Raw genomic sequence first — 57,671 nt, forward strand, 5'->3', positions numbered from 1 at the left:
ACTGACGTGGTCCACCGTGGCCGCGATGACGGACAGGGCTGTCAACCCGCAGGCAGCAATGGCAATGACGTTGGCTCGGTTCACGGTTGTCCTTCAGGTAAGGAATCGGAGGGTGAAAACCACGCAGCAGGTTGTGGCCGGGGGCGGCGCGGAGGCGGCGGAGCATCGCCTCGCCGCCGCACTCGAAGGCGCACTGACCCGCTCGGGCAGCCAGTCAGCCGGCCCTGGTGTCAGTCCACTTGCCGCTGAAGAATGAGCTGCCGCCGCGCCACCATCACGGCCCTGGTCGAAGAGATCAGTAGTTGGCGTTGGCGATGAGGTCGCCATCCTGGCCGTAGACGCTGACGAGCCCGTTCTTGGACTCGTAGCAGGACGTGAACGCAGAGGCGATGAGCTTCGCGTCCCCCTGGTTGTCGCTCATAAGCCCGCCAGTGAAGTCGGTGTAGACCTCAGCCGAGTCCAGGATGTCGTTCCGCTTGTCCGCGCCGGTCACCTTCGTCACGTGCTGGACGGCCTTCTTCTCCGTGGCCGTACCGGACTTGGCGACGCAGACCTTGAACTGCTCCGCCTGCGTCTTCGTCTTCTGCGCGGGCGTCGCTTCGGCCTTGTCGGACTCCGGCGTGCGGCCGGCGGCGACGGCCTTGTCCTTGGCGCCGGTGTCGGTGGAGTCGCCGTTTCCGCCGCTGGCCGCGGCGACGATGCCGATCAGAACGAAGAGGGCAACGACGCCGAGGCAGCCGAAGCCGACGATCTTCCCTGCCTTCGACTTCTTCGGCGGCTGCGGCTGGAACGGCGGAGTGCCGTAACCCTGCTGCTGCGGGCCGCCCCAACCGGGCTGGGGCTGCTGCGGGTACTGCTGCTGGCTCATGGTCCCCCCAGGGGATGTAGATGCACCTTGCGGGTGCGTGTGACGTGTGAAGCTGGAATGTGCGTCAGGCGGCCCGGGAGCGCCGGTAGTCGGCGAGGGCGCCGGAGGCCCACAACGGGACCAACCGCGGAAGTTCGGTGCGCGGGACGGCGCCGCGCACGCAGCGCAGGCCGAGCTTGGCGAGGGAGTCGGCGGCCTCGTTGAGGGGGTGACCGACGTGGGCCTTCTCGTGGACGAAGGTCAGGTGCGGGGTGTACTCGGCGAGCAACTGCAGCTTGACCAGGCTGGGCTGGCGGCCTTGGGCGCGCAGGTGGGTGTCGTAGCCCTCGGGCATGTCCGTCCCGCCCTGCTGCCAGCTGTGCAGGTGCCGCAGCGCCTGCAGGTTGTCCACGCGGACCTCGATGGGCTGGCCGGGGTGCGCGTGGAGGACCGCTTTGAGGCCCCCGTACACGGCGCGCAGTTCGGTGACGACCACCCGGGAGCAGGGGCGTACGAGGTATTTCGGGTAGAGGTGGGCGCGCAGACCGGTGTGGCCGGTGGTGGAGAGGTAGCCGGAGGCCACCCGGTCCGGGCTGACCGAGGCGTCCGTGGCCAGCACGATCGGCCCGGTGACGGCCTTGACCTTGTCGTTCACGCGCACCTGGCGGAGAGTGGAGGTGGCGGGGCGGGGTGCGTGGGCGAGGGGAGAACGGTGACCCATGGCAGTTGTTGCCTTCCTGTCTTCGTGACGGGGCAGCGGGAGAGAGGGCGGGCGCGCGTGACGTCCGCCGAGCTGGGCCGTGCGGGTCAGGGGCCATCACCGTGTTGCGATGACCCCTGGAATCCGCCAGATGTGGAGAGGCTCCGGTGTTGCTGGTGGGTCAGATGGCAGCCGGGGCCTTCTTGTACCAGTCCGTGATCACCTTGGTCAGGTGCACGACGTTCTGCTGACGCATGATCGGGGCGGAGGCGTTCGGCTCGAAGTCCTCGTTCGCGTCCGTGGTGCGCCAGATGCTGTCCTCGGTGACGGGGGCGGTCATGTGCCGGTCGAGCCGCTTGAAGAACTCTTGGATGTCACCGTCCTCGGCTCCGTCCTCCTTCAGGTTGCGGTAGACGCCGCCCAGGACGCGGAGCATGCCCACCGATCCCAGGAGCGAGGACTCGCGCAGCTTCATGGCCTTGGTGGGGGGCGCCGGCGGCTCGTTCTTCTTCTTCTCGGAGAGCGAGGGGTCGTAGTTGTCCACGTCCTCCTCGGTGATCTCCGCGAGCGCGGTGAAAGCGATGGAGATGACGTCCAGGAAGCCGCGGACGCTTTCGATGACCTCGTTGTCGGTCAGCGATTCGACCTTCTTGCTGACGCGGCCGCCGGGACCGGCGATGACGGCCCGCGTGATGTCGGCGACGTGCTTGGCGCCCATCAGGTTGCGGTTGGTCAGGGTCATCCGGTCCCGCTCGATGTCGACCTTGCCCAGGAAGAGGGGGTGGACGACGATGTCGCTGAGCGTGCGGTTGGCGATGCGCGAGGTGTCGAAGCGGGCCCGGACGGCACCGGAGATCCCCTTGGCGTTGTCCGCGACGTCGACGAACATCTGCTGGCCGCTGACGCCGTCGGGCTCCACGTAGATGTCGATGCCGACGAACTCGTCCTTGAGCCGCTGCATTCGGCCGATCAGCGCCTCGCGGTCCTGCTCCAGCTTCGCCTTCTTGGCCTCGTTGGCGCGGTGGATCTCCCGGTCGATGCGGGACACCTCGTCCGTGATGCGCTTCTTCTCCAGGTGGACCCCGAGGATGCGGTGCTGGCCGTCGATCGTGATCAGGCGTCCGATGCCGCCGATGGACCAGGGGACGGTGAGGTAGCCGACCGAGCCGTCTTCGCTGATCGGCTCGAAGCGGCAGCCGCCGGTGTCGCGGATGAGGAGGGCCGGAGCCACCCACCTGGGGTTGTCGGCGAGGTACTGGCCGAAGCCCTTGGCGTGGGTGATGTCCACCTTGCGGTTGTCCGGGTCCGGCTTGGCCGGGTCGGGGATGGTGAGGATGACCGAGAGGTCGGCGAGCGGAATGCGCGTCGTGTAGACGGTCCTGCCGCCCTGGCTGGTGCGGATCGCCAGGTAAGTGGACTCCTCACGCACCAGGGAGAGGCGCGAGGAGTCGACAGTGATGCTCACGGATGACTTCCTTTCCGAGCAGGCAGCCCTCGAGGGCAGCGGGCGAGAGGGCAGGCGGCGCGTGACGCCCGCCGGGTGGGGCATATGGGTCAGGCGCCGTTGGCGGTCGGCGGGTGGACCTGGCCGTAGACGGTGAGGAACAGCTCCAGGTCGGCGCGTTCGTCGGGCGCGGCGTGACCGGAGGCGAGGCGGGCTTGGGCATCGCGGCCTGCCCGGCGCAGGTAGCCGCTGCGCTCCAGGTGGCACCACAGGAGGCAGAACGCCTGCTGGTGGTCGTAGAGGGTGGTCTCGTAGGACGTGCCGGTGATGTGACGGGCCTGGACCAGCAAGGCCCGGAAGTTCTCCCCGGCGTCGCGCTTCAGCAACTGCGCCAGGTGGCGGTGGTACACGGTCAGTTCGGGCTCATCCGTTTCGGCCAAGCAGGTCTCTCCACTCGTGAGGCTTCTTCTGCCGTCCCGGGGAGGGCCGCAGCGATTGGTCCCCCTCCCCGAAGGGTGCTTCGTCGACCACCGCCGTCCGGAAGCATCTACAGATAAGCATGGCACTGAAAGCACTGTCAAACCTGTTTACGTGTTTAGTCGATGGTGTAATGTGTGTGCTGTACTCGACGAGAGGTGAGACCACGCCATGCCCCAGCCGTCAGCCCAGGTGACAGCCGCGGAGATCTCCCGCATCGCGGGAGTCACACGCGCCACCGTCAGCAACTGGCGCCGCCGGCACGACGACTTCCCAGCACCAGCCGGCGGCAACGAGACCAGCCCGCTCTACGACCTGGAAACCGTGCGTGCCTGGCTGCGCTCCCGCGGCCAGACCTCCGCCGCCGCCCCAGCGGAGGAGCTACGCACCCTGTTGCGACTGCACCCCGCGGGCGCGGGCCCGGCCGCACCGCTGCTCCCCCTGGTCCTCGCCACCTCCCGCCGTTCCCCACACGAGCTGAGCGAGCTGGCCGACCTGCCGGACGCCGACCTCGCCGCACGCGCGGACGCCGCCGTCGCCGACCTCACCGGCACACTTCCGCAGACCGAGGCAGCCCCCTTCACGGCAGCCGACGCGGCCATCGTGCGGGCGCTGATCCACTGCGTACGGGAGGAGGGCGCCCAGGCCGCCGTCGACGTACTCGCCGAGCGGGAACTGGAGGACAGCGCCTCCACCGGCACCTATCAAACCCCCGACCGCCTGGCCGACCTCATGGCCCGCCTGCTGCCCGCGGACGCGGCCCGTGTCCTGGACCCCGCGTGCGGCAGCGGCACCCTGCTGGCCGCCGCCGCACGCCACGGCGCCCGCGAGCTGTACGGCCAGGACGCCCTGCCGGTGCAGGCCCAACGCAGCGCGGTACGCCTGCTGCTGGCCATGCCCGACGCGGCGGTGGCCGTACGGGCCGGCGACAGCCTGCGCCACGACGCCTTCCCGCAGCCCCCGGTCGACGCGGTGCTGTGCAACCCGCCCTACGGCGACCGCGACTGGGGCCACGACGAGCTGGCCTACGACCCCCGCTGGGCCTACGGCGTCCCGCCGCGCATGGAATCCGAACTCGCCTGGATCCAGCACGCCCTGGCCCACCTGCACCCCGGCGGGTACGCGGTGCTGCTGCTGCCCCCCGCCACCGCCGCCCGCGCCTCGGGCCGCCGCGTGCGCGCCGAACTGGTACGCGGCGGCGCCCTGCGCGCCGTCGTGGCCCTGCCGTCCGGCGCGGCCGCGCCCCTGCACATCGGCCTCCAGCTGTGGATCCTGCAGACCCCGCAGCCGGACGGCCCGGACCGCGCCTCGGTGCTGTTCGTGGACGCCGGCGCCGAGCGGCAACAGGACAGGCCACGCAACCGGGCCGACAGCACGCTCGGCTCATCGGGGACGCGCCGACGCCGCGACACCCTCGACTGGGCCGAGCTGACCGACACCGTGCTGGCCCACTGGACGGCCTTCCGCGCCAACCCGGAGTCCTTCTCCGACGAGCCCGGCATCGCCCGGGTCGTCCCCGTACTGGACCTCCTCGACGAGGTCGTCGACCTCACCCCGGCCCGCCAGGTCCGCGCCCTGCCCGCCTACATCGACCCGGCCCAGGTGGCACGGCAAGCCGACGACCACCGCAAGCAGCTCACCGAACACGCCAACCTCCTCGCCGAGACTGCTCAGGGCACATGGCAGCCCACCGGCGACTCCCCACGGCAGTGGCGCACGGCGACCCTCTCCGACCTCGCCCGCGGCGGCGCCCTGGAGATCCTGCGGGCGGCGACCGACACCCGGGAGAAGACCGAGGGCGCGCGATGGAGAGCCGAGAACACCGGACGGCTGGTCCTCCACGGAACCGACATCGCGGAAGGCGCACCCGCCTCCGCCACGTTCCTCGACAGCATTCCCCTGAAGTCGTCACCGGTCATCGCCGAAGGGGACATCCTGGTACGCGTGTTCACAGGGGACGGCGGAAACATGGCCCGACTGGCCGACAAGCAGGACATCGGCGTACTGCTCGGCCACGACCTCTACCTTCTGCGCCCCGACCCGACACGACTGGACCCCTGGTTCCTCGCGGGCTTCGTCGGCGCGCACGACAACATCACCGGGGCATCCACCGGCAGCACCACCGTCCACCTCCAACCCGGCCGACTGCGCGTACCGTTGCTGCCCCTGCAGGAGCAGCGCCGCTACGGCGAAGCCTTCCGCCGCGTCCGCGAACTACGCACCGCCGCCCGCCAGGCCACCGACCTCGCCAGCGAGTACGCGGACCTCCTGACCACCGGCCTGACAGCGGGCGCACTGCTCCCACCCGAGACCGCATCAACCTGACGCACTGGCACGCTTCTTCACTCATCCACCACACTCGGCCGCACCCGCCCCCTCGCCCGGCGGAACGGCTCGGAAGGAACTCGGGGAACCTTGAACAGCAGCAAGCACACGGAACTGGCGAACCACGCCTGGTCCGTCGCCGATCTCCTGCGCGGCGACTACAAGCAGTCCGACTACGGCAAGGTCATCCTGCCGTTCACCGTGCTGCGACGCCTGGAATGCGTCCTGGAGCCCACACGGGACAAGGTCGTCGAGACGGTGACCCGCTTCGCCGGCCAGGACATCGACACCGACCGCTTCCTGCGGAAGGCCTCGGGCCACGCTTTCTACAACAAGAGCGAGCTCACGCTCAAGAAGATCGCGGCCGACCCGCAGAACGCGGCGAAGAACCTGCAGATCTACGTCGGTGCCTTCTCCGACAACGCCCGCGAGGTCCTCGACAAGTACGAGTTCAACCAGCAGGTCAGGAAGCTCGACGGCGCGAACCTGCTCTACCAGGTCATCGGCAAGTTCACCGACCTCGACCTGCACCCCGATGTCGTGCCCAACCACAACATGGGCTACATCTTCGAGGAGTTGATCCGCCGCTTCGCCGAGCAGTCGAACGAGACCGCGGGTGAGCACTTCACCCCGCGCGAGGTCATCAAGCTGATGGTCAACCTGCTGGTGGCGCCCGACGGGGACGCCCTCAGCCTGCCGGGTGTCGTCCGCACGGTCATGGACCCGGCCTGCGGCACGGGCGGCATGCTCAGCGCCGCCGACGACCGCATCAAGGCCCTCAACCGGGACGCGACGGTCGAGGTGTACGGGCAGGAGCTCAACCCCGAGTCCTGGGCGATCTGCCGCTCCGACCTCATGATCAAGGGCCAGGACCCGGAGAACATCCGCTTCGGCAACTCCTTCTCCGACGACGGCCACGCCCGCCGCAGGTTCGACTACATCCTCGCCAACCCGCCGTTCGGCGTGGAGTGGAAGAAGGTCAAGGAGGAGGTCGAGTACGAGCACAAGTCACTCGGCGACGCCGGCCGCTTCGGCGCGGGCCTGCCACGCATCAACGACGGCTCGCTGCTCTTCCTCCAGCACATGATCTCGAAGATGAAGCCGGTGGACGTGAACGGCGGGGGCGGCTCCCGCATCGCCATCGTCTTCAACGGCTCCCCACTCTTCACGGGCGCGGCCGAGTCCGGCGAGTCCAACATCCGCCGCTGGATCCTGGAGAACGACTGGCTGGAGGCCATCGTCGCCCTCCCGGACCAGCTCTTCTACAACACCGGCATCTCCACGTACTTCTGGATCCTCACCAACCGCAAGGACGCCGACCATAAGGGCAAGGTCGTCCTGCTCGACGCGCGCGACCAGTGGCAGAAGATGCGCAAGTCGCTCGGCAACAAGCGCAAGGAACTCGGCGACGGGACGAACGGCCGCCCCGACCACATCGGCGACATCACCCGACTGTACGCGGAGGCCGCCCAGGTCGCGAAGGACCCCGAGCACCCGCTGCACGGCAAGGTGAAGCTCTTCGCCAACGAGGACTTCGGCTACCAGCGCATCACCGTCGAACGCCCGCTGAAGCTCCGCTTCGAGGTCACGGAGGAGACGTTGGCCGCGCTGGCGGAAGCCAAGCCGGTAGCGAAGCTGGAACGGAGCGAGGAGTTCGTCGCGGCGGTGCGTACGTTGCTCGGCTCGTCCTGGACGACGAAGTCCGAGGCGTTCATCGCGCTCAAGGACGCGGTGGTCGCGGCCGGCCTGACGTGGCCGTCGGGCGCGCCGTTCGCGAAGGCGGTACGGGAGACGATCGGCGTCCGGGACCCGGAGGGCGAGGTCCAGAAGATCAAGGGGGCCTCGGAGCCGGACGCAGACCTGCGGGACTACGAGAACGTCCCGCTTGGCGAGGACGTTGAGGATTACCTCAAGCGCGAGGTGCTGCCGCACGTCCCGGACGCGTGGATCGACCACACCAAGACGAAGATCGGTTACGAGATCCCGTTCACGCGGCACTTCTACGTGTACAAGCCGCCGAGGCCGCTGAGGGAGATCGACGCGGAGCTGAAGTCGCTTGAGGCGGAGATTCAGGCGCTGCTGGGTGAGGTGACCGAGTGACGCTCGGATTCGAGGGCCTTCCCGGTCATTGGCGTACCTCTCGATTGGATTGGGTGGCAACTGTCAATGCTCGCATTGGCTGGAAAGCCCTGACTGCCGCAGAATACCAACCCAGCGGATACGCTTTTCTAGCGACACCGAACATCAAGAGTCGTGAAATCGACTTCACCAATGTCAACTACATCTCCGAGTTCCGGTACGGGGAATCACCGGAACTGCAACTCTCCGAAGGCGATGTCCTCCTCACCAAGGATGGATTCACCATCGGGACCGTCAATATCGTGCGCTATCTCCCTCGCCCAGCTACAGTAAACGGCTCTATCGCTGTGCTGCGTCCCTTTGGGATCCATCCGGGATTTCTGTATTACGTCATCGCAAGCAGCGCAATTCAGGAGCACATCTGGTCCGTAAAGGATGGCATGGATGTACTCCACCTGTTTCAGCGTGACATCAAGAAATTCCCAATCCCTCTTCCGCCGTTTGAGGAGCAGCGCCGCATCGCCGACTTCCTCGACGCCGAGACCGCTCGCATCGACGGACTGAATCGCGCAACCGAACGTCAACAGAAACTTGTCACGGAACGACAGGTCGTGGCATTCCACGACAGCGTTCAGGCTGAAGGTGGGCCTGATCTCAACGTGATCGAGCCTGAAACCGCTAACCCCGACTGGCGCATGCTGCCACTAAACCACGCATTGAATCAGCTGACGAATGGATATGTCGGCCCAACGCGCGACCTGTTCGTAGATGACGGGGTTCGCTATCTTCAGTCTCTGCACATCAAGAATGGCAGAATTGACTTCGCGCGAAAGCCGTACTTCGTGAAGCAGGAGTGGGCTGATGAACGGCCGCGGATTCGTCTCGGCTTCGAAGACCTTCTTATCGTCCAGACCGGCGCTATCGGTGAGGTCGGCCTAGTCGATGACGAGTATGTGGGCGCCAGCTGTCATGCCCTGCTTATCGCGCGGACCGACAGGAATATCCTCTCTCCTCGATACTTGTGGCATGCATTTCGAAGCCACTGGGGTCGGAGTGCGCTTTTGCGGGAGCAGACGGGGGCGCTGCACCCGCACCTAGAAGCTGGCAACGTGCGCTTCATGAAGGTTCCTGTTCCTGCTCTCGACACACAACGGCGTGTAGTGGCACGCACGGAAGAGATCGCCAAGGACACGGTGGCAGTCGAGCATGCTCTGTCTCGCCGATTGAGGTTGCAATCCGAGCGCCGTCAAGCCCTCATCACCGCCGCCGTAACCGGCCAGTTCGACGTCTCCACCGCCAGCGGGCGCAACGTAACGGACGGAGTGAGCGCGTAGCCATGAGCCCCATCCACACGGAGTCCGCTTTCGGTGATGCCATCGTCGCCGCCATGGTCGAGCGCGGCTGGCGTGAGGCGCGCTCGCAGGACTACCGGGCCGATCTCGGCCTGGACACCAACGAGTTGTTCACCTTCATCGGGGCGACCCAGCCTGACGAGTGGAACGAACTGCTCACCGTCTACGGCGGAGACCCGAACGAGGCGCAGCGCGGGTTCGCCGGTCGCCTCGACCAGGCCATCGCCACCAACGGGCTCTTGGATGTCCTCCGCAACGGCGTCAAGGACCGGGGCGTCCTCCTCCGCGTCGCTTACTTCAAGCCGAACCTCGTCGCCCACGACTCCGTGCTCGACGGCTACCGGGCCAACCGCCTCACCGTCGTCCGTGAACTCGAGTACGCGACGAAGCAGGCCGACTGGGGCAACCGGCTCGACCTCGCCCTCTTCCTCAACGGAATCCCCGTCGCCACGGCCGAGTTGAAGAACCCGCTGACCAAGCAAGGCGTGGAGCAGGCCAAGGAGCAGTACCGCACCGACCGCGATCCCACCGAGCTGATCTTCACGCGCCGGGTCGTCGCGAACTTCGCCGTCGACTCGGACCTGGTCTTCGTCGCCACCCAGCTGAAGGGCGAGAAGACCCGCTTCCTACCGTTCAACACCGGTTCCAACGGCCCCGGTCAGCCGGGCGGCGCAGGCAACCCGGCCCCCACCGCCTACGGCACGTACGCGACCTCCTACCTCTGGGAACAGGTCTGGCAGCCGGACAACTGGCTGGACCTGCTGCAGCGGTTCGTGCACCTGCACAAGAGCAAGACGCCCGGCGGCGGCACGACGAAGACGATGGTCTTCCCCCGGTTCCAGCAGTGGGACGCGGTCAAGAAGCTCACCGCGCACGCCGCGACGCACGGCGCGGGACACGACTACCTGGTCATGGCCTCGGCCGGCTCGGGCAAGTCGAACACCATCGGCTGGCTCGCGCACCGCCTCAGCGACCTGCACACCCCCACCGGCCCGTCGGAGCTCGACGCCGAGGCCGTGGCCAAGGGCCTCAAGCCGGGCGTGCCGGTCTTCGACAAGGTCATCGTCATCACCGACCGCCGCAACCTGGACGCCCAACTCCGGGAAACCGTAGGGAACTTCGAGCAGACCGCGGGTCTCGTCGTGAAGATCGACGAGAAGCACGGGGCGAAGGGTGAGCAGCTCGCCAAGGCCCTCTCCCGCGACACAGGGAAGATCGTCACCGTCACCCTGCACTCCTTCCCGGCGCTGCTCGACTACCTCCAGCGCAACCCCACCGAGATCCGGGGCAGCCGCTTCGCGATCATCGTGGACGAGGCACACTCCTCGCAGTCCGGCGACGCCGCCACCGCCGTACGGTCTGCCCTGCGGGACCTCGGCCTGGACTCCGACTCGGACGACGCGGGCGCGACCACGGTCAAGGCCCCGGCCGCCGCCACCCTTGACGAGCAGCTCAAGAAGCGGGCCGAGCAGCGTTCCCGCGCCGCGAACCTCTCCTACTTCGCTTTCACCGCCACGCCGAAGGCCAAGACCCTCGAACTCTTTGGCACGTTGCAGGACATCGACGGCAAGGCGACCTACCGGCCCTTCCACACGTACTCCATGCGGCAGGCGATCGAGGAGGGCTTCATCCTCGACCCGCTGCGCAACTACGTCACGTACAACACGTACTGGAAGCTGGTGAACCAGAACCCCGACGAGCGGGAGGTCGACCCGTCGAAGGCGAACGGCTTGCTCGCCCGGTACGCGCTGACCCATGACTCGACGGTCGCCCAGCACGCCACGGTGATCGTGGAGCACTTCGTGGCGCACAGCCGGGGCCGTCTCGGCGGGCGGGCCAAGTCGATGGTGGTGACCGCCTCGCGGCAGTCCGCCGTACAGATGGCGCGCGCCATCAAGAGCTACATCAAGGACCGGGACTACGACACCAAGTACCCCGACCTGGGCGTCCTCGTCGCCTTCTCCGGCTCGCTCACCGTCGACGGCGAGGAGACCACCGAACCGAAGGAGAACGGCGGGCTGTCGGAGAGCGCACTGCCGAAGGCGTTCGCGTACACGCGTGCCGACGACAAGGCCGCCCGCGCCGGCGGGGCGGGACAGCGCGAGTACAAGATCCTGGTCGTCGCGGAGAAGTACCAGACCGGGTTCGACCAACCGCTGCTGACGACGATGTACGTCAACAAGACGCTGACCGGCATCTCCGCCGTGCAGACGCTGTCCCGGCTGAACCGGACCGCCGAACGCAAGACCCAGGCCGACCTGGCGGTCCTGGACTTCGTCAACGAGGCCGAGGACATACAGGATTCCTTCCGCCCGTACTTCGAGGAGGCGAACACCCTCCCGTCCGACCCCAACCTGCTCTACACCGCGCAGAGCCGGGTCATGCAGGCGCCGATTCTGTCCGGGCAGGAGATGGACGAGTTCGCCGCCGCGTACTTCGCAGCCAAGGAGAAGGCGGCAGGCTCGCAGTCCAAGTGGGAGAAGCTGCACGCCGAGCTGTACCGGCTGCTGTCCCCCGCCGTCGCCCGTTTCACGCCCTTGCTCGAAAGCGAGGACGAGGACGACCAGGAGACGGCGGAGGGCTTCCGCGCCGACCTCAACGACTACGTCAGGAAGTACGGCTTCCTCGCGCAGATCGTCCCCTACCGGGACGCCGAGCTGGAGCGGCTCCACCTCTACGGCCGCTACCTCCTCAACCGGCTGCCGCGCCGCGCGGACGGCGGCGTGGACATAGGCGAGATCGACCTCAGCCACATGCGGGTGGAGAAGACCGGCGAGTACGACGTCTCCCTCACCTCCGAGGGGCCGACGACGATGCAGGGCTTCGGCGACGGCTCGGGCGGCGCGAAAGAAGCGGAGAAGTCGCTGCTCTCGCAGTTGATCGACAAGTTCAACGAACGCTTCGGCACCGAGTTCACCGAGCAGGACGTCATCCGCCCGTTCGAGGAGGCCAAGGCCGACCCGAAGGTGCGGGCGGCGGCCGTCGTCAATGACGAGGACAACTTCGGCCTCGTCTTCGACAACGTCTTCGCGGACAAGATGGCCGACCACATCGACACCATCGCGGGCATGGGCCGCCAGTACTTCGGCCCGGACAAGGGCTTCAAGTCCAGCCTGGACCGCAGCGCCCGCAAGGCCGCGTGGCGGATGATCCGCCGCGAGGAGGGCCTGGACGACGACGTCTGATACGCCCCGGCTGGACATGCCAGCCGGGGCACCCTTTGGCCTCGATTCGTCTGCGGCCTGACGGCCGTAGGTGATCTGGTGGGTTGCCCCGGTGATCGTCAGTTCACCGGCGCCTGCAACTGAGTACCCGAGGTTCATACCGTTCTTGTCGGACGTCAGCCATGGGCTGTTGTTGGAAAACAAAGGGAGACGATGACTGAAGACCGCAAGGCAATCGTTCCGGTGTGGACGCTGGCGACCGGTGACGTCCGGGGGCCCGCATTGACCGGAGACGAGCCGATGACGGCTGAGCGCCTGGCTGAACTGCGCGGTGTGCTGGCCGTCCTGGCCGACGAGCCGATTGCCACACTTGAGGTACATCCGCTACCCGACCAGCTCGACCGCAGCCGAGGTATTCCGCTCGATGCCGCGAGTCCCTTGGCACAGCACCTGTCGCAGCTCATCACGCAATCAGCGCGAAATTCCTCTGTGGCGGCTACAGCGACCGCTGCCAGCGAAGGCCTGTATCGCATGGTGGTTCCGGCGAAGGTCGCCGCCCAGTTCGGCCAGGGCATCATTCGCCCGATGGCAGCGAAGGGGGCGGCCGACGGCATCCGCGGTGCACTCGTGAACTCAACGGGCAGCATCGTCGGCCAGCCGACGTTCGTGCCAGTCGGTAAGGCGGCAGCAGCAGGCGCAGTCGGTGGAGCCGGCGCAACAGCCGGCGTCGCTGTCGCCGGCAGCGCGGCGCTCACCGTAGCCGCGCCGCTTGTGCTCATGGCCGTAGCGGTGGGGGCGAGCGCAAATGCCGACTACAAGCGCCAGCAGGCTATCGAACACATCACAGAACTGCTGGAGCAACTGCACGAACAGAAGCTCGAAGACGAGCACAGCGAACTCGACGGCTGCCGCGATGCTATTGACAAAGCCACCGCCATTCTGCTCGACCAGGGCAAGCTCGGTGTCTCGCTAGGACTGGACTCGGCAGTGCATGCCATCAACACGGCGCTGGGCGCCGCTGACCGCCGCCTTGCCCGGTGGCAGAGCGCACTCGACAAGCTGCCCGACGCCAAACCCGTCGAGATCGGCACGCTGACCAAGTCGTTCCCCGGCGTCGACGACCATGGCGGCACGTTCCGCACCCACCTCGAACTCGCTGCCTTGGCCATTGCGCTGAAGCGGCGTGTCATCGTCCTGCAGGCCGTCGAGCATGCCCAGGACGACCCTGACAACTTGTTCGAGAACTTCGCCCGCGCACTCAAGCGCGACCAGCAGCGCCTCGACGAACTGGAGTCGAGCATCGCTGGTGTCCTGGAACGCCTGTCGGCGCTGGAGCTGGCAGGCCCGCAAGGTTTGCGACCCGTCTTCACGACCGGTGAAGTCGATCGCCTGATGCGCGCGGCAAACCGGATTCACAAGCTGGGCGACGGCGTAATGGTCAACAGCCGCACGACAGACGTGGCGATTGAGATTGCCCGCAACAAGGACGGCTCGGTGGTCGTGTTCCCTGCGCTGCCCATGTAGGCGTAGGCGCGCTCGCACTCACTTGGTGAGTGGTGTGGGGTTGCCCGAAACTTCAGTGCGGACGCGATCGTCATCATCTTCTTCAGTGTCCGCACCTGCCCACCGATCGCTGCTGAGTTCGCTGTCAGCGCCGTCCGGCACGGCCGGGTCTCCGGCCGCGACTTCCACCTCGCGTTGGCCTGCGACGCCATGACCGTACGGATCGAGGTCACAGACACTCGCACCGAAGGCATACCGGTCGTAACGACGCCCACGGACCTCCGCGACACCGGCCGCGGCCTGCTCCTGGTTGAGTACCTCGCTGACCGCTGGGACTGGCACCCGCGCCAGGGCGGCCCGGCAATACGGTCTGGGCGGACTACGTCCTGTCGGCGCGAAGCCGACCGGCCGCCGCCCCCTCTCGCCTGTCGTCTACCGCCGCGCCCGTGCATGTAGCACCGCGACCGCTGGACGGCAGATCGACGCAGCGGTCACACTTGACCCCTGACCGTGACTGTTCATCACGCACACCGGGGGCAAGGTGCCGCAGGAGGCGATCTCCGACCGTTACGAACTCCTGGAGGAGCTCAGCCACGGCGGCATGGGCGACGTGTGGCGCGGCTACGACGCCGTGCTCGACCGGCCCGTCGCCGTGAAGCTCATCCGGCAGGCGTCGGTCACCTCCCCGCAGCTGGCCGAGGAGTTCGCCAAACGCTTCCGCCGCGAGGCCCGCATCACCGCGCGCATCCAGCACCCCGGCGTGCCGCAGGTGTACGACGCGGTGCTCGACGCGTCGTACGAGCGGCTGTTCCTGGTGATGGAACTCGTCGACGGCGTACCGCTGTCCGCCTACCTCGACCCCGGCCGACCGCTGCCGGTCAGCTGGGCGGCAGCCGTCGCCGCACAGGTCGCGACCGTGCTGTCGTACGCGCACGACGTGCCGGTCATCCACCGAGACCTCAAGCCGGGCAACATCCTCGTCTCACGCGACGGCACCGTGAAGGTCCTCGACTTCGGCATCGCGGCGATCCTGCGCACCGACGTCACCAAACTGACCGCCACCGGCAGCCCCATCGGCACCCACCAGTACATGTCGCCCGAGCAGGTCCGCGGCGGACGCATCACCCCGCAGACCGACCTGTACGCGCTGGGCTGTGTGCTGCACGAACTCCTCAGCGGACGCGTCGTGTTCGAGGCGGAGAACGAATACCTGCTGATGTATCAGCACGTCAACGCCGCCCCCACCCCGCTGCGACAACTGCGGCCCGACGTCCCCGAGGCGCTGGAGGAGCTGGTCCTGCACCTGCTGCGCAAGGCGCCCGAGGCGCGGCCCGCCGACACACAGGAGGTGTACGCGCGGCTGCTGCCGTTCCTCCCGCCACCAGGCGGAGAACCCGGCACAGCCGATGCTGGGCCGACCGGCGTACCCGACCCGACGGGCGTGTTCCGTCGCCCTTTCGCACCCCGCGCCCGCGCCCAGGCCCCCGCACCCGGCGGTTCGACGCCGACAGCCGTCCTCCCAGGGGCCCAGCCGGTGCCCGTCCCCGCCCAGCTGCGCGAGGACATCAAGGAGGCGTACGCCCACTCCGACGCCCTGTTGGAGGAGGAGCGGTTCGCACAGGCCGCCGAGGTGCTCGGCGAAGTCATCGAACCCGCGGGCCTCGCCCTGGGCCCCGAGAGCAAGCAGGTCCTGGCGCTGCGCCGCCAGCGAGCAGCGATCCGCCTCCTCGGCGGCGACTACCGGGCCGCCCTGCCCGAATTCGACGCCCTCGCCGACGCGTACGCCCGCATCGCCGGACCCACCAGCGAGAAGGCCCGCGCCTGCCGCGCCCAGGCAGCCCGATGCCGCGCCGAACTCGGCCAGGTCACCGACGCGCTCGACGCGCTCCAGGGCGTGCTGAACGTCGTACGGGCCGTCGACAGCGACGCGAGCGAGGAAGCCGTGGAGCTACGGCACAACATAGGGATGCTGCTACTCGCCCAGGGCCGGGCCGTCGAAGCCCGGCAGGTCCTCGAACCGCTCCACCAGGACATGTGCATGGTGTTCGGCCCTGACGACGAGATGACCGTCGAGATCGCCGAGGCACTCGCCGTGATCCGCCTCGGCATCGACGGTCCAGCTTCCTGACCCGTCATCCAGAAGTGCATTGTGCTGCGTCGGCATCAGCGGCCCCGCCAGGCTCCGCGAGGACATCCGGCAGGCCGGCGCATACAGACGTCCTGCTCGTGGAGGAGCTGTCTCGCCCAGGCTGCCGAGTTCCCCAGTGACGTTGTCGAGTCGGCCGCCGCGGCGCTCGACCTGTGCATGGAGCGGGCCACGGTCCGCTTCCTCTGCGGCAACTACCGCCTGGTCCCGCCCGAGTTCGACGCCCTCACGGGCGCTTTCTCCGCACCGCCGAACCCAAAAGGGTGCGCTCCTGCCGCCCCAGGCCGCGCACCGCCGCGTCGAACTGGGCCAAGTGACCGTCGCCCTGCAAAAGGTCGAGGCCGTCCGGCGGCAGGTGTGGGCCGGACAGCGACGCCAGCGACGACGCGATCGAACTGCGGCGCGCCATCGAATTCCTGGACTGTCCGAGGGACAACTCGTCGAGGCCCGGCGGATGCTCGAACCGCTCCACGACGACATGTGCGTGGTCTACGGCCCCGACGACGAGGACACCGTCGGGATCGCCGATCCGCACTCGCTTCTCCGCATCTGCAGCAAGGAGCCACAGTGATCGTCCTGCCACACGACCTCGACCTGCCGGACCACGACACAGTGCTCGGCCAGGCGATCCCCTTCGATCGAGCCCGCTGGATACCCGCGCTGCCAGACGCCACGTGGTGGCCGGCCGAACTCGACTCATGCCCGCTCGTAGGAAAGTGGCCGCGGGTGGACCGCCGAACCGTGCTCAGCATCGCTCACAAAGCGGACACCGTTGAAGGACGTCGGCACCTGCTCGTTGCGGTGCTGGTTTGGGGCACGGGCACCAAGGCCCGGTCAGTAGGCAGGAGCGCGCAAATCTTTCGCCACTCTTCAGATACTGACATCGACGCGCGACTCGACGCGGCACTCGCGGCACTCCGAGAGCGAGGGGCTACGGAGGCATACTGGGCCTTTAACAACGACCAGCACATCCCCTACCTGGGGGCGGCGTTCTTCACCAAGGTGCTGTACTTCGCCGGGGGCGAGAGCCCCGCCCGGCCCTATCGGCCGGTCATCCTGGACAGCGTCGTCTCGCGAGCTCTCAAAGACCAGGGAGCGGTCGACACCAGCTGGCCGGAGAACGGCTGGACCACGGACCAGTACAGGCAGTACCTGGAGGGAGTACAGGACTACGCGCAGAAACGAGGCGTCCTGCCAGAGCAGGTCGAGGCGGCGCTGTTCTCCCACGGCAAGCAACAGCCCTGATCGCCAAGCTACATGCACGGCATCGGCATGCTCTCTGTGTATCCCGATCAACAGGTGCCAGCGTCACGGGTTCGAGCCGAGCATCTCTGACGATGTCCCGGACAGCGTCAGCGACGACGGGCTATCGAGCATCCCCACACCCACCGCCTGCATCGACGCCGACGCCCACGGCGCCATTCCCCGAGACGCTGGACGCTGTGCGGCCAGACCCTCGGCTACTTCGACGACTGGACTACGCCGCCGCCTCGCGCGCCTGCCGTGCCGTGAACATATCTGCAGCCCCCGCTCGGTCGTCTTAGCCGGGCGGGGTCTTCTGTTTACGCATAGCTCTGCACACGCCGGGACGGCTGTGTATCGTCCTGCGCTCGGGGCTGGGAGACTGGGAGAGGAGGTGGTAGCCGTGGCTGGCAGCAGTGAAGAAGTGCGCTTCAGCGTGCCGCTGTATACGCAGGCCGAGGCCGCTGGCTACCTGGACATGGCACCCTCGACCTTGCGTAGATGGGCCAGGGGCTACCACAACAAGTTCCTGAACCGTCCCGACGTGTTTGGCGAACCCTTGATCACTTACTTGGGTTCCCCTCATTCGCCGCATCCGTCGATCCCTTTCATCGGTCTGGCGGAGGGTATGTTCCTGTCCGCGCTGCGTCGAGCGAACGTGCCGCTGCAGAAGATCAGGCCAGCCCTTGAGCTGGTCCGGCAGCAGCTTGGCGTCCAGCACGCCCTCGCTTCACGCAGGCTGTACGTGGCGGGAGCCCAGCTGCTGTACGAGATCGGCGACGACCTGGGAGGCGACGACAAGCGGGAGACACGCAAGCTGATCGTTCTGAAGGATGGTCAGTACGTCTTCCGTGAGGTGATCGACCGATACCTCACCCGGATCGAATACGACGACTCAGGCAACGAGTACGCCCGAAAGATCGATCTTCCCGGCTACGAGGTTGCGGACATCACGGTGCTGCCGGGAGTGAACTTCGGCCAGCCGTTCTTCATCAAGACCGGCACCCCCCTGTACGTGGTCCAGCGTGACCTGCGCGCGGGCGAGTCCGTCCAGGATGTCGCTGACGACTATGCGCTGCCAGTGGATCAGGTCGACGAGGTGCAGGAACGGATCGAACGCGAGGCTGCATGACCACAGCGGGGGGATTGCGTCTGTTCCTGGATCGGAGCACGAACGCAAAGCGGTTCGCGGAAGCCGCTCGGGAGCTGTGCCCGGACGTTCAGACCATCGGGGATCTCTACGGCGTCACACCCGCTGAGGCGGTCCTGGACGAGCAGTGGATAGCGGACGCAAGCGTCGCCGGCCGGATCTGCGTTGGGGCAGACCAGCGCATCCTCAGCAACCTGCTAGAGCTCGAAGCGATCATCAATCATTCGGCTCGGTATCTGGTCTTTGCTGACAACAACACCCCCACCCGGCAGCGGATTGCCCACTTTCGAGAGCTGTACCCCCAGCTCGAACCTCTCGCCGACATCCCGGGCCCGTGGGTCTACAAGCTGACGAGGGGCGGCCTGCAAGAGGTGAACGGCGATGTACTGCGCGCCCGCCTCGCTCAGGCGCGTGAGCGGCTGTTGAAACCGGGCTTGAAGTCTTGACGAACGCCGCCGATGCCTTGGCGCCCCCGGAGTCCGGAGCCCTCGCCGACGCCTGCTCGCCAGCCGACGCGGCTAAGCAAGTGCCATCACCAACGTAAACCAGCAGGTCAAACTAACGAACAGTGTTTCTATGCGGCGGAGGCCCTACCGGGGTAGGGCCTCTTTGCGTCGCAAGGTCGGTGCGCTGGACGCCCCTTTGCCGCCCGGCCCTGAACTGGAGGCCCGCCCGGCTGGGGCCCGGCCAGCCCGCCGACGGGGCTTCCCTGGGGCCCGGATGGGGCCGGAAGGGCAGTGAAACCCCGTGAACGATCACCAAGCCCCGGGCACCACCGTGCCCTCTGACCGGTCGTGTCCCTCGTCGTGGTGTTGGGGATCAACTGGCGGGCGTGTTTGGAGTGTTGGGCAGCGCCGGGTCGCTTTCGGGGAGTTCGCGGTAGATCTCGCCCATGCTGCCTTCGGGGAGGTAGCGGCGGGGAAAGGCGATCCATTCGTCGTGCATCTCGAAGAGCACGGCGGTGACCAGCCGGATGAGCGCGTCGTCGTTGGGAAAGACCTGGACGACATCGATCCTGCGCTTGATCTCCCGGTTCACCCGTTCCAGCGGGTTCGTCGACTGGATCTTCTTCCAGTGCCGCGGCGGGAAGTCCGCGAACGCGGTCAGATCCTCCTTCGCCTCCAGCAGCATCGCTTTGACCTTGGGGAACTGGGTGCCGAGCATGTCTGCGACGGTGTCCAGCTGCGTGCGCACGAGGCCGGCGGTGGGCTGGGTGAAGATCGTGCGGATCGTCGCGGCGACCATTTCACCGGAATCCCGGTCGATCACGCTGAAGGCATTTCGCAGGAAATGAACCCTGCACCGCTGCCAGGCGGCGCCGAGCATCACCTTGCGGACCGCAGCGACCAGCCCGGCGTGCTGGTCGGTGATGACCAGGCGAACCCCGGACAGGCCGCGCTCTCGCAGCGAGCGCAGGAATTCCTTCCAGAACGCCTCGCTCTCGCTGTCGCCGACCATCAGGCCCAGGACCTCGCGGTTGCCGTCCTCGGTGATGCCGGTGGCGACGACCACGGCCCGGGAGACGATCTGATGGTTCACCCGCGCCTTGCAGTAGGTCGCGTCCAAGTAGACGTAGGGGAAGCGGACGTGGTCCAGCGGGCGGGTGCGGAATGCGGTCAGCGGCTCATCCAGCATCGTGCAGATCCGCGAGACCTCGGACTTGGAGATCCCGCTGTCCCCGCCCAGGGCTTTGACCAGGTCATCGACGCTGCGAGTGGAGACGCCATGCACGTATGCCTCCATGATGACCGCGTAGAGGGCCTGGTCGATGCGGCGCCGGCGCTCCAGCAGGCTGGGGAAGAAGCTGCCGGTGCGGACCTTGGGGATCTCCAGGTCCAGGTCGCCGGCCAGCGTGGTCAGCACCTTCTCGCGGTGCCCGTTGCGGACGTTGGTCCGCGTCGGCGTGCGCTCGTTCCACTCCGCACCGATGTGAGCACTCGCCTCGGCCTCGATCAACTCCTGCACCATTCGCTCGGCGATGGCGCGGATGAGCTCGATTCCGTCGGTCGAGCGTAGTGACTCAAGCAGCCGTATCAGTTCAGACTGGGACAGGGCCATCGTGCACTCCTCGTGGTTGAACTGGGCGTTCACCAAGGAGAGTTACGCGATGGCCCACCTCCTGTTCAGGGAGCGGTCCTCACCCGTGGAAGTGCGCCCCGGGCAGACGCCCGCGCACTCCCAGCCACTGATCCCGTACACCACGACAAGGGACACCATCCTCTGACCTGCACGGATGGTGAAGGCGGGGAACGTCAGGGAAGTCCGGCGTAATGCTCTGGCGATCTCGTAATGCGTAGGTCTCGGGTTCGAATCCCGAAGGCGGCTCTGTGGAAGCCTCAGGACTCACTCGCCGTGACCTGGGGCTTTTGCTTTTCCTTGACCAATGAGTGGTCTAAACCACCGCCTCGTGAGGTGGGCTTGAGGGTCAGATGGGGCCCGATGGGCCCAGATCGTCTTGCGCATCTGTAATGCGTAGGTTGTGGGTTTGAATGCCGAAGGCAACTCCAAGGTGAATCCCGGGCCAGGCCTACGAGCTGGGGTCTTCCCTTTCGGGTGGCCATGGAGTTCCGGCAAAGTGGGCACGCGTGCCCTGTGATGGCGGCAGGTGATCAGGGTGCTGTGCGGCCCTTGGATCACGGGGCTGCCGCCCGACCGGGGTGCGGGAGAAACGGCCCGTACAGGAAACGGCCCGAAGGGACACTCGGGGTGTGCGTGGACGCCTTGTGGGCGCGGTAGCTGTGCTGGACCGAGGAGACGGTTCTTCTGGGGCCTGTCCGTGGTCGTGATCAGCGGGCCTGCAGGAGGCTGCTGACCCAGAGGGTTCGTTCGCGGGAGGCGGAGTTTGGCGAGGTAGCTCGCGGACGTTTCGTCGTAAGCAGTTACCGCCTGCTGCGCCACGCGCGCGCCCGCCGGGTGCTGTTCCTGGTGGACCGTAACAACCTGGGCAGACAGGCGTACAACGAGTACCGGGACTTCGTACCGCTCGGGGCCAAGACGCCCTTGCACGAGCAGATGCCGCTGCGTTTGTTCAGCAAGGGCGCGGTCGCGGACTCGGACAAGATCGTGATCTCCACGATCCAGCGGCTGTGGTGCAAGCTCTCGGGGATCCCCGTGCCGGCCGAGGACGACGAGAGTTTCGAGACCGAGCGGGCCGACCGGCTGGCGGGCCGCGTGGCGTCCGTGAGCTACTGCCCCGACCTGCCGCCCGACCACTTCGACGTGATCGTGGTCGACGAGTGCCACCGGTCGATCTACGGGCGGTGGCGCCCGGTCCTGGAGTACTTCGACGCCCATGTGGTCGGTCTGACCGCGACGCCGATCCAGCAGACCTTCGCCTTCTTCGACAACAACCTGGTCAGCCAGTACACGTACGAACAGGCCGTCGCCGACAGCGTCAACGTCGACTACGACATCTACAAGATCGGCACACGGATCACCCAGCAGGGATCGGTCATCCCCGCGTCGAGCACGGAGGTCCATCCCGACGGCACCGTCCTGCACGATCACCGTCCGCACCCTGCGCCTGACACCCGCCGACCTCGTACGGCTCCGCACGGAAGCCGATCTGGCGCTGGCGGATATCCGCACCGAAGCATGTGGGACCTCCCCGTCGGCAAGAGCGAACCCGGTGAGCCCATTACCGAGACCGCCGTGCGCGAGCTATACGAAGAGACCGGCCTGACAGTGCAACCGGAGGCCCTGAAGATCGCCCACATCATCCACGGGGCGTGGGGCGTCGAAGCGCCCAATGGCTTCCTCACCGTTGTCTTCGCTGCCCACGAGTGGACTGGTGAGCCCGAAAACCCGCGAGCTGCGCAAGCACGCCCAGGTCTGCTGGATCGACACCAGCGTCATCCCCGCGGAATTCGTCGGTACGACCGAAAGCGCCCTCCACCACTACTTGGTCGACGGACCACAAGTGTCGTTGGACGGATGGCGGAGCACAACGAGGAGTTCAGCAGGGGGAGGCTCGGAGCCCCTCACCCTGCCGAGCGAAGCTCACCAACAGCAAAGCATAGGTAGTTGGTGCCCGAGGCGTGGGTGCCCGCCTGGAGCTACCCAGGAGTCGACCCGCGCTCAGGATCTCGTCGAACTCGCCACCAGCCGAGGCGACGTAGCCAGCGAGGCCAAGTAGACGATCGCGGCGAAGCCGGCGCTCACGGCGACCAAGAGCAGCCAGAATTCACGGCTCACGGCTCCGTGATCGGAGGACAGAGCGGCGGCCAGGCCATTGGCGGCGGCTCCGCCTGCGGCTATGGCGGTGCCAATGAAGCCGAAGGCCATGCCGTGCCGGTGCGCGGGCATCGAGGCGGCGATTTCGCTGTCGATCCGGGGGTCGATGAGCACCTCTCCGATGGAGAACAGCAGAACACTCGCGATCAGGCCGGGCATCGTTCCCAGGGAGGCAGCCGCGAAGCTCGTTGCCATCAGGAGGAGCGAGCCGGAGATGACAAGCGCTGAACTGCTGGTCTTGCTGAGGGACTGGTTCAGGGGTACCTGGAGCAGCACCACGGCCAGGGCATTGACGGTGAACAGCACGCCGACGAACGAGGGGTTCTGCACGCTACCGGTGAAGATCGGCAGTGCGTACTCCAGTTGGATGTAGCAGAAGCCGAAGGCGAAGGCGCACAGCACGATCCAGGAGAGATTCCGGTAGTCAATGGGAGCTCGTGCGGTTGCGGGGTCCCCTGTTGCCGTGCCCCTCGTGTTTGTCGGTTGGTCGGTTGCCAGCAGGGGACGCAGACGCAGAAGGACGACGGCCAGCACCACGAAGAGGGCGCTGGTGATCAGGAAGCCGATCCGGGCGTCGGCGAGGAACAGCAGGAGGCTGCCTGCCAAGGGGCCGAGGGCGTTGCCTGCGTTGTTCGCCGTACTGCGGAGGGCGAACACGGTCCTGAGCTGTTCGCCGGCGCCCAGGAGCCGTACCAGTGCCGATTTCGAGGCCGGAACGTAGATTGCGCCGCCGAACCCGAGGAGGGCACAGGCGCAGATGACAGTTGCGGATCCGGAGACCGTGAGCAGCAGCAGGTAGGACAGAGCTCTGACGAGCAGACCGGTGCATACGGCAGTCGCGGCGCCGGCGCGGTCGGCGATCCAACCGCCGAGCATGGTCAGGCCCTGCTGGGACCAGAACTTCACCGTGATGGCGAGGGCCACGACGACCGGGCTGAGGTGCTCTTCCCGGGTGAGGAAGACGGCGAGGTAGGGAAGCACGATGTTGCTGCCGAAGGCGACGGCGAAGTTGCCGATCAGCAGGAGCAGACAGCCCGGCGTACGCCTGGCAAGGCGCAGCGTCTCGATCATTGGCTGCCTTCGCCTTCGGGCCGGATGACGGTGGACTGCTCGAACCAGTTCAGAGCCTCACCCAATACCGTCTCGACCTCACTGCGTGTCTCTCCGGTGGCGAGCACAGAACCCATCTTGTCCACGCTCATCCGGGCGGCCGCGAGGACCGTTCCCGGTTCGGCATGGCGGCGGTACTCGGTGGTGCCGGCGACAGGGCATTCGGCGGGGATGTCGATCACAGTGCCTGGGCGTGGCGGGAACAGTGACCAGCCGGAGATCTGCACCGGCAGGGCGGGGATCTGGGGCAGTTCGTTGCCGCTCAGGGCTTTGACGTAGAGCTCGGGCAGTTTGACGCCGAAGCTCAGCTCCAGAATGTGTTCGGTTCTGCCGCCCCCCATTCGGCTGGCAATCTCATTGAACACCAGCCGTCGATCGGCATCGAGAAAGATCTCGGCGTGGAACATGGAGGTGTCCGGGGTCGGCAACGCGACCAGGGCCTGGCGGGTGAGGTTCCGTATGGGCTCGAGCAGCGGGTCGGACGGGTCGAGGAGAGAGCTCTGGAGCGCACCTCCCTCCTTGAAGTCCAGGCAGGTGGTGTGGCCATGGGTCGAGGGCCACATCAACAGGGTTTCCCCGGCCACGATGATGCCGTCGACAGGGAAGAGCTCATGCTCGATGTACTTCTCGGCGAGCAGGTGGGCGCCGTCGTCGGTGCCCAAGTCGCGGTGGGCTGCGAGGAGGCTTTCGACGTCCTGCTGGCCGTGGAGGATGGCGACGTCGATGGAGCCGCCGCCCGATCGCGGCTTGACGACGATGGGGTATCCCTGCTGGTCGATGAATTCGAGCAGGTCTGTGAGGTGGGCGACCGGTGCGTAGGGGGCCAGTGGGACTCCAGCCCTTTCCAGTATTCGCTTCATCTCCAGCTTGTCACGGAACGCGGTCGCGCTGGCGACGTCCTGTCCGGGTACGGCGAACAGTTCACGCAGCCGGGCGGCGCGCAGGATGTCGAACTCGGAGAGTGCGATGACCCGATCGAATCCCCATTTCTGGTGAAGCGTCAGGGCTTCGTTCTCCACCAGGGGGTTGAAGTGGAAGTCGTCCATAACTTCCACGTGCGCATAGCCTGCCAATTGGGCAGAACGCACTTCCGGGTCGGACGAGACGGCGGCCGCGTCGGTCAGGAGTACGGCCTCGTGGTCGGCGCCGAGCCAGTCGGGGAAGCGGCGCCCGGTGAGCGGGGTCCGGTTGAGTACCAGGTATCTCATCGGACCTCCACGTTGATGGCGTCGCGGAACTCGCCGAATGCCGCGTCCACGGCTTCGGGGGTGGCGGCGGAGAAAACGACATGCCCGTGGGCCGCCGAGGCGTGCGGAGGAACGAGAACCTGATCACCGGGCTGTCCGTACAGCATGATTTCGCTGACCCGGCTGTCGGTCTCAACCGTCTCCAGGCCCGCTACGCCGACCAGTTCACCGGCCCGCTCGGCGAAGAAGAGGTAAAAGCCGGTGGGAGTGGGCGCGTTCGGCACGTCGAGCTGCGGCTCGCGGCCGGTCGCGACGTCGAGCAGGGCGTCGACCATGTCGATACCCGTGCTCAGAAGGACGGACTGGTAGACGGGTCCGCCGCCCAGGCGTGCGGCCGTTTCGAGGATGTACGGTTCATCGTCCGCGGTGATGCGGAATTCGGTGTGGGTGGCGCCGGTGCTGATACCGAGCGCGTCATGGGCGGCTTCGACGGCCGTGGTGATGCGCTCGACCAGTTCCGCGGAAAGCCGGGTCGGCGTCGTGTAGTAGACCTCTTCGAAGAAGGGCCCTTCCATCGGGAGCGGCTTGTCATGGATGGCCACGACCCGGGTCCCGCCGTCGACGACGATCGATTCGACGCTGATCTCGGAACCGGGGACGTACGCCTCCAGGAGCACCGCCTCGTTGTACTGCTCCCGGGTGCGGGTGTGCAGCGGGTCGTGGGCGAAGCCGGTCCAGGCGCCCTTCTGAATGGGCCCGAAGTGCTCGGCCAGCTCCGCGGCGTCGTTCACCCGGCGTACGTACTTGCTGCCGCCGCCGATCAACGGCTTGAGGACCAGGGGATATCCGAGCTTGTCCGCGCCCTCGACGGCCTCCTCCAGGTTTGCGGCAAGGTGGAATCCCGGCTGCAGAAGGCCGGCCCGGCCGAATGCGGAGCGCATCGCGTATTTGTCGCGAGCGAGATAGGCGGCCTTTTCCTCGAGGGATGGGAGACCCAGCTCCGCCGCCACGGCGGCTACTGCCGGGACGCTCTGCTCGACGAAAGTCACCACGCCGCGTACGGGTTCGTCCTCGGTGGCGATCAGAGCGCGAACCGCGGCCACGGTCTCTTCGATGCTGGTTGTATCCGCCGATACGACACGATCGACGTAGGAACTCTCCCAGGTGGCGTCCTTCATGACCATCAAAAGGCGGTCGCCGTGTTCCCGGGCGTAATCCCGCACCCGAGCTAGGTGATTGCGGCGACTGAGATTCCTCGTGTGCAGCAGCAGAATACTCACAGATCCATGTCTCTCAATTAGTCGAAGTGTCACGCCGCACCTAAGAGCGGCGGAAGGGGCTTCCGTTACCTCGGTAGCCGATCGCGTTCAATTCGGACATGCATCATCATTCATGACAACTAAGCACACAGCTGGGCTAGTTGGAAGAAGGCAATGCGTGTCAACATGATCAGATCATGCTACCGTTCGGTCGGTCAATCACCCGGGGGGCGAGATATGCATTATGTCCCGTTGATCTCCCGGGGTAATGTACATGTAAGGGAAAATCGACCCATGCCCCGCAATATCACTATCGGTGAGAACCAAATTACCGACAGTGCAGATGCTTATGTCATCGCCGAGATCGGACACAATCACGGCGGTGATGTAGAGAAGGCGGCCGAACTCATCCGTATGGCCGCGGAATCCGGCGCAAGCGCCGCGAAGCTTCAGAAGCGCGACAACAAGGCCCTGTTCACCAAGGCTATGTACAACGAGCCCTACACGGGTCGGAACAGCTTCGGTCCGACGTATGGCGCGCACCGCGAAGCGGTGGAGTTCGGGTTCGACGAGTACCGGCAACTCGCCGAGCTTTCACGCGAGTTGGGCATCGATTTCTTCTCGACTGCCTTTGATTTCCCGAGTGTTGACTTCCTCGCGGAACTCGGTGTTCCGGCCATCAAGATTGCCTCTGGTGATCTGACCAATACGCCCCTGCTCGCCCACGCGGCCAAGACGGGTATTCCCCTCATCGTGAGTACCGGTGGCGCGGACATGGAAGAGGTCCGCAGGGCCGTCGACACCATCGCGCCGCTCAACTACCAGCTCGCGCTGCTGCAGTGCACTGCGGCGTACCCCGCCACCCCCGACGTACTGAACCTCTCGGTGATCAACACCTATCGCGAGGAGTTCCCGGACGTGGTGGTCGGCCTGTCGGGCCACGACGTCGAGACCGAGTCGAGTGTGATCGCCTACACGCTGGGTGCCCGCGTGATCGAGAAGCACGTCACCATGGACCGCACCCTGCCGGGCAGCGACCACCACTTCTCGCTGGAGGCGAACCACCTGCGCGAGCTGGTGGACAGCCTCGAGCGGACCCGCCGTTCCCTGGGCAGTCCCGAGAAGCGTCAGCTTCCCGTCGAGGCCCCGGCCCTGCGCAAGATGGCGAAGAAGCTTGTCGCCGCCCGCGACTTGAGCGCCGGGCAGGTCCTGACCGTCGAGGACATCGCCATCAAGTCCCCTGGGGACGGCCTGCGTCCGTACCTCCTCGACGAGGTGATCGGCCGCCCGCTGCTGGCGCCGCTGGTCGCCGACGACGCCATACAGTTCGACAACCTCGGCTGAGCGCCTCGTGAGTACGCAGATCGACCTCAGCGGGCAGGTCGCGGTGGTGACGGGCGTGCTGGGCCGCCTTGGTGGGATTTGGACGGACGCCCTCCTCGGCGCGGGCGCCGTCGTGGTGGGTGTCGACCGCACCACGGCGATTCCGCAGGGGTTCGGGGAGCTGCTCGCCCGTCATCCTGCCGACCGCTTCCGCCTCCTCGAAGCCGATGTAACGGACGCGGAGAGCCTTCGCCGGGCCCTGGAGATGTGCCTGGCTGAGGCGGGCTCCCCGACGGTTCTCGTCAACAACGCGGGGATCGACCAGCCGCCGAGTGCGACGGGCGGCAGTTGGCTCTTCGGCGACATTCCCGCCGAGGTCTCCGACGCTGTTTTGAACGTCAACGCCCTTGGCGTACTGAGGGTGTGCCAAGTGTTCGGCTCGGAGATGGCCCGCAAGGGCGCCGGGTCCGTCATCAACATTGGCTCTCTGTACGGCAGCATGGCGCCGGATCCGCGCCTGTACGAACATCTGCCGCAGGACCCCCCGTTCCTCAAGCCGCCGGCCTACGGCATGTCCAAGGCGGGCGTCGCTGCTCTCACCCGGTATCTCGCCGCGTTGTGGGGCCCGCAGGGCGTACGCGTCAACACGCTTTCCCCGGGCGGGGTGCTGGGAGGTCAGGACCAGCTCTTCCGCGGCAAGTTCAGCGATCGTGTCCCGCTGCGCCGCATGGCCGAGGCCACGGATCTGACCGGGCCCCTGCTCTTCCTCGCCTCCGACATGAGCAGCTATGTGACCGGCACCGAGCTGCTGGTGGACGGCGGCTACGTCTGCTGGTGAGCCGGTCCGCCGCCCGTACTTCTGGAGAAGTCATGAACATCTCTCTCGCCTGGCTGTCCGCTGCCGAGTTCACGCGCATCCTGGACGGCATCGACGATCCGTACGACCGCAGTCGTGCCTTCGCGGACGCGTCCCGGATCAACACCCTGTACAGCATCATGCGCGCCGGATCCGGGCACCTCGGATCCAGTTTCAGCGCGGCCGACGCGGTCGCCTGGCTGCTGCTCCATGAGATGCGCTCGCCCTTCGAGCCGGACGGAGACATCTACTTCTCCTCCAAGGGGCATGATGCTCCGGGCCTGTACGCGTCCCTGACGGGGCTCGGCGCGCTGCCCGAGGACAAGCTGCACCAGCTCCGCAGGCTGGGCGGTCTGCCGGGCCACCCCGATGTGAGCATCCCGCACATGCACGCCAACACCGGATCCCTCGGTATGGGGATCTCCCGGGCCAAGGGCATGATCCTCGCCGACCGGCTGGCCGGAGTGAGCCGTCGCATCTTCGTCCTGACCGGCGACGGAGAGTTGCAGGAAGGGCAGAACTGGGAGGCGCTGGCCGGTGCGGTTCACCATTCCATGGGTGAACTGACCGTCATCGTCGACCACAACAAGATCCAGTCCGACACCTGGGTCGCCGATGTGAGCGACCTGGGTGACCTGGAGGCGAAGTTCCGCTCCTTCGGCTGGGGTGTGCTGCGCTGCGACGGCAACTCGGCGCAGGAGCTGGACACCGCGTTCCGGCTTCGGCAGAAGGAACACTCCGGGGTGCCCGCCGTCATCATCGCCGACACGGTGAAGGGGGCCGGCGCCGCCACCTTCGCGGCCACGTCGATGCCCGAGGGGGAGTGGCGCTACCGCTTCCACAGCGGAGCCCCGGCGGTGGAGGACTACCGCAGCGCCCACCAGGAACTGCTCACCTCGCTGAACGCGGTGCTCGCCCGACACGGTCTCGCTCCGGCCGAACTGTCCGTGGCCGACGTCACCCTGCCGGTCAAGGCGATGGGCCCCCAGCTTCCGCAGGTCTACGGCCGTGCCCTGGTGGAGCGCGCTCTCGCCGACGAGCGGATCGTGGCCCTGGACGCGGACCTGGTGCTCGACACCGGTCTGATCCCGTTCTCCGAGACGCTGCCGCAGCGCTTCTTCGAGTGCGGCATCGCGGAACAGGACATGGTGTCGATGGCCGGCGGTCTGGCCTCACGCGACTTGCTGCCCTTCGTACACTCGTTCTCCTGCTTCCTGCATGCCCGGCCGAACGAGCAGATGTACACCAACGCGTCGGAGCACCGGAAGATCGTCTATGTGGGCTCGCTCGCAGGTCTGATCCCGGCCGCGCCCGGCCATTCCCACCAGGCCGTACGCGATGTCAGCGCGTTGGGCGCGATCCCAGGGCTCGTCGTACTGGAGCCGGCCAACTCGGCCGAGACCGAGGCGGCGCTCGACTTCTGCATCGCTTCCGAGTCGAGCACCTACCTCCGACTCGTCAGCACCCCGGTCTCCGCAGAGGCCGAGGCGCTCGGCGCCGAGCCGCTGACGCTCGGCCGAGGCCGCGTCGTGCGCGCCGGCGGCAGGGCGGTGGCGATCGGATCCGGTCCCATCGTGCTCACCCAACTGGTCAGGGCCGCCGAGCTGTTGGCGGCACAAGGCATCGAACTGACCGTTGTCGACCTGCCCTGGCTGAACCGCGTCGACTCCGCCTGGCTCGCGGACCTGACCGCCGAAGCCGACGAGCTCTTCGTCGTCGAGAACCACTACACCCACGGTGGCCAGGCGGACCTGATCGCCCGAGCCCTGCTGGAGCGCGGGGACCACAGGGTTCCCGCCTTCACCGGAATCGGTCTGACCGAGGTGCCGAAGTGCGGCACCGAGGCGGAAGTCCTCGATGCCCACGGGCTGAGTGCCGAACGGCTCGCCGCGCGGTTCCGGGCCCGGATCCGCCCGAGCGAGCACTGACCGACCGGCTAAAGCCGCCTCATCAGAACAGGAAGACCTCATGGACACCATCTACAACGACCTCACCCGTCCCCCGCAGGAGATCGTCGACGGCTTCGTAGAGCTGCTCGCCGAGTACAGCCCCAGCTGTGTGGTGACCGACGGGCAGCGCCGCGCTGGCGCCATCGGCGGATTCCAGGTCGTACGGCACGACCAGAAGGTCGCTGGCCCCGCGTTCACCATCGACCTCTCGATCGACGACTGGGTCAACACGCTGCCGATCCTGTCCCGCGCCCAGCCCGGTGACGTCATCGTCATGGCCTGCCACGGCGTGGCCACCACGGCGATGTGGGGCGGCCTCACCGCGACGGTCTCCCACAAGTTCGGCGTGGCCGGGGCGATCATCGACGGCGCCGCACGGGACATCGACGAGATCCGCGACATCGGTTTCCCCGTCTGGTACCGCACCACCTCCCCGCGGCAGTCGCCCGGTGCCGTCCACGACCGCATCGAGCCGGTCCAGGTGAACGTCCCCGTGTCGGTCGGCGGGCAGGTCATCTTCCCCGGCGACATCGTCGTGGCCGACGAGAACGGCGTGGCGACTGTGCCGTCGGCGCGGGCCAAGGACGTGCTGGAGAGCGCCCGTGAGGTGGCGCGCCGCGAGAACGAGATCCGCGACCGCATCGCCTCCGGTGCTACCGCCGCGGACCTGCGGGCCGAGTTCGGCAACCTCTGAGGAGAAACGATGCGTCTCTACATCACCGGTGCGGACGGAAGCCTCGGCAAGGCCCTGACGCAGGAACTGGGTGCCGATCCTCGCACGGCCGCCTGGACCGTCCAGGGTGTCTCCGTCCACGACTTCGACATCGCCGACGAAGCCGCGGTATCCGCTTCCATCGGCAGCTTCCGCCCCGACATCGTTCTCCACCTGGCCGCCATCTCCATCGTGGCCCCCTGCGAGACCGACCCCGCACTCGCGCTGCGCGTCAATGTCTCGGGCGTCCACCAGGTGGCCGAAGCCTGCCGCAGGGGCGGCAGCCGGATGGTCTACATCTCCAGCGACTACGTCTTCGACGGCGTCGAGGCCCCGGCGGACGGCTACGGGGAGAAAGATGTTCCCAACCCGCTGAGCGTGTACGCACTGACGAAGCTCGCCGGGGAGCAGATCACCGCGCATGTGCCGGAACACCTGGTGATCCGCACCTCGTGGCTCTTCGGCGGTGCCGCGGAGAACAACGACGACGTACTGGCCACCATCAGGGCGGCCGAGCGGGGCGAGCAGCAGGAGCTGATCGACGATCAGTACAGCCGCCCCACCTACACGGTGGACCTGGCCCGCGCGATTATCCACCTGATCACGCGGGACGAGTTCCCGACTGGCATCGTGCACGTCGCCAACGAAGGGTGGGCGACCCGGTACGAACTCGGGGCCTACGCGCTGATGCAGTACGACCCGAAGCTCAACGCGGACCACCCGCCCACCGCGATCTCCTACGACGACTGCGAGTTCGTCGGAGGCCGGCCTAGGACGTCCGCCTTCAGCACCGCCCGGCTGGCGCAGCTCGGACACGTCATGCCCGACTGGCAGGACGCCGTGGACCGGCACTGCGCCGTTCTGCCCCGCCCGGCTGCTCCCGAAAGGACCATCGCATGAGACTGCGTACCGGACGCTCAGACGCCACGGCCCGGTGGCGCAACTGGGCCGGCTCGGCCCAGTGCACTCCGCACCGTCTGGTCCACGCGACCGACGAGAGCGACATCGTCGACGCCGTGCGCCATGCCGCGAGCAGCGGTCTGACGCTGCGGGCTGCGGGGACGGGGCACTCCTTCAACCCCATCGCGACCACCAGCGGTGTGCTCCTCGATCTGACGGGCTACACCGGCGTCGTCGCTCTCGACCCCGCGACGCCCTCCGTGACCGTGCGGGGCGGGACCCTGCTCAGGGAGCTCAACTGGGCCCTGGACAAGGCCGGGCTAGCACTGTCAAACATGGGCACCCTGGAGGAGCAGACCATCGCGGGTGCCATCTCCACGGGCAACCACGGCAGCGGCCTGCACCACCGTCCGTTCTCCGGCCATGTGCTGGGGCTCACCCTGGTCACCGCGGACGGCAGCGTCCGCTCGTGCAGCCCCGAGGAGAACCCGGAGCTCTTCCAGGCCGCGGTCACCTCCCTGGGCGCGCTGGGTGTCATCTCCACCGTCACCCTGCGGTGCGTACCCAAGTTCAATCTGCGGGTGACGGAGGGCAGTCAGCCGCTGGAGAGCATCCTCGAGGACATCGAGGCGTACGCCGGCAGCGCGGAACACGCCACCTTCTCCCTCAAGGGGTGGAGCGACAACGCGTCGACGCTCAAACTCGAGCCCACCGACGCTCCCGTCTCCGCCGACGCCGCGCGCCGCCGCCGGGCCAACACCCTCGGCGAGGTGCGGTGCGCCACGGCCGGCCTGGTGGGCAGGATCGACCAGCGGGCCGTGCAGCGCATCATGACTGCGCAGTTGGGTGGCAGTTCGGGCCCGGCCGACTATGTCGACGTCAGCTACAACGCCTTCACCTTCCCGCAGCCGGTCAAGTTCCTCTCCCTGGAATACGCCCTGCCCCTGGCGAGGGCCACCGACGCGGTGCGCTACGTCCATGAGGACGTCAAGCGCTTCGGACTGCGCACCCCGTACTCGATCACCGTGCGCTTCGGCGCCGGTGATGACTACCTGCTCAGCCCGGCCCAGGGGCGTACGACGGCCTACGTGAACATCACCGTCCCGCGTACCGTCGGCTACACCGAACTCCTTCGCGTCTTCGAAGCCGCTCTGCAGGAGCACGACGGACGACCGCACTGGGGCAAGGCACACACCGCGACGGCGGAGACGGTCGCTGACCTCTACCCGGGCTGGAAGGCGTTCCAGGACATCCGGGCCGAGCTCGACCCCGACTCCATGTTCACCAGTGACTACATCAGGCGTGTGCTCGGCGGCGCGCGCTGATGTCGACCGAGGCACTCCTGTGGGACTTCGACGGTCTCATCTGCGACACCGAGCGGGCTGCGCACCGGTCCTGGGAGCTGCTCTACGCCCGGCACGGCCTGGTCTTCCCCGACGAGACCTGGGGAGCGATGGCAGGCCGGGCGACCGGAGAGTCGTACGCCGCACAGGACCTGGCCGAACGGCTCGGCCGGGACCTGTCCGCCGGGGAAATGGCAGAGCGACGCGGTCTGAAGGCTCGGCTCGCGGATGCCGAACCCCTGCGGCCCGGGGTGGCGCAGCTACTGGAGAGCGCCGCGCGCCGGGGGATCCGGTGCGCGGTCGTTTCCAGCTCCGACGGAGACTGGGTACGCGGTCACCTGGAGCGGCTGCAGGTGCTCGACCGGTTCGCCATGGTGGTCACGGGTGAGCAGGTCGAGGCCCGCAAACCCGCCCCTGACCTGTATCTGCGTGCTCTGGACCTGCTGGGCACCGGCCCGGACAGGGGCCTCGCGCTGGAGGACTCGCCGACCGGCGTGGCGGCGGCGAAGGCCGCTGGGCTGACCTGCGTGGCGGTACCGGGGGCGCGGGGCAGGCGAGCCGAGCTGACGGCGGCCGACCTGGTCCTCGACAGCCTGGAACAGCTGGAACGGTTCGACGTTCCAGGTAAGACAACAAAGGTGATATCCGCATGACGACCGAACAAGAGCTCGACGCGACAGCCATGTCCATCATGGACTCGCTCGTGCGAAAGGACCGGGCTCGTCCCGACTGGCTGTGGCGCAGCGGGGCACTGGTCCCCTGGGCGGACGCGAACATCCACGTCAACGCCGTCGGTCACGCGTCGGTCGCCTCGGTCTTCGAGGGGATCAAGGCATACGTGTCCCACGACGGGACCCGGCTGCTGGCCTTCCGCCTCGACGAGCACCTCAAGCGGCTGTACGAGTCGGCGCGCATCGTCCGGCTCGACATTCCGTACGGACTTGAGACCCTGCGCGCCGCCGTGATCGAGGTCATCCGTGCGAACGCCTACCGCGAGGACGTGTATCTGCGGCCCTGGGCCTTCCCGGCGGGCATCATTCAGGAGCAGATGGTGCCGGCGGGTGTCGCCTGCGAACTCGTGGTGGACAGCTGGACGTTCCAGAGCGGACTCGGCACCGAGCGCGGCTGCCGCGCGGCGGTGAGCTCCTGGACCCGTATCAACGAGTCGTCCATGCCGCCGCGGGTGAAGGCGTTCTCCAACTACCACAACGGTCGGCTCGCCATGATCGAGGCGCGGGAGAACGGCCATGACTGGCCCATCCTCCTGAATGAGCGCGGGAAAGTCAGTGAAGGGCCGGGGGCATGTATCGCCGTCGTCCGCGACGGCGTGGTCTCGACGCCTTCCACCACCAGCGGGATCCTCGAGAGCCTGACGCGCGAGACGTCGATCACCCTGCTGCGCGAGCTGGGGTACGCGGTCGTCGAGCGGGACGTCGACCGCACCGAGCTGTACCTGGCGGACGAAGTCTTCTTTATGGGCACAGGGTGGGAGATCCTGCCGGTGACCTGGGTGGACGGACTCAAGGTGGGGGAGGGAACGGCCGGTCCGGTGACCCGTGCGCTGGACGAGGCGTACGCCTCCGTGGTGCGGGGCACGTATCCGGGGCACGCAGACTGGCTGACCGAGATTCCGTTCTGATCACCCTTTGGGGTCCGGGTGCCGTTCTCACCTCATGTGCGTGCAATCGACCCCGTCCGCACGAGACGGCGCCCTGGCCCCGGCTGCCGGTAACGTCGCGCTACTGCGATGATGCTCCGGCGACGGCTGGCCAGACACGTGTAGGAGAGAGCCTTGACCCTTACTGATCCTGAGATGTCGGCACTGTGGGCTGACGGAACGCCCGAGGAGGCGGCTCGTCAGCCGTCTCCCTCAAAGCTTTCGGTCGCCGATGTGCTGACGCTGGGTAACGCGGTCTGCGGATTCTCCTCCATCTACTTCATCACGACGGCCGTCCTGGTCCCGTACCTCACGGACGGCCGGGGCGATGGTTCGGTGCGGCAGGGCGCGGCCGCCGCGGTCATGCTCATCCTGATGGCCTCGCTCTTCGATCTGTGCGACGGGCTGGTCGCTCGGAGGTTCCGCAGCTCCGGGATGGGTGCGGAGCTCGACAACCTCTCGGACCTAGTCAGCTTCGGCCTCTCACCTGCGTACTTCGTGGTGGTGTGGGGACTCGTCACCGAGGATGCGCACCTGGGGCTCGTCGTTGCGGCTGCCGTCGCCGTACTGCTGGGCGGCTTGCTGCGTCTCGCGCGCTTCTCCGTCACCACGATGCAGGACGGCATGTTCCAGGGCATGCCGATCCCGTTCGCAGCGCTCACGGTCGTTTCGGTCGTTCTGCTTGAACTGCCTTTCGTGGTCACCTTGATCGCCGTGCTCGGCGTCGCCTGGCTCATGGTGAGCCGGGTCGAATACCCCAAGCCCACCGGCAAGATGGCCATCGCCACGGTGGGATGGGCAGCGGTCAACATCGCCTGCCTGGTCGCCTGGGCCGCCGACGCCCCCGGCGGCGAGGTCCTCCTGGTGGCCGGTTGCGCGCTCCAGCTCACCCTTGCGGCAGTGCTTCCTCTGTTCGCCACGGCGCGCCGCATCAACATGGCGCGCAGCGCCCGCTCGGCCGGGTAGGGGCCGCCTTACTAAGACAGTTACGGGTTCGCCAAGGGGGAATCCGCGCTGCCTGAGTTTGACCGCTTCTGTCGTTGACGCGGATAGGGCGTTGGTTCCTGAAAACGAGCACGGACATTTGGCCCCTTGCCTTGGGCCGCGTGAGCGATGCGTGAGCGGACGGAGCAGCACACGCTGGACGGGGCGTCCCGTACTTCAGGGGGCGATGGCCATCTGACCAGGAAAAACGAGATCCAGCGTCATCACCCGGCACCCGCCATCACGATCTTGCAGGCCCTCGTAATGCGTAGGTCTCGGGTTCGAATCCCGAAGGCGGCTCTGTGGAAGCCTCAGGACTCACTCGCCGTGACCTGAGGCTTTTGCTTTTCCTTGACCAATGAGTGGTCTAAACCACCGCCTCGTGAGGTGGGCTTGAGGGTCAGATGGGGCCCGATGGGCCCAGATCGTCTTGCGCATCTGTAATGCGTAGGTTGTGGGTTTGAATGCCGAAGGCAACTCCAAGGTGAATCCCGGGCCAGGCCTACGAGCTGGGGTCTTCCCTTTCGGGTGGCCATGGAGTTCCGGCAAAGTGGGCACGCGTGCCCTGTGATGGCGGCAGGTGATCAGGGTGCTGTGCGGCCCTTGGATCACGGGGCTGCCGCCCGACCGGGGTGCGGGAGAAACGGCCCGTACAGGAAACGGCCCGAAGGGACACTCGGGGTGTGCGTGGACGCCTTGTGGGCGCGGTAGCTGTGCTGGACCGAGGAGACGGTTCTTCTGGGGCCTGTCCGTGGTCGTGATCAGCGGGCCTGCAGGAGGCTGCTGACCCAGAGGGTTCGTTCGCGGGAGGCGGAGTTTGGCGAGGTAGCTCGCGGACGTTTCGTCGTAGCAGGTGGCGATGCCTGGCCAGGCCTTCACTTTGTTGATGGCCCGCTCGATGGTGTTGCGGTCGCTGTAGGGGCGGTGTCGTGGGTGACGGGCTTGCCGCCCCGGCTGCCTGTCTTCGTGCGGTTCGCGGCAGCGTCCTACCGGATCCGCACCCCCAACCGAGGCTTGATCACGGCTGAAGGCACACCCTGGCGCCACACCCACGCCCGACCGATCCCGCCGCGGTGCCCGCCGCACCCGCCCCGTTTGACGTCGCTGGTGTGCGGCCGATGCCGCCCGCCCGGACAACGGCGGGGCCTGTGGCTCAGCCCGCGCGCCTCCTATGGTTCCGGTTCGGCGTCTGCGGTCGTTTCTTCCGCGATGGCCCGGGCCTCGTCCAGCAGGCCGACGCCTACATCTCCTGCCCGGCCAGGCGCAGCGCGCCAGCGAGGGTCCGCAGGCGGTAGGTGTCCGGGTCTGTCCCGGCCAGGCGGCGATGATCGCCAGCGCCTCGCGACCGATGATCACAGCGGCGTCCGGGCTGCCGGTGTCGCGCTGCCGGATGCTGAGGTGCGTTGACCGTGACTGGTCAGGCCATGCACGTGGAACAGAGGGACGACGCCCAGCATGATGTCGTTGGTCCGGAAGCCGAGGACGGCACCGATGCTGGTGCAGGTCACGAACATTTAGAAATGGATCAGTTCGGCGCCTTTTGGCCGCCCCATCGCGCGCGGACCAGCCTCGCTCAGCTCGATGGATGGATCGTGGACGGGGAGCGCCGGGAGGCGGAGCGCCTCCCGCTTCCTCCTGAGTGGTTGATCGAGCGCGGCTTGAACCGCGTCAACGTCGCCGCAGTCCACAGGGCTCGACCGCCGGGACCCCGGCAAGCGACACATTGAGGTGACCCGGGCCCAGGCGCTCGATGCGCTACGTCTGCAGGTGCCCGAGTGCCCGAAGTGCAGACCGGACACGTTGCTCGGGTTCCTGGAGTGAGCTTGCTCCGCTTTGACGGACACCATCGGTGTGGTGGTCAGGCCGCGAGTGCGGTCTCGTACTCGGCGGGACTGCGGTAGCCGAGGCTGCTGTGCAGCCGGTGCAAGTTGTACCAGCCCTCGATGAAGTCGAAGATCGCGGTGCGGGCTGCGGCCCGACTGCGCCAGGAGCTCGTGTCGAGCAACTCCCGTTTGATGGTGGCGAAGAACGACTCGGCTAGCGCGTTGTCCCAGCACTGCCCGGTGCGCCCGACGGAAAGCCGAACGCCCAACTCCCTTGCCAGGGCGGCGAATTGCTGACTGGTGTACTGACAGCCGCGATCCGAGTGAAAGATCACCGGCCGGGCGGGACGACGCAGGCGACAGGCGGACCTGAGAGCGTCCGCGACCAGTTCGGTCCGCAGGTGGTCGGCGGTGGACCAGCCGACCACGCGGCGGGAGGCGATGTCGATGACGGTGGCCAGATAGAGCCAGCCCTCGTCGGTGGCAACGTAGGTGATGTCACCGCACCAGCGGGTGTCGAGGCCGTCCTGGGCGGGAGCGAAGTCGCGAACGACGAGGTCGGGCCGAGCGGCGGCCCGCGGGTCGGGGATCGTCGTCAGCTGCCGCCGCCTGCGGTGCCGGCCCTGCAGTCCGGCGCTGCGCATCAGTCTGGCGATGCGGCGGCGGCCGCAGCCCTCGCCCTGCCGCTGCAGGACGGCGTGGATGCGCGGGGCTCCGTAGGTTCCGCGGGAGGTCTCATGGACTTCGGTGATCTTCTCGGTCAGCTCGGCATCGCGGACCGCCTGCGAACCGGGCCTGCCACTGCGACGGGCATAGAAGGCGGCTCGGGAGACCTTAAGCAGTTCACACGCGCGCTTGACGTTGTGACCGTCTCGCTTCTCCGCCTCGATGAACGGATGCACCGTCACCGGGTCTCCTTCGCGAAGAAAGCCGTGGCCCGCTTGAGGACCTCCACGTCCTCCCGCAACCTGCGGTTCTCCCGCCGCAACGCGGCCAGCTCCTCGCGCTCGCTGCTGGTCAGCCCGTCACGCTCGCCCGCGTCGACCTCGGCCTGGCTGACCCACAGCCGCACCGCCGTCTCCGTCAGATCGAAGTCCTTGGCGACCTGACCAACCGAACGGTCACCGCGCCGGCACAGCTCGACGATCTCGGCCTTGAACTCCGGCGTGAACGAACGGCGAGGCCGAGGCTTCTTCTTCCCCATGCTCTCCATGATGGACATCCTTCCGGGGCAGAACCCCTGATCTCAGATGTCCGTCAAAGCGGATCAAGCCCAGAGTAGGTCACCGGGGGCGGGTGTTGGCGTGGCTTGGACGCACGCTGAAGAGGTGGAGTTCCTTCTCAACGTCGTGCTCGCGGAGTTGGTGCCGACACTGCCGACGGGGCCGGGCTGGTGGTAGCCAAGGTAGATACCCACGGTGTCGTTGTCGGCGATCTGCTTTCCGATGCGCCGCAGGATCGCCCGGAAGCGAGATGTATCAGGTGGTGGCGCGGAGGCGTTCCACCTCGCTGTCATGGCCTACTCGGCATCGCAGGGGCTGGCTCGATACGACGTCGAGATGGCCGCGAAGAAGGCTGTGGGGCATCCCGATCTGAAGTGCCGAGACCGTGTGAATTGCCATAGACGGCTTGGCCGTAGGTTCAGCACTGTGGGCGGCGGCGCAGCGTAAGAACTGATCTCCGGAGAGCGGCTATTAGGCGCCCTCCGCTGGTGTCGGCTGCAGAGGGAACTCGATCAGCGTCGCCGCACGCAGTTCCTCGTTCCGCAGCAGGGCGAGCACCTCAGGCGGCTCGTCGCTCATGACCAAGGCTGCTCCCGGGAGCACGGCTTGGCGCAGCATTGCCTGCCACACGTCGGCGAACGGCTGCCCCTTCAGTACGTCCAGGGCATCGCGCTCGGCCTCTGCGTCTCCCTGTTGCCGGGCTCGGCCCCAGTCCCTCGGCACACTCCGAATGTTGAGCTGCGCCAATTTCCGGCCGGCTATCAGGCGTCTCTCGGGCAGGTTGAGGCCGAGCACGCTGACGGTCGTCCGTCCCTTGTCCGTCTCACCGCGGTACTTGCCTTCCCTGAGGTTCAGCAGCAAGTGGTCGAACGGGTCGTCCCGGGTCGGGTCGATCAGCAGGGGCTCGCCGGTCTGGTCGTCGCACTCCCACCAGTCCCGCGTGTAAGTGCTGTTGCACGGCCCGCACACTAGAAGGTGGTTGGGCCAGAAGAAGGTCTTGAGCGCGTCGTGTTCCCGTGGTTCGAAGTGCTCGATATCGGTCGCGGTGAAACCACCGCAGTACATGCAACAGCCGAGAACTCCCGGGGCCATCGTGAGTAGTACCGCACGCAGCCCCTGCTTGACCTCGCCTTCGTCATTCCACAGATTGTCCGCGTACCTTTTGCGCGCACCACCTGCTACGTCCCTGAGCCCGATCCGCCCCGTGAGCACCGCCATTCGCGCCATGACAGCCTCGGGTAGCCCGAGACGTTGAATCGGGATCACGCGTCGCGCTCCCGGGACGGCACAGGACTACCTCGCACGGCTTCACTCGCTCGCAGGGGAAAAGCCCGGCTTCATGCCTCGGTGACCTTAGCCGGTCCGACCTGAGCCCTTTCCGAAGCAGACTCATATTGCTGAGCTTCATTTCAAACATTTGCACAGGCACCACCACAGTTGCTGGGCGCGGTGGCCGGCGGCCGGGTGGCCCGGCACGGCCAGGGCTCCCGCCGCCGCTGGATCCGGCTGACCCTGGCGGCGGAGGCCGCACTGGTCGTTCGCGATAGCCCTGCGCAACGCGACGGTCCGCAAGCTCCACGTGCCCGACCTGACCACCACCACCGTCCTGACCATGACCCTGACCAGCCTGGCCTCCGAGTCCCGCCTCGGCGACGCCACGGGCCACCGCTCCCCGCGCCGCTCGGCCTCGGTCCTCGCCATGGCCGGCGGCGCCTGGCTGGTCCTGCACCACGGCCTGGGCGTCCCGCTGCTGCTCGCGGCACTGGCGTCAGGACTCATGGCGGTGCTCGCGTCGGGCCGGGAGTGACTCGGCCGAACGGAGCAACCCCGGCGGCCTGCCGGACCCTGCGGCATGAGCATGGCGCCATGGAACCCACACAGCCCGTTGTGCGCCGCGGAAGGATATCCGGCGGATTCACGGCCGCTGGCCTGGTCGCGGCTGCCGCCTTGCTCGTCTATCTGGGGCAAGCGGACACCCGTCATGCGCTGTCGTATGCCGGTCGCCTCGCCGGCGGGATCCTCGTCGTCGCGGGACTGGCGGCCTTCGCCGGGGCGATCTGCGCCGTCGTGGACCGATTCGCGGGGCGCGGAACGAAATACACGACCGCGATCACCCTTTTCGGAGTGCTGGCCGTACTGGGCGTCGGTCTGATGCTGCTGGCGATCCAGATAGAGGAGTACACGCGCTGGCTCTGGGCCTGGCTGGGCCTCATCGCGTGGTCGGCCTGGGCACTGTGGGACCTCCTCCACCGCCGCCGGGCGTGGCGGGAGATCACCTTCCGCCGCAACTTCGCGGCGATCGCCTCCTTCACCGCGCTGATCACCGTCGCGAACTTCGTCTACACGCAGATCTACACGCCCTACGCCTCACCCATGACGGTGGTCATCTCCGCGAAGATCGGGAACATCCGCAAGGACAAGGAGACCACGTACGTGCCGCTGACGTTCCAGATGGAGAACACCGGGAAGGTGGCCGCCTACGTCGTGGGGGCGAGTTACTCGCTCACCGGGGTCAACTGGAAGTCGACGTACCAGCCCTTCAGAAGCGTCAAGGAGTGGGAGAAGGAGATCGACAGCGACGGGCTGACCGACCTGAACGCGTTCGCCGACAAGCCGGAAGCCTTCACGGTCAGCCTCGGACTGCTCCTGGCGCCCTTCGATTACAAACTGGACCCGGGCGAGAAATACGTGCAGGAGAAGACCATCGAACTGCCGACCCAGGCGTACCGGGCGGTCCAGGTCGAAAGCGATGCATATCTGCTGAGGAAGGACAGGATGGTCCAGCAAGCACCCGTGGGGGAATACCACTCCTGGGCCGAAAAGGGAGAGAAAGCCCCCGAATGGGTGACGAGGTGGCTAGGGATCCCCGCGGATTCCGCCTACGTCAAGTACAGCGTCCCGGTCAGTTACAGCAACCAGATCCTGAACTTCACGAGGAAGCGCAGGCACATCACCCTGTGGTGGATGCTGGGCACCGAGAACACGAACCCGCTCAGCCCCATGGCCGCTTCCCTGGTGTCTGACGGGGAAGAAAAGGAACCGTCCTACTCCGAATCGCAGCAGGAACTGGAGAAGTACGGCTTCTCGTACCTGAGCACCGGATCGGCGACGGCGGTCCTGTAGCCGGTCAGTCCGCCCTGACCCGCAGTTCCTTCACCCCGTTGATCCAGGCCGAGCGCAGGCGGCGCGGGGGGTCGGTCAGGCGGAGGCCGGGCATCGCGTCGGCCACGGCGTTGAAGATGAGGTCGATCTCCAGGACCGCGAGGGACTTGCCGAGGCAATCGGGCCACTGCCTGACCATCCTGCGGACCGTCGAATGCGCAGGTCAGGGTAGATCCAGCGGCCAGGCGTGGGGGGCCAAACAGGGGGCCAAACGGTGCAGCCGGGCCAGGACCGTCCCGGACAGTAATGGACTGCCCGGAGGCGAACGAGCAGGTCAGTAACCCCGAAGCAAGGTCACAGAGGGGTCTAATCGCGTTCGGGACGAAGGGGTCGTAGCCAGCCGCTGGACGGCCACGCCTTGCCCAAAGTGATGACGCCGGCCCATGTCCCCGTCGATGATGGCGGCATGAGGTGGGGGAAGCTTCGTCTGTGGTTCGCGCTGGTTGGACCGCTGTTGGCGGTGGTGGTGTTCACTGCGGCACCAGCAGGAATGAAGACCGGTGAACTGCCTTGGCCCAAGTGGCTGGTGGCAGGTGTGGTGGCGGCTGGCGGCGTGCTGGTTGCTGTGTGGACGCCGCTGGTCAAGGCACGGACAGACGCTTTGGCCGCGCGGACCACGCGCGCCGCGGAACGGGATGCGCAGGCCGAAGAGGCGCTCAGTCGTCTGCCAACGCTTAAAGGGAAAGTCCTGCTCGTTAAGGATGTTACCGACCGTGCTCTCCTCGGCATCCACGAGGCAATCCCCCTGCCAGTGGGCAGCGCCACCGAGCGCGGTCTCTCCGCCGAACTACCCGCCTACGTCCTTCGCGACATTGACGCCGATCTGCGCACCGCAGTCGAAGCCAGGAGCAAGACCGGCGGGTTTGTGCTGTTGGTCGGTCCGGCTGCCGCTGGCAAGACGCGCTGCGCTTATGAAGCCATCCAAGCTGTGCTCCCGCACTGGCGATTGTTCATGCCACCTGATGCTGCCACTCTGTCCGAACTCGTGACTGGTGGCGCAGACCTCAAGCACAGCGTGGTGTGGCTCAACGAGACGCAGAACTTCCTCACCGGGCCGGACCGCCTCAAAGCCGGAACGGTACGGCGGATGTTGGCCGACACTGCCCGCCCCGTGATTCTGATGGGCACCATATGGCCCACCACCTACGACCAGCTACGCACCGCTGCCCCCACAGACGGCGAGCATGAGGACGGGCAGGATCTCAACAAAGATGCACGAGAGGTCCTGGAATTGGCCCGCCGCTTCTCACTCGGCAAGTGGAGTAATCAGGAGTGGGAGCGCGCGGCGGAACTCACCTCGGTCGATCCCCGCATCGGTCAGGTCTTGCGCCACCGCGGGCAGACGGGACTGGCCCAGATGTTGTCCGCTGTCCCGGAACTCGTCCACCGCTGGGAGCAGGCTGACAACCCATTCGGCCAAGCCGTCATCACCGCTGCGGTCGTCGCCCGACGCTGCAACCACCCTCTGGCTGTACCTGTCCCCATCATCGAAGCCCTGGCCAGGGAATTCCTCACCAGGAGCGAGCGCGCATCCGCTGGTGAAGAATGGCTAGCCGAGGCGCTGACGTGGGCTTGCCAGCCCGTGCAACACAGTGGCGGCATTGCTCCTCTCCAAACGGTCGGAGAGGCAATAGGCCGAGTCGATGGCTATCAGGTCTCCGACATCCTCGTCGATTACGAGGCCCAATCTGCCCCAGTCTCTCAAGAGCAGATCACGCCCAGCATCTGGGAAAGCTTGGCGAACTGGGCTACCCCACAGGCCTGTCTCCCGATCGGTGTCGGAGCCTACTTTGCCGGCATCCCGGCCACTTCCGCTTCTGCGTGGGAGCGTGCGGCGGATTCTGGAAGTTCCGAGGCCATGTTCAACCTCGGCGTCCTAACGAACGACCAGGGCGACGTCGAAGGCGCCCGCACCTGGTACGTCCGTGCAGCCGAAGCCGGACACACCGACGCCATGTGCAACTTCGGCCTCCTCCTGAACGACCAGGGCGACGTCGAAGGCGCCCGCACCTGGTGGCAACGCGCAGCCGAGGCCGGACACACCGACGCCACGTACAACTTAGGCCACCTCCTGGAGGACCAGGGCGACGTCGAAGGCGCCCGCACCTGGTACACCCGCGCAGCCGAAGCCGGACACGCCGACGCCACGTACAACTTAGGCCACCTCCTGGAGGACCAGGGCGACGTCGAAGGCGCCCGCACCTGGTACACCCGCGCAGCCGAAGCCGGACACACCAGCCCTACGTACAACCTCGGCCTCCTCCTGAACAACCAGGGCGACTTCGAAGGCGCCCGCACCTGGTGGCAACGCGCAGCCGAAGCCGGACACACCGACGCCATGTTCGGCCTCGGCGTCCTCCTGAACAACCATGGCGACTTCGAAGGCGCCCGCACCTGGTGGCAACGCGCAGCCGACGCCGGACACGCCGACGCCACGTACAACTTCGGCGTCCTCCTGAACGACCAGGGCGACTTCGAAGGCGCCCGCACCTGGTGGCAACGCGCAGCCGAAGCCGGACACACCGACGCCGCAGCAGCATTGAGCTATCTCAGAGCCGAGGAGTGACCGCCCGCGGAGGCGTCCTGTGCTGGGAGAAATCTGGGAGAAGATCTTCTCCCAGTACTTCAGTGGCGCCCCGGCTGACCAGCTCATAGCAAGGACCTGACCTGTATGAACGCGTAACACGTCAGGCCTGGATCTTGGCCTGACCTTATTCGGGACGAAGAGGTCGTGGTCTCAATTGCGGTCTCAATAGCCGCTCAGTCCAGGGTGATCCACCGGCGTCCGTCGTAGTCCGGCAGACCCTCTGACCAGGCGCGGGAGCCGTACGGCGAACGCCTGTGGACGCCCCCGGACCAAGATCAGACAACTCGTAATGCGTAGGTCTCGGGTTCGAATCCCGAAGGCGGCTCTTTTGTGGGCCCAGCTCAGACATCGTCTGAGCTGGGCTTTTTCCTTGTTCCGGTGTGCGGGCACGGCTTCTTCGAGTGATCGTTGCGGGGCTGGGTGAACGGGCCTCGGGTCGCGAAGGCCCCGTCCAGACTGGCCTGCCCCTGACCACAAGAGCTCCATCACGCCGCGAACAGCCTTCTGGAACGCGGCCCGGAGAGTGCCATCCGCTCCACACGGCGTGCCTGGTCCAGACCGCCGGCGTCGGCATAGCTGAAGGGCGTGGCGGCGCACATCCGCATGAACTTCTGCTTCGCCTCGTCATCGTCGGAGATCACGGAGATTTCGGGGACGGCCGAGTCGTGTCCCCCGTCGAAGGCCTCCCACCAGACGTTCTTGAAGGCGCCAACGAGCCGCGCCTGCGGGAACGCGGTGGCGAGGTCCTCGGCGCCACCGGCCGCCCAGGGACTCACGAAGTCGACGTGATCGCCGGTGAACGGATTGGTGACGTCCACCAGGATCTTGCCGCGTAACTCGGCGCGCCAGGGCCTGAGCTGTTGAACCGCTCCCTGCGCGCCGAGGACGGCGGGGATCACCACCGAGGCTTCCGTGACGGCTTCCTCGTAGTGCCCGCCGCTCAGTCCGGCACAGCCCAGCCTGGCGGCTGCCATGCGCCCACGCTGGGCGTCCGATGAGCCGATCTTCACCTCGTGGCCGCCCCGGGCGAACATCACCGCCAGTGTGGTGGCGATGCGGCCCGTTCCCAGTACACCGATCGTCATAGTGGTGTTCCCCCCGTCTCAGGTCCTGGCTCAGGCCGTTCGCGTCAGCACCAGGCTGACGTTGTGTCCCCCGAAGCCGAAGGAGTTCGCGAGCGCCGCATCCCATCGGCCCGTCCGGTTCCCGCCGCTGACCACGTCCAGTTGAACGCGCGAGTCCAGCTCGTCCAGGTTGCGAGTGGCCGGGACCACCCCGTGATGGAGCGACAGCAGGGCAGACATGGCCCCGAACGCACCGGAGGCGCCGAGCATGTGCCCGGTCATGGACTTGGTCGCGGTCACCGCGGTGTGCCCGCCCACTGCCTTCGCCACCGCGTCGGCTTCGGCGGCGTCACCGCCTGGGGTCGACGTGGCATGGGCGTGCACATGCCCGACATCTCGCGGTTCCACCTCCGCGTCCCGCAGCGCCGCTTGCATCGCCAGGACCTGCCCATCGGTGTCGGGCGCCGAAATGTGCTGGGCACTCGAGTTGACGGCCGCCCCGGACACCGCACCGTAGACGCGAGCTCCCCGTGCACGAGCGAACTCCGCGCGTTCCAGGACCAGGACGGCCGCGCCCTCGGCGATGACGAACCCCGAGCGGGCGGCGTCGAACGGCCGGGACACGGCAGCCGGATCTCCCTCTTGCCGTGACAGTGCCTTCATCTGCGCGAACGCGGCCACGATGAACGGGTGCACGCTCGCCTCGGTGCCTCCGACGACCACGACGTCGGCGCGGCCCAGGCGAATCAAGTCCAGTCCCAGGGCTATCGATTCGGCGCCCGACGCACAGGCGCTGACCGGCGCTCGCGCTCCGCCCCGCGCCCCCAGATCCATGCTGACCCACGCCGCCGGTCCGTTCGGCATCAGCATGGGGACCGCGTACGAGGACAGCTTCCGCATGCCTGACTGCTCGTACAGCTCGTTCTGTCCGAGTGTGCTGAGCACGCCGCCGATCCCGGTGCCGACGACCACGGCCAGGCGCTCCGGTTCCACCTCAGGCTGCCCCGCGTCCCGGAATGCCTCTCGGGCGGCCGCCACGGCCAGCCGCTCCCCGCGGTCCAGCTTGCGGGCGTGCACCCGGCCGAGCACCTCGACCGGGTCCGCGGTCACCGACCCGGCGATCCGCACAGGCAGCTCCTGCGGCCACTCCTCGTGCAGCGTGCGCACGCCGGAACGTCCGTCCAGCAACGCCTGCCACGACTCGGCCGCGCTCCCGCCGAGCGGTGTCATGGCACCCAGTCCCGTCACGAGTACGCCACTGTCCCGACTCATCCGCTGTCCTTCCCAGTCCTGATACGAGGCCTGATGTGAGGAGTGACACGAGGCCTGATGTGAGGCCTGATATGCGGCCGACTTCCGGACGGAGCGGCCGTGTTCGCTCGTCAGGCGAAGACGATGGTGTGGTTGCCATGGAGGATCACGCGGTCCTCGCTGTGCCACTGCACCGCGCGGGAGAGCACCGCCCGTTCCACGTCCGCGCCGCGCCGCTGGAGTTCGCTGGCGGTGTCCGCATGGCTTACGCGGACCACGTCCTGCTCGATGATCGGGCCCTCGTCCAGGTTCTCGGTGACGTAGTGGGCGGTGGCACCGACGAGTTTGACGCCGCGTTCCTTGGCCTTGGCGTAGGGGCCGGCGCCGATGAACGCGGGCAGGAAGGAGTGATGGATGTTGATGATCGGTACGCCGACCTGCTTGATGAAGTCCCCCGACAGGATCTGCATGTAGCGGGCCAGCACGATGAAGTCGACGTTGCCCTTCAGCAGACGCAGGTTGTGAGTCTCGGCGGCGGACTTGTCCGGGCCCGTGGACGGGACGTGGAAGAAGGGGATGCCGAAGGAGCGGACCTCCTCGGCCGTGTCGGGGTGATTGGAGATCACCATCGCGACCGATACGGGGAGTTGGCCACGGCGATGGCGCCACAGCAGGTCGAGCAGGCAGTGGTCGGACTTCGAGGCGAAGATCGCCACTCGCTTGGGTACGGACAGGTCCCGCAGGGTGAACTCGAGGTCGAAGTCCTTCGCCGTCTTCTCGGCCAGGTCGTGCTCGATGGACGGTAGGGCAGCCTGCAGGTCGTCGAGGCCGAAGACGGTGCGCTGGAAGAACGCGCCGCCCTGCGGATTGTCGGAGTACTGGTCGAGGGAGACGATGTTCGCACCGTGGTCGCTGAGAACCGAGCCGACGGCCGCGACGATGCCCGGCCGGTCCTTGCCCAGGACGATCAGTGAGGCGCGGTGGTGCCTCCCGGGCTCCCGCGTCGTCGCGGGCGCGGAGGACTCCTGGGTGATCGACACGTCACTTCCCTTCTCTGTGCCGAAGTTGGCTGCCGGGGCCCGGTTCCCGGGCCCCGGCAGCGGAGCCGAAACGACGAGGAGTGCCGATCAGTCGACGGACCGGGCGGCAACGCCTCGGAAGGTCAGGGCCACGTTGTGGCCACCGAATCCAGCCGAGTTCTTCACCGCGATGATCTGTTCGTTCCCCAGCTTGAGCGGGGTGCCGTGCACCACGTCGACCGAGAGGTCCTCATCCAGGCGGGTGAAGTTGCGGGTCGGCGGTACCAGGCCGTGATGAAGGGCGAGGATCGTGGTGATCGACTCGATCGCGCCTGCCGCACCGAGGCTGTGACCGGTCATCGACTTGTTCGCAGTGACCGCCGGCCCCTGGGAGGCGTCCCCGAACACGGCCTGCACCGCGCGTGCCTCGGCCGCGTCGCCGGGCACGGTCGCCGTGCCGTTGGCGTTGAAGTGCGCGACGTCCGCGGGCGAAACAGCGGCGTCGTCGAGCGAGGCCCGGACGGCCGTGGCGGTTCCGGCGCCGTTCGGCTCCGGCTGCACCATGTGGTACGCGTCCGAGGAGATCCCCACTCCGGCGAGCTCGGCGTAGATCCTGGCGCCGCGCTCCCGCGCGTGCTGCTCGGACTCCAGGACGAGGATGCCCGCCCCCTCGCCGAGGACCATCCCGTCGCGCTCCGCGTCGTAGGGGCGGCACGCCGACGCGGGATCGTCCGCCCGCTGCGACAGCGCCCGCATGGCCGCGAACGACGAGAGGACCATGGGGTGCAATGGAGCCTCCGCGCCACCTGCCACCACGATGTCCGCGTCTCCGCGGCGGATCAGGTCGGCCGCCGTCACCAGCGCCTGAGTCCCGGACGAGCAGGCGTTCACCGTGGCGTGCACACCGACGCGTGCGTTCACGAGCAGGGCGACGGCAGCCGCGGAGCCGTTGCCCATGGACATGGGCACCGTCATGGGGGGCACCCGCTTCCAGCCCCGCTGCTTCAGCAACTCCCAACCGTCGATGATCGAGGTCATGTCACCCAGCGCGGCCGATACGACCACGGCCACCCGCTGCGGGGGGACGGAGGCGTCGTCGAGGCCCGCGTCGTTCCACGCCTCCGACGCGGCGGTCACGGCGAACTGGGCGGTGCGGCTGAGGCGCCGGCGCTGCTTGTGCTCGAGGCCGGGGCCGGGCTCGACCCGCACGCGCCCGCCGAGCAGTGGCGGCAGTTCCTTCGCCCAGGGCTCGTCGTCGAGCAGGTGTATGCCGCTGTCACCGCGCACCATCGCGTCCCACGTACTGGCGACGTCACCGCCGAGCGCGGTGGTCTCCCCGAGCCCGGTGATGACGACTTTCGTACGTTCCGGACTCACGGCGCTGTCCCCGGTCCGACTGCGGTTCGGCATGATCTCTTCTTGACGGGTTTCCGCTGGCATGACTTCTCCTGTCCAGGACACTGATGTGGTGGGGGACCGGCGCGCCGGGGCACGGCTCGGCGCGAAGGTGAAGTGGTGCGCGCGTTCGGCCCCGCCTCCGGAGCGCCGCTGAGAACGGCGGCGGCAGGGCCGTACGACGGTCGGCGGTGATGCCCCGCTCGCCGGAGGCCGCCCTGCCGCCGGCGAGCGGGATGACGCGTGAACATCCGCGCGTGGACGACCGCTCAGGGCCGGGTCCGCGCCTCCTGCCTCAGCTTTTCGGCCAGCTTGCCGGAGTCCTTCTTGACCGAGTTGACGAGCACCTTCCGCAGCAGGGACTTCGGCATGATGCCGAAGTAGTCCCCGGGCTCCACCTCGAACGTCCAGTGCACGCCGGTGGACCCGTCCTCGTTCTCGGTGTAGTCGTAGGTGCCGATGTATCGGAACGGCCCCTCCAGCACGTGGAACTTCGAGCGGTGGCCCGGCTCGAACTCGGTGACCTCGACGGTGAAGGTCATCCGCTTGCCGATCAGCTGGAAGGTGATCTCATACCGGCTGCCTGCTCGCGCGGCCCCGTTCAGCAACCGCACGTCCACGCATGCCGCTTGCCACTCGGGGTCCTGGGCCGGGTCCGAGAGGAGCGCGAACGCTTCCTTCGGCGATACCGGAAGGTCGAATGCGTACTCAGCCTTGATCATCGTTGGTGTGCCCTCCCATGTGCTGTGCGATCGCCTGCGCGGCGACGGCGGCGTGCGGCGGATACATCACCGAGTTGTGGTCCCCGGAGACGTCGACGACCTGCAGTGATCCCTTGATCAGTGCCTCCCAGCCGAGCTTCGGCCCGTAGTCCACCGTCTCGTCGACCGCGCGCAGCAGCACCAGGTCGAGGTCGTTCGGTTCGGGGAGGTAGGTCTGCAGGGCAATGCCGTTGGCGAGGTACGCCTCGAAGTAGCGGAGGATTTGCGCTCGGTCCGCGTCCTCGGCCAGCACGCCGATGGCGGCGGCCTGTTCCAGGATGTGGTCGAACGCGGCGTCACCGCCGAGTGCCCGCAGGTCCTCCGCGGGGATGTCGAGGCTCTTGCCGTAGGGCACCGCGAGGTCCCGCGCGAACCACGAGAGGATCGTCGAGTCGTCCGCGGACTCCGGGATGTTCTCCTCGATCGGTGCGCGGCTGTCGATGCCGACGAGGAACTCGATCTCCTCTCCCGCCGCGCGCAGTTGGCCGGCCACCTCGTAGGCGATCACACCGCCGAAGCACCATCCGCCCAGGGCGTACGGGCCGGTCGGCTGGATCTCCTTGACGTATTCGATGTAGCGCGCGGCCATCGCCTCCACGCTGATCTCGGCCTCGCCCTCGTTCTCGATGCCGGGGGCCTCGATCGCCAGGACCGCCCTGCCCTGCGGGAGGTGGCGCGTCAGCTCGACGTAGCAGAAGACGGTGCCGCCGAAGGGGTGGAACAGGAAGACCGGCCGTTCGCCCGCTTCCCCTTCCCGCAGCGTGACGATCGGGGCGCGCGAGTTCTCCTGGCCGCCGCGACGCACGATGGTGGCCAGTTCGGCGATGGTGCCCTGCCGCAGCAGTACGGAGATCGGGATCTCCACGTCCCACTCCTTGCGGATGGCCGCGCTGAGCCGGACGGCAAGCAGGGAATGGCCGCCCACGTCGAAGAAGTTGTCGTGGACGCCGACCTGGGAGATCCCCAGGATCTCGGTCCACATCCGCGCCAGCGTGATCTCCGTGGCGTCGCGCGGCTTCTCGAAGGTGGCGTCCGAGGTGACGACGGGCTCCGGCAGCCGGTTGCGGTCGATCTTCTTGTTGGCCGTCAGCGGCAGTTCGTCCAGGACGACCATGATGCCGGGCACCATGTACTGCGGAAGCGACACCGCTGCCGCCGACTTGACGTCCGCCACCTTCAACTCGGTCCCGGGCTCCGCCACCAGGTAGCCGACGAGCCGGTCGTCCCGGACGACGACGACGGCCGCGGACACCCCGTCCACTGCTTCGAGGACGGCCTCGACCTCCGCGAGTTCGATGCGGTAACCGCGCAGCTTGACCTGGTTGTCCAGACGACCGTGGTGCAGCAGCCGGCCGTCGCTGGTCCACCGTGCCCGGTCGCCGGTGCGGTAAAGGCGCTGCTGGGGAGCGGCCGGCAACCCCGTGACGAATCGCTGCGACGTCAGCTCCGTCCGGTCCCAGTAGCCGATGGCAAGGCCGTCGCCGCCGATCCACAGCTCGCCGGGAAAGTTCGGCTCGACGCTGCGCCCTTGCGGGTCGAGGACGTACAGCTGGGTGTTGGCGAGCGGCACGCCGATGTCGATGCCGGAAGAGGGCTCGACCAGACCCACGGTGGACCAGATGGTCGTCTCGGTCGGCCCGTAGGCGTTGCGCAGGCTCGCCACCCGGCCGGTCATGAACTCGGCAAGGTCGAGCGGCAGTTCCTCACCGCCGCAGATCACATTCAGCCGCGGGCTGCCGTTCCAGCCGGCGTCACGGAGCATGCGCCACGACGTGGGGGTCGCCTGCATCCACGTGGCGCCGGAGTCCTCGACACGGGCCGCGAGGGCGGCGCCGTCGGCGGCCGTCTCGCTGTCGCACACGATGACGCGTCCGCCGGCCACCAGGGGCATGAACAGCTCCACGCCGGCGATGTCGAACGAGATCGTGGTGACGGCGAGCAGGCTGTCCGAGGAGGAGAACCCGGTGTTCTCCCGCATCGCCAGGAGCAGGTTCGTCAGGGCGTGGTGGGGGATCGCCACGCCCTTCGGCCGTCCGGTGGAGCCCGAGGTGTAGAGGATGTACGCCAGGTCCGACGGGGCGGTCGCGTCTCCGTTCCCGCTCCCGCCGTCCGCGGGGGCCGGCGCGGTGGCGCCGGAGACACCGGCCCGCAGGTCGTCCAGCGTCAGAACCGGGAGGCCGGGCAGCCAACTCTCGCGCAGGCACTCCTGGCTGAGCAGCAGCCGCGCCCGGGAGTCCTCGGCCATGTAGGTCAGCCGCTCGACGGGGAGCTTGGGATCCAGCGGCACGTAGGCGGCGTCGGCTTCCAGGACACCCAGGAGGGCGGCCACGAGCGGCGCGCCGCGCTCCGCCATCACCGCGACGCGATCACCCGCGGCTATGCCGCCCGCGCGCAGGGCCGCCGCGACCTTCTCGACCGCCGCCAGGAGCCGGGCGTAGCTCCATTCCTCGCCGTCGGCGACAAGCGCGGTCGCGTCGGGCGTCCGCTGGGCCTGGTCCCGGAAGAGTTCCGGAAGCCTGGCCGGGGGCAGTTCGCGCTCGGGGCCGGAGCCCTTGTCGGCAAGCAGCGCCAGCTGTCGCTCGTCACCTCGTACGAGGCTGCGCAGCGGCTCGTCCGGGTTGCGGACCAGGGTCTCCACCGTGGTGACGAACGTGGCGGCCAGTTCGCGGGCCGTGCCGGCCAGGAAGATGTCGGTGTTGTAGCGCAGGACGCCCGCGTAGGCTCCCTGCCGCTCCGCGCCCATCTCGATCCACAGATCGGTCTGGCCCTCCTGCTGCGGCAGCGGATACGGGCGCACGGTGGCGCCCGCGATGCTCAGCTCGGCGTCCGGGCCCGGCTCCAGCAGGAAGAACTCGTCCATGTCGTTGAGGAACGGCAGCCGGTCCCAGGCGAAGCCGGCCTGGTACAGCGGAGTCCGGCTCGGGTCCCGTGGCGGCGCCAGTTCCCGGACCAGCCAGGGGAAGGGCAGCGCCTGCGCCCGCGTCGCCTCGAGCACCCGCTCACGGGCGGACGAGAGCAACTGGCGGTACGTCGACTCCTCGTCGACCTCGCCACGTACGACGACGGTGTTGACGAAGTTGCCGATGGCGTCGCGGAACTGCCGTTGCAGGCGACCGGACGTCGGGGTGCCGACCAGGATGTCCGACTGGCCGCTCAGTCGGCTCAGCAGCACGAAGTAGGCGGACAGCAAGACCATGTACGGCGTCGCCGAGGTCTCACGCGCCAGTTGCCGCACCGCCTCGGTCGCGGCGGCCGAGAGCGCGAACGGCGCCGAGCCGCCGTCGTACGACGGCGCGGGCGGCCGTGGCCGGTCGCCGTACAGGTCCAGGCTGGGCGGCACCTCCGCCAGCCGCTTCGCCTCGCCGTCGAGCAGTGCCCTGGCCTTGTCGGTGGTCAGGAAGGAGTGCTGCTGCTCGGCGTAGGCCGCGAAGGCACCGCCGTCGAGCACGAATTGACTCGGCGTACCCTCCAGGCGGCTGCGCACCTCGGAGAGCAGGAGCGCCAGCGACCAGAAGTCGGACGCGACGTGGTGCATCACGACCGTGAACACCCACGTGCGCTCCGCGGTGCGGTAGAGGTGAATGCGCCACAGCGGCGGCTGGGACAGGTCGAACGGTGTCCGGCTGTCCGTCCTGATGCGGTCCCGCAGCGTCTCCGGGGCCACGTCCCGCGCGTCGGTGTGCCGGATGTCGAGCGGCACGGAGTCCTGCACCCACTGCGTGGGCCCGTCCGCGCCGGGGCGGAAACTGATCCGGAGGGCGTCGTGCTCGCGCATCAGGTCGTCGAGGATCTCCCTGACCCTGGCTCCCAGCTCGGCGTCGGCGGTGACCTCCGCGGCGAACACGATGTGGTAGGCGGAGCACTCCGGGTCGGTCTCGTGGATGAACCAGAGGCCGGCCTGTTGCGCATTGACGAAAGGCAGGGAAATCGCCGGCGAATCGGCGGACTTGGATGTCACGGTCGTCATCACTGACCGTCCGTGGCCGCGGACACGGGCTCGGCGTTCATCAGCTTCCAGAGCGCCTCGGCCAGGGTGTCGACCGTCGGGTGGTCCCACAGCAGGTCCACCGGCGGGTCGGAAAGGCCGCAGGCGTCCTCGATCTCCATTCCGACGGAGAGCGCCGCCATGGAATCGAGGCCGTACGAGGTAAAGGGCTGGTCGGTCTCTAACTCGGCGGGAGAGATGCCGGCTTCGGCAGCCACGGCTTTGACGAGTACGTCCTTCACGTCGTCGATCGTCATGTTCTTCGTGCTCATTGCAGGTCGAAACCTTCCGATGTTCCGGTGTGGGCAGGTTGGGGTCGTTCAGGCGACGGCCGACTCGTGATCCTGGCTCGCCTCTCGCGCACCCGGCTCGGCCAGGCGCACGGTCCGGATGGAAAAGAATTCGTTGTTGGTGCGCTGGAGGTTCATTTGGGTGAAGAGCTTCCAGGTGGTCGACGGCTGAAGGTCACCGGCCTCGTACTGGTGGATCTGCTTGCGGGCCAGAGCGGCCTGCAGCCATTCGCCATCGGCGAAGAACTCACCTAGGTGGTCACGGTTGAACAGCCATATTCCGAGCGCCGCCACCTTGGCGTGCAGGGCGCTCAATTCCTCCGCCACCCGGATCAGCCGGGGCGGGGTGGTCTTGGCGGACGCCGACGGCCCCGCGGGCTGGGCGGCGGACCACCGTCGCACCTCGTGGACCCGCTCGAGCAGCGCGTCGAGCTCCTGCCGCAGCTGCTCGGCCTGGGCGCGCAGGACGGCGAGCCGGTCCTCGTCGCAGCCGGCGGACGGCGACAGCTCGGCGAGGCGGCTGATCAGTGCGGGCAGGCTGGCGAACGTCGCGTCCCTGCCGCGGCCGAACACGCTCACCCGGTCCGGCTCGAAGGCGGGCAGTTCGGCCCGCAGGTCGTACAGCGTGCGCCAGTCCTCGTCCTGGTCCTTGCCATGGGCCTTGGCCAGGGCGGGCAGTTGGAGCGCGATGCTGTCCAGGCAGACCGGTTCACTGCCGTCGAAAACCGATACGACGGCACCGTCGCGGAGCATTTTCTGGAAAGTGCCCGCGTGCTCCGGGGCACGCATGAAATACCGGGCGCCCAGCGTGCGGGAAAGCGCCTTGCTGTTGAAGTCGACCAGGCGGGCCACCTGCACCTTGGCCAGGTTCCCCCAGATGCTGAACTGCTCGGTGTACAGATGGAGCCCGCGCATCGCCACCAGGCTCTCGCATTCCGCGACCAGCATGCTCAGGTACGCGTTGGCGAGGGATTCCGAAACGTACGGGATCTCGCTTGCCGGGCCGTCGTAAAGGACCCTGTCGGACAGAAATCCGCTCACCGCCCGCAGCATGGTGTCGCCCGTGCCGAGCGACAGTCCGGTGCAGAAGGTCCGGGTGATCAGCAGGCCCCGCAGGGCCAGTTCGAGTCCCTCTCCCTCGGCGCCCAGTCGGGCCGAGGCATCCACCCGGGCGTCGTTGAAGGCGACTCCGCTGATGTCGCATCCGCGCAGGCCGTAGGTGGGAACGCGGGGGACACCCGTCACCTCGCCGGATATGACCTGCGACCTGTCCACGAGGAACATGGACTGCTTGCGCTTGGCCGGCACTTCATCGTTCCCGGTGGTACCGAGCAGCACCACGTGGGTCGATGTCCGGCCTCGGTTGATCGGCCACTTCTCGCCGGACAGGACGTACTGCGAACCGTCCGGGGTGGCCACGAACCGGTTGGCGGCCAGGTCGGCACCGTGCCCTGGCTCGGAGTAGGCCAGACAGGGGACGACCCCTCCGCGCAGCACCGTGGCCGCGTACTTCGCCTGCTGTTCGGCATCGCCGCCGATCCAGGCGAGCATCATCCACACCTGCGTGCTCTCGCTCACCGCGACATTCATGTCCCGGCGCGCGATCACACGGGTGAGCATCAAGATGTCCTCGGCGGCCCGGAGATCACCGCCCAGCCACTCGGGAACGAAGTACCGGTTGAATCCGAATGCACGCACTTGATTGATACCGGCGGCCGGTAATTCATCACGCTCGTCGAGCTCCAGGGCCCGAACAAAGGATATGGAATTTGACTCCAATTCGGGGTCACCCAGCCAGTCCTCCAGAGCCTCTGCCAGGGCAGGGGCTTCCACGGGACGTTGCACGGCCCCACCGGATATGGCGCTCACAGGAGACATTTCGACGTCTGACTTGGTCATTGACCGCTCCAATTCCATGCTTGAGAGGACAGGGGGCAGCCCTGTCCGGCAATTACTGGTAGTGGAGGAAGAATTTAACCGCGAATCGCGCGCAGCACGACACACAAAGGGCGCAGTGCGGCGCAACGGAAATAGAGTAGGCATGGCCCGGCTGCATTGACGGACTATGCAACAGTGAGAACGGCGCGAAAGGGCGCGCGTCTTTCGACGCCAGCGCTATCTACAACAGCAGCCGAACGAAAAATGAATCACTTCAACGTCCCCCGTGACGTGAATTCGGAAACTCGGCCTGGTCCCGGCGAGCTCCTTGTTTTCGAGCCTCACTGAGGCTCGCTTCCCCGTTGTCCGGTTGCGAAGGTTACCTGGTCGCCAAGGTGAATGGCGCGCTGCCAGACGGTCTTGCCGCGCGGTTCCCGATTGGCGGATGCGTGGCTTTCGATTTCGTCGCCATGCGTTGCCCGGCCACCGCAAGTAGTGATCGAACCCGACGCTGCGGGACTGTAGCAGGCAGGCCACCACGCGCCATGTGACGCCAGCCACATTCTTATTCTCGGGTCTTGACTGGATATCAAATTCTGCAAGCCCTTACCGCGAGGCTGACCTCGATCATTCGCCGTGAATGACTCATTCCATTTCCGGTCATGTGGACCGTGCTATTCCGTTCAGCTCTCCGCTCGCGAGGTGGCTGAGCTGCGGCTTTGGATTACGGAGGAGTGAATTCCGCGTTACTCACCACCTCGCGGGACGCGACCGGGTCGTGGCCGCTTGCTCCGTCCGGGGCGGCGGGCGTCCTGCGGCGCGAGTGCGCGACGTGGCCGGAACGCGTCCCGCGGCGCGGCTGCTTGAGGTGGCCGGAACGCGTCCCGCGTCGCAGCTGTGCGACGTGGCTGGATCGCGCCGCCGGCTGTGGCGATCACCACGGCTGGGCAGGTTCCATTCCCGGGAAACATTGTTATCTTCGATAGTGGAGATTACGGATGATTGAAGGGAGTCCGCTCATGGCGCGCAGCGGCAACGCCGAGCGAGAAGGGGCGCACCTGTCGCCCCGGAAGGACTTCCTCATCGCCGAGCGCCCCGGCTATCTGCTCCACAAGGCGGGATTGCTGCTGGTGGAGGACGTGGAGAAGGCGCTGGGAGCGATCGGCATGCGCAGCCGCTACTTCTTCGTGCTGGCCGCCCTGGCCGGCGGACCCGAGCTCTCCCAGCAGGATCTGAGTCGACTGCTCAACCTCGACCCGACCACGGTCGTGACAGTGATCGACGAGATGGA

The 57,671-nt window shown here is 67.3% G+C and carries 44 protein-coding genes and 5 pseudogenes (2 of these 49 cut by a window edge); 27 read left to right on the forward strand and 22 right to left on the reverse strand.

Going from position 1 to position 57,671, the window contains the following annotated elements:
* Positions 1-84: the 5' portion of a hypothetical protein gene (locus AB5J53_RS26370; RefSeq protein ID WP_369248130.1), read on the reverse strand. 351 nt of this gene lie to the left of the window's left edge; only the first 84 of its 435 coding nucleotides appear in the window; the start codon lies at positions 82-84; its stop codon lies beyond the left edge, outside the window.
* 28 nt (positions 85-112) lie between these two features.
* On the opposite strand from AB5J53_RS26370, the gene AB5J53_RS26375 reads away from it, so the two are divergent.
* Entirely contained in the window at positions 113-256 is a 144-nt protein-coding gene (locus AB5J53_RS26375) for a hypothetical protein (protein WP_369248131.1), read from the forward strand.
* 39 nt (positions 257-295) lie between these two features.
* On the opposite strand, the gene AB5J53_RS26380 is transcribed toward AB5J53_RS26375, so the two are convergent.
* From AB5J53_RS26380 to AB5J53_RS26395, 4 genes are all read right to left on the reverse strand, one after another.
* Positions 296-868, reverse strand: a complete 573-nt coding sequence (locus AB5J53_RS26380) for a hypothetical protein (protein WP_369248132.1) — start codon at positions 866-868, stop codon at positions 296-298.
* Between the two features lie 64 nt (positions 869-932).
* The gene (locus AB5J53_RS26385) at positions 933-1,508 is read right to left on the reverse strand and encodes a hypothetical protein (RefSeq protein ID WP_369248133.1); all 576 of its coding nucleotides are present in this window, start codon (positions 1,506-1,508) and stop codon (positions 933-935) included.
* 220 nt (positions 1,509-1,728) lie between these two features.
* On the reverse strand, positions 1,729-3,012 hold the full coding sequence (locus AB5J53_RS26390) for a DNA sulfur modification protein DndB (RefSeq protein ID WP_369248134.1): 1,284 nt from the start codon (positions 3,010-3,012) through the stop codon (positions 1,729-1,731).
* An 89-nt stretch (positions 3,013-3,101) separates the two neighbouring features.
* A complete protein-coding gene (locus tag AB5J53_RS26395; RefSeq protein WP_369248135.1) occupies positions 3,102-3,431 on the reverse strand; it encodes a hypothetical protein in 330 nt (109 codons plus the stop codon).
* Positions 3,432-3,639: 208 nt separating this feature from the next.
* Between AB5J53_RS26395 and AB5J53_RS26400 the strand changes: the two genes are divergently transcribed.
* From AB5J53_RS26400 to AB5J53_RS26430, 7 genes are all read left to right on the forward strand, one after another.
* Complete coding sequence (locus AB5J53_RS26400; RefSeq protein ID WP_369248136.1) at positions 3,640-5,793, forward strand: N-6 DNA methylase; 2,154 nt, start codon at positions 3,640-3,642, stop codon at positions 5,791-5,793.
* Between the two features lie 90 nt (positions 5,794-5,883).
* Positions 5,884-7,893 carry an N-6 DNA methylase gene (locus AB5J53_RS26405; protein WP_369248137.1) on the forward strand — a complete coding sequence of 670 codons (2,010 nt, stop codon included), beginning with the start codon at positions 5,884-5,886 and terminating at the stop codon, positions 7,891-7,893.
* Positions 7,890-9,206, forward strand: a complete 1,317-nt coding sequence (locus AB5J53_RS26410) for a restriction endonuclease subunit S (RefSeq protein ID WP_369248138.1) — start codon at positions 7,890-7,892, stop codon at positions 9,204-9,206. The genes AB5J53_RS26405 and AB5J53_RS26410 overlap by 4 nt, the downstream gene beginning before the upstream one ends.
* Positions 9,207-9,208: 2 nt before the next feature.
* Complete coding sequence (locus tag AB5J53_RS26415; protein ID WP_369248139.1) at positions 9,209-12,409, forward strand: type I restriction endonuclease subunit R; 3,201 nt, start codon at positions 9,209-9,211, stop codon at positions 12,407-12,409.
* Positions 12,410-12,601: 192 nt separating this feature from the next.
* Positions 12,602-13,912, forward strand: a complete 1,311-nt coding sequence (locus AB5J53_RS26420; RefSeq protein WP_369248140.1) for a hypothetical protein — start codon at positions 12,602-12,604, stop codon at positions 13,910-13,912.
* 105 nt (positions 13,913-14,017) lie between these two features.
* Entirely contained in the window at positions 14,018-14,347 is a 330-nt protein-coding gene (locus tag AB5J53_RS26425) for an ATP-binding protein (protein ID WP_369252477.1), read from the forward strand.
* 85 nt (positions 14,348-14,432) lie between these two features.
* Positions 14,433-16,019, forward strand: coding sequence for a serine/threonine-protein kinase (locus tag AB5J53_RS26430; RefSeq protein ID WP_369248141.1), 1,587 nt, complete (start codon positions 14,433-14,435; stop codon positions 16,017-16,019).
* Positions 16,020-16,263: 244 nt separating this feature from the next.
* Here AB5J53_RS26430 and AB5J53_RS26435 read toward each other — a convergent pair whose 3' ends face one another.
* On the reverse strand, positions 16,264-16,572 hold the full coding sequence (locus tag AB5J53_RS26435) for a hypothetical protein (protein WP_369248142.1): 309 nt from the start codon (positions 16,570-16,572) through the stop codon (positions 16,264-16,266).
* A gap of 32 nt (positions 16,573-16,604) precedes the next feature.
* Between AB5J53_RS26435 and AB5J53_RS26440 the strand changes: the two genes are divergently transcribed.
* The 3 genes from AB5J53_RS26440 (at position 16,605) to AB5J53_RS26450 (ending at position 18,875) form a co-directional block, all read left to right on the forward strand.
* A complete protein-coding gene (locus AB5J53_RS26440; protein ID WP_369248143.1) occupies positions 16,605-17,282 on the forward strand; it encodes a hypothetical protein in 678 nt (225 codons plus the stop codon).
* Positions 17,283-17,682: 400 nt separating this feature from the next.
* On the forward strand, positions 17,683-18,411 hold the full coding sequence (locus AB5J53_RS26445; protein ID WP_369248144.1) for a DUF433 domain-containing protein: 729 nt from the start codon (positions 17,683-17,685) through the stop codon (positions 18,409-18,411).
* A complete protein-coding gene (locus AB5J53_RS26450; protein ID WP_369248145.1) occupies positions 18,408-18,875 on the forward strand; it encodes a hypothetical protein in 468 nt (155 codons plus the stop codon). Before AB5J53_RS26445 ends, AB5J53_RS26450 begins: the two co-directional genes overlap by 4 nt.
* Positions 18,876-19,248: 373 nt before the next feature.
* Here the strand turns inward: AB5J53_RS26450 and AB5J53_RS26455 are convergent, their stop codons facing one another.
* Positions 19,249-20,487 carry an IS256 family transposase gene (locus tag AB5J53_RS26455; RefSeq protein ID WP_369251977.1) on the reverse strand — a complete coding sequence of 413 codons (1,239 nt, stop codon included), beginning with the start codon at positions 20,485-20,487 and terminating at the stop codon, positions 19,249-19,251.
* A gap of 750 nt (positions 20,488-21,237) precedes the next feature.
* Here AB5J53_RS26455 and AB5J53_RS26460 point away from each other — a divergent pair.
* Both AB5J53_RS26460 and AB5J53_RS26465 read left to right on the forward strand, forming a co-directional pair.
* Positions 21,238-21,822 (forward strand): annotated as a pseudogene (locus tag AB5J53_RS26460) (DEAD/DEAH box helicase family protein); the annotation flags it as partial.
* Positions 21,823-22,023: 201 nt separating this feature from the next.
* Positions 22,024-22,366 (forward strand): annotated as a pseudogene (locus AB5J53_RS26465) (NUDIX domain-containing protein); the annotation flags it as partial.
* A 140-nt stretch (positions 22,367-22,506) separates the two neighbouring features.
* Here the strand turns inward: AB5J53_RS26465 and AB5J53_RS26470 are convergent.
* From AB5J53_RS26470 to AB5J53_RS26480, 3 genes are read right to left on the reverse strand one after another with little or no spacing between them, the layout of a single operon-like run.
* Positions 22,507-23,733 carry an MFS transporter gene (locus tag AB5J53_RS26470; protein ID WP_369248146.1) on the reverse strand — a complete coding sequence of 409 codons (1,227 nt, stop codon included), beginning with the start codon at positions 23,731-23,733 and terminating at the stop codon, positions 22,507-22,509.
* Entirely contained in the window at positions 23,730-24,980 is a 1,251-nt protein-coding gene (locus tag AB5J53_RS26475; protein WP_369248147.1) for a hypothetical protein, read from the reverse strand. The genes AB5J53_RS26470 and AB5J53_RS26475 overlap by 4 nt, the downstream gene beginning before the upstream one ends.
* On the reverse strand, positions 24,977-26,137 hold the full coding sequence (locus tag AB5J53_RS26480) for an ATP-grasp domain-containing protein (protein ID WP_369248148.1): 1,161 nt from the start codon (positions 26,135-26,137) through the stop codon (positions 24,977-24,979). Before AB5J53_RS26480 ends, AB5J53_RS26475 begins: the two co-directional genes overlap by 4 nt.
* A gap of 375 nt (positions 26,138-26,512) precedes the next feature.
* On the opposite strand from AB5J53_RS26480, the gene AB5J53_RS26485 reads away from it, so the two are divergent.
* The 10 genes from AB5J53_RS26485 (at position 26,513) to AB5J53_RS26530 (ending at position 37,763) form a co-directional block, all read left to right on the forward strand.
* Positions 26,513-27,562, forward strand: coding sequence for an N-acetylneuraminate synthase family protein (locus AB5J53_RS26485; RefSeq protein WP_369248149.1), 1,050 nt, complete (start codon positions 26,513-26,515; stop codon positions 27,560-27,562).
* Positions 27,563-27,569: 7 nt separating this feature from the next.
* Complete coding sequence (locus AB5J53_RS26490; protein ID WP_369248150.1) at positions 27,570-28,379, forward strand: SDR family oxidoreductase; 810 nt, start codon at positions 27,570-27,572, stop codon at positions 28,377-28,379.
* 32 nt (positions 28,380-28,411) lie between these two features.
* Positions 28,412-30,325 (forward strand): transketolase C-terminal domain-containing protein, encoded by a 1,914-nt coding sequence (locus tag AB5J53_RS26495; protein WP_369248151.1) that lies wholly within the window; start codon positions 28,412-28,414, stop codon positions 30,323-30,325.
* Between the two features lie 40 nt (positions 30,326-30,365).
* Positions 30,366-31,040, forward strand: a complete 675-nt coding sequence (locus AB5J53_RS26500) for an RraA family protein (RefSeq protein ID WP_369248152.1) — start codon at positions 30,366-30,368, stop codon at positions 31,038-31,040.
* 9 nt (positions 31,041-31,049) lie between these two features.
* Positions 31,050-31,958: an NAD(P)-dependent oxidoreductase gene (locus AB5J53_RS26505; protein WP_369248153.1), complete on the forward strand. Its 909-nt coding sequence runs from the start codon at positions 31,050-31,052 to the stop codon at positions 31,956-31,958.
* Entirely contained in the window at positions 31,955-33,283 is a 1,329-nt protein-coding gene (locus AB5J53_RS26510; protein WP_369248154.1) for a D-arabinono-1,4-lactone oxidase, read from the forward strand. The genes AB5J53_RS26505 and AB5J53_RS26510 overlap by 4 nt, the downstream gene beginning before the upstream one ends.
* Positions 33,283-33,954 (forward strand): HAD family hydrolase, encoded by a 672-nt coding sequence (locus AB5J53_RS26515; protein WP_369248155.1) that lies wholly within the window; start codon positions 33,283-33,285, stop codon positions 33,952-33,954. The genes AB5J53_RS26510 and AB5J53_RS26515 overlap by 1 nt, the downstream gene beginning before the upstream one ends.
* Entirely contained in the window at positions 33,951-34,940 is a 990-nt protein-coding gene (locus AB5J53_RS26520; protein WP_369248156.1) for a branched-chain amino acid transaminase, read from the forward strand. The genes AB5J53_RS26515 and AB5J53_RS26520 overlap by 4 nt, the downstream gene beginning before the upstream one ends.
* A gap of 153 nt (positions 34,941-35,093) precedes the next feature.
* Complete coding sequence (gene pssA, locus AB5J53_RS26525; RefSeq protein WP_369248157.1) at positions 35,094-35,924, forward strand: CDP-diacylglycerol--serine O-phosphatidyltransferase; 831 nt, start codon at positions 35,094-35,096, stop codon at positions 35,922-35,924.
* Between the two features lie 1,746 nt (positions 35,925-37,670).
* A complete protein-coding gene (locus AB5J53_RS26530; RefSeq protein WP_369248158.1) occupies positions 37,671-37,763 on the forward strand; it encodes a DUF6233 domain-containing protein in 93 nt (30 codons plus the stop codon).
* Between the two features lie 37 nt (positions 37,764-37,800).
* Here AB5J53_RS26530 and AB5J53_RS26535 read toward each other — a convergent pair whose 3' ends face one another.
* The 3 genes and pseudogenes from AB5J53_RS26535 to AB5J53_RS26545 all read right to left on the reverse strand — a co-directional run bounded on the left by AB5J53_RS26535 (position 37,801) and on the right by AB5J53_RS26545 (position 40,206).
* Positions 37,801-38,673 (reverse strand): IS3 family transposase, encoded by an 873-nt coding sequence (locus AB5J53_RS26535; RefSeq protein WP_369244481.1) that lies wholly within the window; start codon positions 38,671-38,673, stop codon positions 37,801-37,803.
* Between the two features lie 17 nt (positions 38,674-38,690).
* Positions 38,691-38,987, reverse strand: a pseudogene (locus tag AB5J53_RS26540) (transposase); the annotation flags it as partial.
* 472 nt (positions 38,988-39,459) lie between these two features.
* Positions 39,460-40,206, reverse strand: coding sequence for a hypothetical protein (locus AB5J53_RS26545; protein ID WP_369248159.1), 747 nt, complete (start codon positions 40,204-40,206; stop codon positions 39,460-39,462).
* Positions 40,207-40,425: 219 nt separating this feature from the next.
* Between AB5J53_RS26545 and AB5J53_RS26550 the strand changes: the two are divergent.
* A pseudogene (locus tag AB5J53_RS26550) lies at positions 40,426-40,795 on the forward strand (DUF1275 family protein); the annotation flags it as partial.
* Positions 40,796-40,854: 59 nt separating this feature from the next.
* Positions 40,855-42,111 carry a hypothetical protein gene (locus tag AB5J53_RS26555; RefSeq protein ID WP_369248160.1) on the forward strand — a complete coding sequence of 419 codons (1,257 nt, stop codon included), beginning with the start codon at positions 40,855-40,857 and terminating at the stop codon, positions 42,109-42,111.
* A gap of 4 nt (positions 42,112-42,115) precedes the next feature.
* On the opposite strand, the pseudogene AB5J53_RS26560 reads toward AB5J53_RS26555, so the two are convergent.
* Positions 42,116-42,291 (reverse strand): annotated as a pseudogene (locus AB5J53_RS26560) (steroid C27-monooxygenase); the annotation flags it as partial.
* Between the two features lie 265 nt (positions 42,292-42,556).
* Between AB5J53_RS26560 and AB5J53_RS26565 the strand changes: the two are divergent.
* The gene (locus AB5J53_RS26565; protein WP_369248161.1) at positions 42,557-44,716 is read left to right on the forward strand and encodes a tetratricopeptide repeat protein; all 2,160 of its coding nucleotides are present in this window, start codon (positions 42,557-42,559) and stop codon (positions 44,714-44,716) included.
* A 506-nt stretch (positions 44,717-45,222) separates the two neighbouring features.
* On the opposite strand, the gene AB5J53_RS26570 is transcribed toward AB5J53_RS26565, so the two are convergent.
* From AB5J53_RS26570 to AB5J53_RS26605, 8 genes are all read right to left on the reverse strand, one after another.
* Positions 45,223-45,822, reverse strand: coding sequence for an NADPH-dependent F420 reductase (locus AB5J53_RS26570; protein WP_369248162.1), 600 nt, complete (start codon positions 45,820-45,822; stop codon positions 45,223-45,225).
* A gap of 30 nt (positions 45,823-45,852) precedes the next feature.
* A complete protein-coding gene (locus AB5J53_RS26575) occupies positions 45,853-47,073 on the reverse strand; it encodes a beta-ketoacyl synthase (RefSeq protein ID WP_369248163.1) in 1,221 nt (406 codons plus the stop codon).
* A 110-nt stretch (positions 47,074-47,183) separates the two neighbouring features.
* Positions 47,184-48,086 carry a formyltetrahydrofolate deformylase gene (gene purU / locus AB5J53_RS26580; RefSeq protein ID WP_369252479.1) on the reverse strand — a complete coding sequence of 301 codons (903 nt, stop codon included), beginning with the start codon at positions 48,084-48,086 and terminating at the stop codon, positions 47,184-47,186.
* Positions 48,087-48,179: 93 nt separating this feature from the next.
* Complete coding sequence (locus tag AB5J53_RS26585) at positions 48,180-49,481, reverse strand: beta-ketoacyl synthase (protein ID WP_369248164.1); 1,302 nt, start codon at positions 49,479-49,481, stop codon at positions 48,180-48,182.
* Positions 49,482-49,735: 254 nt separating this feature from the next.
* Positions 49,736-50,188, reverse strand: a complete 453-nt coding sequence (locus AB5J53_RS26590) for an SRPBCC family protein (RefSeq protein ID WP_369248165.1) — start codon at positions 50,186-50,188, stop codon at positions 49,736-49,738.
* On the reverse strand, positions 50,175-54,194 hold the full coding sequence (locus AB5J53_RS26595; protein ID WP_369248166.1) for an amino acid adenylation domain-containing protein: 4,020 nt from the start codon (positions 54,192-54,194) through the stop codon (positions 50,175-50,177). The genes AB5J53_RS26590 and AB5J53_RS26595 overlap by 14 nt, the downstream gene beginning before the upstream one ends.
* Positions 54,194-54,484 (reverse strand): acyl carrier protein, encoded by a 291-nt coding sequence (locus AB5J53_RS26600; RefSeq protein WP_369248167.1) that lies wholly within the window; start codon positions 54,482-54,484, stop codon positions 54,194-54,196. The genes AB5J53_RS26595 and AB5J53_RS26600 overlap by 1 nt, the downstream gene beginning before the upstream one ends.
* Before the next feature lie 48 nt (positions 54,485-54,532).
* Positions 54,533-56,401, reverse strand: coding sequence for an acyl-CoA dehydrogenase family protein (locus AB5J53_RS26605; protein ID WP_369248168.1), 1,869 nt, complete (start codon positions 56,399-56,401; stop codon positions 54,533-54,535).
* A 998-nt stretch (positions 56,402-57,399) separates the two neighbouring features.
* Between AB5J53_RS26605 and AB5J53_RS26610 the strand changes: the two genes are divergently transcribed.
* On the forward strand, positions 57,400-57,671 hold the 5' portion of the coding sequence (locus AB5J53_RS26610) for a MarR family winged helix-turn-helix transcriptional regulator (RefSeq protein ID WP_369248169.1). It continues 226 nt past the right edge of the window; the window shows 272 of its 498 coding nt (coding positions 1-272); the start codon lies at positions 57,400-57,402; its stop codon lies off the right edge, out of view.

The sequence above is a fragment of the Streptomyces sp. R41 genome, from assembly GCF_041053055.1.
Classification (GTDB): domain Bacteria; phylum Actinomycetota; class Actinomycetes; order Streptomycetales; family Streptomycetaceae; genus Streptomyces.

What these genes read in the sequence shown, in the direction of transcription:
- AB5J53_RS26450 (WP_369248145.1), top strand. Translation starts at nt 18,408, where the DNA reads ATGACCACAGCGGGGGGATTGCGTCTGTTCCTGGATCGGAGCACGAAC.
- AB5J53_RS26605 (WP_369248168.1), bottom strand. Translation starts at nt 56,401, where the DNA reads ATGACCAAGTCAGACGTCGAAATGTCTCCTGTGAGCGCCATATCCGGT.
- AB5J53_RS26515 (WP_369248155.1), top strand. Translation starts at nt 33,283, where the DNA reads ATGTCGACCGAGGCACTCCTGTGGGACTTCGACGGTCTCATCTGCGAC.
- AB5J53_RS26570 (WP_369248162.1), bottom strand. Translation starts at nt 45,822, where the DNA reads ATGACGATCGGTGTACTGGGAACGGGCCGCATCGCCACCACACTGGCG.
- AB5J53_RS26565 (WP_369248161.1), top strand. Translation starts at nt 42,557, where the DNA reads ATGAGGTGGGGGAAGCTTCGTCTGTGGTTCGCGCTGGTTGGACCGCTG.
- AB5J53_RS26480 (WP_369248148.1), bottom strand. Translation starts at nt 26,137, where the DNA reads ATGAAGGACGCCACCTGGGAGAGTTCCTACGTCGATCGTGTCGTATCG.
- AB5J53_RS26595 (WP_369248166.1), bottom strand. Translation starts at nt 54,194, where the DNA reads ATGACGACCGTGACATCCAAGTCCGCCGATTCGCCGGCGATTTCCCTG.
- AB5J53_RS26485 (WP_369248149.1), top strand. Translation starts at nt 26,513, where the DNA reads ATGCCCCGCAATATCACTATCGGTGAGAACCAAATTACCGACAGTGCA.
- AB5J53_RS26455 (WP_369251977.1), bottom strand. Translation starts at nt 20,487, where the DNA reads ATGGCCCTGTCCCAGTCTGAACTGATACGGCTGCTTGAGTCACTACGC.
- AB5J53_RS26415 (WP_369248139.1), top strand. Translation starts at nt 9,209, where the DNA reads ATGAGCCCCATCCACACGGAGTCCGCTTTCGGTGATGCCATCGTCGCC.
- AB5J53_RS26380 (WP_369248132.1), bottom strand. Translation starts at nt 868, where the DNA reads ATGAGCCAGCAGCAGTACCCGCAGCAGCCCCAGCCCGGTTGGGGCGGC.
- AB5J53_RS26510 (WP_369248154.1), top strand. Translation starts at nt 31,955, where the DNA reads ATGAGACTGCGTACCGGACGCTCAGACGCCACGGCCCGGTGGCGCAAC.
- AB5J53_RS26400 (WP_369248136.1), top strand. Translation starts at nt 3,640, where the DNA reads ATGCCCCAGCCGTCAGCCCAGGTGACAGCCGCGGAGATCTCCCGCATC.
- AB5J53_RS26420 (WP_369248140.1), top strand. Translation starts at nt 12,602, where the DNA reads ATGACTGAAGACCGCAAGGCAATCGTTCCGGTGTGGACGCTGGCGACC.
- AB5J53_RS26505 (WP_369248153.1), top strand. Translation starts at nt 31,050, where the DNA reads ATGCGTCTCTACATCACCGGTGCGGACGGAAGCCTCGGCAAGGCCCTG.
- AB5J53_RS26555 (WP_369248160.1), top strand. Translation starts at nt 40,855, where the DNA reads ATGGAACCCACACAGCCCGTTGTGCGCCGCGGAAGGATATCCGGCGGA.
- AB5J53_RS26495 (WP_369248151.1), top strand. Translation starts at nt 28,412, where the DNA reads ATGAACATCTCTCTCGCCTGGCTGTCCGCTGCCGAGTTCACGCGCATC.
- AB5J53_RS26500 (WP_369248152.1), top strand. Translation starts at nt 30,366, where the DNA reads ATGGACACCATCTACAACGACCTCACCCGTCCCCCGCAGGAGATCGTC.
- AB5J53_RS26575 (WP_369248163.1), bottom strand. Translation starts at nt 47,073, where the DNA reads ATGAGTCGGGACAGTGGCGTACTCGTGACGGGACTGGGTGCCATGACA.
- AB5J53_RS26475 (WP_369248147.1), bottom strand. Translation starts at nt 24,980, where the DNA reads ATGAGATACCTGGTACTCAACCGGACCCCGCTCACCGGGCGCCGCTTC.
- AB5J53_RS26470 (WP_369248146.1), bottom strand. Translation starts at nt 23,733, where the DNA reads ATGATCGAGACGCTGCGCCTTGCCAGGCGTACGCCGGGCTGTCTGCTC.
- AB5J53_RS26600 (WP_369248167.1), bottom strand. Translation starts at nt 54,484, where the DNA reads ATGAGCACGAAGAACATGACGATCGACGACGTGAAGGACGTACTCGTC.
- AB5J53_RS26585 (WP_369248164.1), bottom strand. Translation starts at nt 49,481, where the DNA reads ATGCCGAACCGCAGTCGGACCGGGGACAGCGCCGTGAGTCCGGAACGT.
- AB5J53_RS26520 (WP_369248156.1), top strand. Translation starts at nt 33,951, where the DNA reads ATGACGACCGAACAAGAGCTCGACGCGACAGCCATGTCCATCATGGAC.
- AB5J53_RS26545 (WP_369248159.1), bottom strand. Translation starts at nt 40,206, where the DNA reads ATGGCGGTGCTCACGGGGCGGATCGGGCTCAGGGACGTAGCAGGTGGT.
- AB5J53_RS26590 (WP_369248165.1), bottom strand. Translation starts at nt 50,188, where the DNA reads ATGATCAAGGCTGAGTACGCATTCGACCTTCCGGTATCGCCGAAGGAA.